The sequence below is a fragment of the Flavobacterium akiainvivens genome, assembly GCF_001278115.1.
Classification (GTDB): domain Bacteria; phylum Bacteroidota; class Bacteroidia; order Flavobacteriales; family Flavobacteriaceae; genus Flavobacterium; species Flavobacterium akiainvivens.
The window spans coordinates 3,874,219-3,926,614 of sequence record NZ_LIYD01000005.1 but is presented as its reverse complement, the minus strand read 5'-3'; the positions used below and the strand labels follow the sequence as shown (position 1 = coordinate 3,926,614).

Genomic DNA, 52,396 nt, shown 5'->3' with positions numbered 1-52,396 from the left:
GTTTTTTTTATTGCCATATCAGAGTGAAGCTCCTCCCCTCTCCTTTGGAGAGGGGCTGGGGTGAGGCTTAAAACAAATTATATCGTACGCCTAAAAACACCCTCCTGCCTTGCATAGATGCATAGTTATAGGTAGTATCAAACGTGTAGCCGTTAGGGTTGTTTACAGGGTCGTTTACATGCTGGTCAAACGGGTCAAACGGACGCATAAGCGGGTCGCCGGGCACAAAATCAAAAATGTTTTTTACACCGCCGTAAAATTCCAGACCATTATCAAATTTCTTGGTTGCCTGTATATTAGCCGTTAAAAACCATGGCGAATACTCCGGCCTGTAATCGTTAGGCAATATAGGCAGGCGCATGGGGCCATACCAGTTTCCGGTAAGGTCTATACTGTAGTTGTTGGGGAAACTGTAGGTAGCCACATAGTTGCCACTCCACTTAGGCGCGTGCAGTTGCTGTGTGCGTTGCAGGCTGCCATTTTCGTTCTCTTCCATCTGGAAAACATCCATGTAGCTAATACCTGCCATAACTTTAAGCGGAAAATTAAACGTCAGGTCGGTATTAAGCGACAATCCCTGCGATATGGCATGCCCGTTAAGGTTGTCGTAAATAATCTTTGTTGGGTCGGTATCAAAATCACCTACTATCTTATTTGTAAAGTACGAATAGAAAGCTGTAGCATCAAGCCCCAGTACAAAAGCATCAGTTGGTATTTTAAGTACATAGTTCAGGTTACCGTTTAATGAGCGTTCGGGCTTTAGTTCTTCGGCAATAACCACATCGCGCGAACCCGTAAGTGCAGCATGGTCTTCGGTAAATAAATTCACCACCCTGAAACCCGTACCAAAACTGGCCCTTAGCGTGTTGTGCTGGTTAGGCGAAAACTTATAGGCCACCCTTGGCGAATGCACGCCGCCGTGGTTTTTATCATAATCAAAACGATAGCCGCCAAGTAGCTTGTGCCTTTCGTTAAGGGTCCATTCATCCTGAATAAACACCCCGGGCAGCGGGGTTTCCTGCGGGCGGTTAACCCCGTTTTCGTTTGCTGTGCCGGGGGTATTATCGTCATAATGCGTATACCTAAACGCCGCCCCAAGCAAAAAGGTATGGTTATCGCCAAACTGCTTATCCCAATAGGCCTGTACAAAAGCCACCTGTTGTGTAGCCATGTAAGGTGTAGTACCGTAATACGAGTCCTGGTTGTGCCAGTTGTATGAAAATTGTGTGAATATACGCTCGGCGGTTGGCAACTGGTACAGGCCTATAACCTCAGCCCTTTGGGTATAAATGCTCTCGCCATAAATGCTGTCGCTTCCGCGGAAAGCGGGTGTCCAGTCCATTTCGCCACCCCAGCGGTCTTCATACACATAGCGCCCTGCAATGCTGGCCTGGCGGTTTTCCTCACGTTCAAAATCCCATTTATTAAATATTGAAATGCGGTTTTGCTGGGTAACATCGGTAAAGTTATCATGGTTTTTATCGGCCTTAACCTGGTAGTTAAAGTAGTTTATACCCAGTAACGATTTGGCCTTACCGGCATTTATCTTAACCGCGGCGTCAAGGCTGTGCTCGCCCCAGCTGGTAAAAAAGTAATCGGCACTAACAAGGGGTGCTTTATAAGGAGCCTTGGTAATCACGTTTATTATACCGCCCATAGCCTCACTGCCATAAAGCGAAGATGCCGGGCCTTTTACCACCTCAATACGCTCTACAATGCTGTTGGGTATACCACTAAGCCCGTATACTGTAGAAAGGGCACTTACAATGGGCATACCGTCTATAAGTATCATAGTATAAGGACCTTCCATACCGTTTATGTGTATGTCGCCGGTATTGCACACGTTGCAGTTAAGCTGCGGCTGCACACCATTTATCATCCCTACGGCTTCAAAAAGGCTGGCGGTGGGGTTCTTTTTAAAGAGCTTCGGGGTTATAATCTCTACCGGAATGGGGCTGTCCATACGGCTTACCTCTTTCATGGTACCGGTAATTACCACCTCATCAAGCGATTCATCATCCTGCTGAAGCTTAAAATCCAGGGTTTGGGTTTCGCCATCAAGTATGGTAAACTTTTGCCTTAAGGTACTATATCCTACCGATGCAGCTATTACCTCATAGCTCCCTGCCGGGATATTTTCTATAATGTAATTCCCGTTTTCATCGGCCACAGCCAAAAGATTAAGCCCCTCAATAAGAACTGTAGCAGCCAGTATACCTGTTTTGCCATCGGTAACCCTGCCATTTATTTTTGCTGTTTGGGCGTGTAATGCCGTAAAACCAAATAATATAAGAATATATTTTTTAAACATCTTAAAAGTAAATTGTGTTAATGCAAAAATATAAATTTAGACAAGACTAAAAATACATTTTAAACAATAATTAAAATTATTTTGTTTAAACAAATATTTGGAGTGTGATGTATTTTCGATTATTTTTAGCAAAAGCACGTAACTATTGGATTCTAAAGGAAATTTTGTAACCGTTATACCCGCCGATGCCCTTGTGGCAAAGCACATAGCGTGCTACTATTTTCACTGGAGTGATGACGATAGTTTTGAAAACACTTTTACATTTTACCCCAATTACAAGCATGCCCTTACGGTTTATAAAGGATCTGAAGTTATACTGGGCACCGGCGACTCTACAGTAAAGCCAAGCGGTAAAAGCAACTACACTATTTTATATTCGGTAAATACCGGCGAGAGCTTTAAGGTAGATTTATCGGGTAAATTCAGTAAAATAGGCGTTTTATTTAACCCGTTCGGCATCAACCATTTTTTGAACGTACCGCTTAGCGAGGTATTTACCGCACCGTTTTCTCAGCTTACCTGTTTTGGCCAGGCATTTACCGATACATTAAACAACGTGTATAATACGGCTGATATAAGCGCAAAAACCACCCTGCTTGATGATTTTTTCAGGCAGGCTTACACGGGCTTTAATGAGCCGGTTATTAAAAAAGCCATGCAGGAAATATTAAACACCAACGGCTTAGTGCGTGTGGAAGAGTTAAGCGACAGTATGGGCATAAACCGCAAAACACTGCTGCGCCTGTTTAAAAAGCACCTGTGCGCCTCGGTTGAAGAGTATAAAAAGTTGGTTATGTTTCGCAATGCGCTTAACTATTCGCAACAGGCGGGTAATGCTGTTACCCTGACCGATGTGGCATTGTACAGCCTGTATTATGACCAGGCCCATTTTATAAAGCATTTTAAATCGGTTACCCACCAGCCGCCTAAAGACCTGCTGCACAACCTTACCCGCCTGGGCAGCCAGGAAGCTGTGTACTGGCATTTTGAAAATTAGGCGGGTTGTCCCAATTATACAATTTTAGGCGGTGTAGCTGCCTTACTTTTGCTTTATAAACCAATAAAACCGGCACAAAATGAGCTACACTAAAAAATATATCCTGCTATTCGCCATACTGGTTATTGCCGACTTAATTTGCATAATCGCATCGAAGTACCTGTTTACAAAAGAGATTTATACATATTTGGCAATAGGTGCAGTTACAGCCATTGTGTTATCTTTTACACCAAGAAAATCTGTCAATAAACAATAAAACCATGCTAACAGTACTTGTACACCTTGTGGAGAAAGTACTCCACCTGTTCTTTTAAAATCATCATCAATCATTTAATCACCTTACAATTATGAAGAAAATCACCTTACTGCTGCTGGCGCTTTTTGCCGGCAAAGCTTTTGCACAGGAGACCGAAACCACAACAACCCGCACAAAAACCGAGATAGAATGGTATTTTGGTTTTGGCGCTGCGTTTCACCCGGACTATAACATAAACAGCAACCTGGCTGCCGGCGGGGTAAAAGAACTGCCTGGCGTAACACCGGCGTCGGTCATTGGCTGGAACGCCACGTTTGAGAACAACCTGTCGCTTACCTTTGAATTTGGCACCACCTACACCTTTAATAACAGGAAGAAAGACGGCTCTCAGTTGCTACAGGTTCCCGTTAAGCTAAGGCTGCAATACATTCTTGCCGAAAACAATAAACTGCAGTTTGCTGCCGGTGGCGATGTAACCTTTATAGCAAGCAACCTTTCTGTATTTTCTGATGCTACAGAAATTGATATGGACGACCTTAACCCGGAAACCAACACCGGTTTTATTCCACTACGTAACCAATCGTGGTTTGTAGGGCCATCAGCATCATTAGCCTTTAAAGACAAAAACAACCGCAGGTCTTTTGTACTGAATGCCGGTTATGACTTTTGTTTTACCAATAGTAAATGGAAATCTGACTTTGCAAACATAGTAAATCCGGTTAGGGAAAACGGCGGCAGGTTTTATGTAAACCTCTTTATTCCAATAAATTAAAACACAGCTCCTGAAAGAGGGAGCCTTTTTTGTATTATTTATTTTCAATTATTTTTGAAAGTTTAGAATTTTTGTATTACTTTTACTTCATGGAATTCAAAGAGGCAAAAAATAAGTTTGTGCAAACCTGGGGGGCTTTAGGCTCGCAATGGGGCATTAACAAAACCATGGCGCAAATACACGCCCTGCTTATGGTGGCACACGAACCGCTTTCTATGGAAGACATTATGGAAGAACTGCACATAAGCCGTGGTAATGCCAGCATGAACCTGCGTTCGCTAATGGACTGGGGTATTATATATAAGGAGTTGAAACCCGGGGAACGCCGCGAGTTTTTTGTTGCCGAAAAAGACCTTGATGAGCTTGCCGTTAAGGTAGCCCAGGAACGCAGCCGCCGCGAAATTAAACCCGCACTTAAAGTACTTAAAGAAGTATCTACTGCTAATATAACCAATACATCTGCCGAGGCAAAGCAGTTTAAAGACCAGACTTCTAAACTCTATGATTTTGTACTTAAGGCAGATAATATGATTGAAAAAGTAACCGAATACAAAGACAATTGGCTGGCACGCCTTGTTATGAAAGTAATGAAGTAAAAATTTTTATTCTAATGTTTCAATAATTACTGAAAATTTAAAACTTACAATATGAAATATATTCACTACATAAACTTCTTTGCATTGGGCATTACCCTGTTACTGTACGTAACCCTATTTCTTGGCATGTTTGCCCAGCTTATATTAGGTTCGCTACAACTGTTACTTGCCGCAATCATTACAATAGCTTACTACGAAAAACTTAACGAGAGGTGCAAGAAGCTGCTTTTAAGGTATTGGGCATTTGCCTTAGCAGCTGTGTTCATAGCCCTGGTAACATGGCTTGCATATGAGGACAATACAACAGCCACAGTGCTTTTTATATTCGTAATCCCTATGTGTGTTGCCTGCTATTTTGTATATGTTACCAGCTGCATAAACGGATATTTAAACCCGGAACCATGAACCTCAACCTTGTATCATACGGTATTTTTCTGGCGGCAGTAGCCTATATAATTGTAGTAGTGGGGCAAATATGCTACCGAAACGGCAACGTGTATGTACTCTCCCTAATGCCGGGGCATGAAGAGTTGTGTACCCGCATTAACAAAATACTGCTCACAGGCTACTACCTGGTTAACATAGGCTACGCAGCCACCACGCTCATCAGCTGGCAGAAAATTACAACATGGGCCATGCTTTTAGAAACACTCAGTTATCGTATAGCATTGATAGTGCTGATACTCTCAGCGCTGCACTACATCAACCTGTTTGTTATTACCAAATACGTTAAGAAACTTATTCATTAAACATAAAACTACATATTATGGAAACCACCAAAATCCTTACCGGCTACTTTATTTACCTGCCTGTGGCAATAGCACTTACACTGATAGTAAGCCGCACGCTCTTTAAAAACGCCCGCATTTTTATGCTCGACATCTTTAAAGGCCGCGAAGAAATTGCAAACGCCACCAACAAGCTTTTTGAAACCGGGTTTTATCTCCTCAACCTTGGTTTCGCATTCCTTATACTGCGCATAGACCTGTATAACAACAGCTACCAGGCACTTGTAGAGGCGCTAAGCTACAAAATAGGCGGGTTTAGCATTTACCTGGGCTTCATGCTGTTCCTTAACCTGTACTTCTTTTTCCGTGGGAAAAGAAAAGCCAAAGAAAACCGTATCGATGAGCGTATAGTGTTTACAGCAGGCAAGCCATGATTTTAAGAATAGCCCACTACGTTAACTATGCGGCAGTAGCCTTAACCATTACACTCTACACTGCATATGGTTTTAAAGCCCTAACAGCCCAGTTTTTATTGGGCTGTTACCAAGTAATAACAGCAATTATCCTTACTGTATTACTTAGGAAATTTGAAAAGCAGCAAACAGTCAAACTACTCGTGTACTGGATATTAGTAATTACATGGCTGCTGTTAGCGCTTACACTTCGAAACTTAAAAGAAAGAATTTACATCCCTATCATTCTTTGTGGTATCCCAATGTGCATTGCAGGATACTTTGTATATGTCACTTATGTATTTTCATTAAATCCCAATAAAAATGAAACATAGCTATCCTTTAAGGTGTAGTTACAAACCATGACAAACTTTTTAAAAGTTGCTTACCGTCTAAACTGCACGTTGTTTATTATAACACTGGTATGCATCCTGTTAGGGCTACCACAGGTGCTGGCATTACCGGGCCTTTATCAGGTGGGGATATCATTAGCAATAATGTTCTTCCTCTATCCCCGCCTTGGCAGGCCCTTACAAATACGGGTCAATTACTACTGGATATCCGTACTGTTCTGCATTATAACCGGTGGTGCATTTGGCGGCATATACTATATAATCTTTTTATCTTTAGGCATAGCGCTCTATCACGTGTATATCACATATATATTAACTAAAGCATTCAAACCATGAAAATAGTAATAGCAGCAGGCACCGGCTTTTTAGGGCAGGTACTGGCAAACCACTTTAAAAAAGAGCATAAAATTGTAATACTCACCCGCGGAAAGGGCTTTACAGATAACACCATAAAATATGTGCATTGGGATGCCAAAACCCTTACCGGATGGCAAACCGAACTTGAAGGTGCCGATGTGCTTATTAACCTCGCCGGTAAGTCGGTAGACTGTAGGTATAATGAGGAGAATAAGCGTGAAATAATGGCATCGCGCACAGAGAGTACCGCTGTACTTGGCCGGGCTATTGCACAATGCACCAACCCGCCCAAACACTGGCTAAACTCTTCTACCGCTACTATTTACAGGCATTCTGAAGACAAACAGATGGATGAGGCAACAGGCGAAATTGGCCATGATTTTTCTATGAATGTAGCCAAAGTTTGGGAAAGCACCTTTTTTGCTGCCGAAACGCCGCACACCATTAAAACCGCACTGCGCACCTCAATAGTTTTAGGCAAAAACGGCGGGGCTTTTGTACCGCTAAAAAACCTTGTAAAAGCAGGGCTTGGCGGCAGGCAGGGCAGCGGCAAACAGTTTGTAAGCTGGATTCACGAAGCCGACTTTGCCCGTGCCGTGGCATTTATCATAACCAATAAAATGGAAGGCGTGGTTAATGTGGTATCGCCCACTCCGGTACGAAATGCAGAATTTATGACGGCTTTGCAACGCGCTACAGGCAGGCCGTTTGGCATACCGATAACCAAATGGCTTTTAAAGATGGGCGCAGCCTTAATAGGCACTGAGACCGAACTGGTACTCAAAAGCCGCAATGTTATCCCTAAAAGGCTACAGGATAGTGGCTTTACATTTTCATACGGCAGGCTTAGCCAGGCCCTTACAAACCTTGTAAAAAGCTAAAACCCACCCACTAAATACACCAACCCCAGCCAGAATATCGGCACACTTTCAACCCAAAACAGGGTGTAGTATTTATTGCGCTCCGGCGATGCCCCCATGGTAAAAAGCCCCACGGCCAGCACCAATGCTACGTTTACCCCCAGCTGGTTACTATCTACATAGGTCTTTAAAAATTCGAGATAGTAAAACACAGCCAGCAGCATAATGTTGAGCAGGCGGGTGTTTTTTATCCCTATTTTCTGGGGCACGGTTTTCAGGCTGGGGTTGTCTTCGGCAAGGTCTATAATTTCAAAAATCAGTATCAGTATGATAGTCAGCAAAAAACGCTGGCAAAACTTAAGCCATGCATCCTGCCCCAGGTCAATCCCCGCGTTGAGCAGCGGCATAAGCGTGGTAACACCTGCCCAGCACAACGCTACAATATAGATTTTTATACCCGCCAGGCTGCGTAAATTACCCCTTGAACCAAACGGCACGGCATACAAAACCGACAGTGCCGCAAACGCCAGCGATGCCAGTTGTGCCTCGCGGTTAAGCAGGAAAAAGCATACTGCCCCCAGTATGAGCGCTGTTATACTAATGGCTGCCACAGCTTTATGAAAGCGCCTCAGTGGTAGCTTTTTCCTGAAGCGCGCCTCATATTTTATGAAGTTGTACCCAAAAAGCGTCCCGAAAAAGGCAAAGCCAGCCATGGGGGCATCAAAGGGTAAATTAAACATATGATACGTCATGAGCACCAGGCTCAGCACGGCAATTGCCACGTGAATGCTGCCGTGTATGTAGAAGTAAAAAAGCCTTTTTGCCATATCCATCCTACAAAAATAATCAATATCACAACAGCATCTGTTTTGTGTTGAAAAATTCACAAAATCAAGCTTTTCATATTATTAAAATCTGAAGATAAATCACTAATTTTGTGCCTTTAAAAACAACGCATACTATACATGAAAACTGATGCTTTTGCTTTAAGGCATATTGGCCCCAGAGAGGCCGACTTGCAGCATATGTTTAAAACTATTGGCGTGGACAACATGGCCCAGCTGATATATGAAACAATACCAGATGACATCCTGCTAAAGGCGCCGCTTAACCTTGAGCCCGCCCTTACTGAGTATGAGTACCTTAACCACATAACCAAACTGGGCAGCCAGAACAAAATCTTCAGGAGCTTTATAGGTTTGGGCTACCACCCTGCCATTGTTCCGGCGCCTATTCAACGCAATATTTTCGAAAACCCGGGCTGGTATACTGCCTACACGCCTTACCAGGCCGAGATTGCTCAGGGCCGCCTTGAGGCGCTGCTAAACTACCAGACTACAGTTATTGAACTGACCGGTATGGAAATAGCAAATGCATCGCTTCTTGACGAAGGTACGGCTGCTGCCGAGGCTATGGCACTACTGTTTGATGTGCGTACCCGCGACCAGAAGAAAGCCAACGTAAACAAATTCTTTGTTAGCGAAGAGATACTGCCACAAACCCTTAGCGTACTGCAAACCCGCTCTACCCCTATTGGCGTTGAGCTTGTTGTAGGCAACCACGAGGAGTTTGATTTCTCGGCTGATTTCTTTGGTGCTATCCTGCAATACCCGGGCAAATTTGGCCAGGTGTTTGACTATGCAGCCTTTATAGCCAAAGCAAAAGAAAACAACATAAAAACAGCTGTAGCGGCCGATATCCTTAGCCTTGTGAAGCTTACTTCACCGGGTGAGCTTGGTGCCGATGTTGTGGTGGGTACTACCCAGCGCTTCGGTATACCAATGGGTTACGGAGGCCCTCACGCGGCGTTCTTTGCCACAAAAGACGAATACAAGCGTTCTATGCCGGGCCGTATTATTGGCGTAACTATCGATGTTAACGGCAACCGTGCGCTACGTATGGCGTTACAGACGCGTGAGCAGCACATCAAGCGTGAAAAAGCTACATCTAACATTTGTACTGCACAGGTACTGCTTGCCGTTATGGCGGGTATGTATGCCGTATACCACGGCCCTAAAGGCCTACAGTACATTGCCGATAAGGTTCACGCAAGTGCCGTTACTACTGCCGATGCGCTTAACAAACTGGGTGTATACCAGACTAATACATCATTCTTTGACACCATTGTAGTGAAGGCTGATGCCGCTAAAGTTAAGGCTGCCGCCGAAGCGAAGGAAATCAACTTCTTCTACATAGACGAAAACACGGTTAGCATTGCCTTTAACGAAACTACTTCGGTTAAAGACATTAACGATATTATTGCTGTATTTGCTGAGGCTACAGGCAAAACGGCTGAGACTGTTTCTGCACTTAGTGAAACGGCCTATATACCGCAAAACCTTATCCGCACCAGCGAATTCCTTACGCATGAGGTGTTTAACAAATACCACAGCGAAACGGCGCTTATGCGTTACATCAAGAAGCTGGAGCGCCTTGACCTTGCGCTAAACCACTCGATGATATCGCTTGGCTCATGTACCATGAAGCTTAATGCTGCCGCAGAAATGCTGCCGCTAAGCTTACCAAGCTGGAACAGCGTGCACCCGTTTGCACCTGTAGAGCAGGCGCAGGGCTACCAAACCATGCTTAAAAAACTGGAAGAGCAACTTAACGTGGTTACCGGTTTTGCAGGCACTACCCTACAGCCTAACAGTGGCGCACAGGGCGAATATGCAGGCCTTATGGTTATCCGCGCTTACCAGGAGTCTATTGGCCAAAGCCACAGGAACATTGCCCTGATACCGGCTTCGGCACACGGCACAAACCCTGCTACCGCCCATATGGCCGGTATGGAGGTTGTGGTTACCAAAACATCTGAAAACGGAAATATTGACGTAGAAGACCTAAGGGCAAAAGCCGAACTGCACAAAGATAACCTTGCGTGCCTAATGGTTACTTACCCTTCTACACACGGTGTGTATGAGGCTTCTATTATAGAAGTTACCAAAATAATACACGAAAACGGCGGCCAGGTGTATATGGATGGCGCTAACATGAACGCCCAGGTAGGCCTTACAAACCCTGCCACTATTGGTGCTGACGTGTGCCACCTTAACCTGCACAAAACCTTCGCTATACCTCACGGTGGTGGTGGACCGGGTGTTGGCCCTATTTGTGTAGCAGAGCATCTTGTACCGTTCCTTCCGGGCAACCCGGTTATCACTACAGGCGGCGATAAGGCCATTACCGCTATATCTGCAGCGCCATGGGGTTCAGCACTTGTATGCTTAATATCTTATGGTTACATCACTATGCTTGGTGCAGAAGGCCTTACCAGCGCCACACACCACGCCATACTTAACGCCAATTACATTAAGGAGCGCCTTGCTGGCTACTTTGACACCCTTTATACCGGCGAACTGGGCCGTGCTGCCCACGAAATGATACTAGAATGCCGTCCGTTTAAAGCCAACGGCATTGAGGTTACTGACATAGCCAAGCGTTTGATGGACTACGGTTTCCACGCGCCTACGGTGTCTTTCCCTGTAGCAGGTACGCTGATGGTTGAACCTACTGAAAGCGAAAACCTTGAGGAGCTTGACCGTTTTTGCGATGCCATGATTGCCATCCGTAAAGAGATTGACGAGGCCAGCGCCGACGATAAAAACAACGTACTTAAGAATTCTCCGCATACACTTGCTATGCTTACGGCCGATACCTGGGATTTACCATACAGCCGTGAGAAAGCCGCCTACCCGCTTGATTATCTGCAAGAAAACAAGTTCTGGCCGGGCGTACGCCGCGTAGACGATGCCTATGGCGACCGCAACCTGGTGTGCTCTTGCGCACCAATTGAGGCCTACATGGAAAACTAAAATAACGAAGACTCCCGCCATTGGCGGGAGTTTTTTTATGACTAAGGTCATAAATCGCCAACTGCCGGCTGTAGTACCTTTACCGGAAATTATCAGAACATGAAAGATATTGAAACCCGTACCGACCTTGAACAGCTGTTGTGGGCGTTCTACACCCGCCTGTTAAATGACCCCGGCATAAGTTATATTTTTACGGATATTGCCAAAATAAACCTTGAGGAACACATGCCTTCTTTAACCGACTTTTGGGAACTAAGCCTTTTCCACACAGGCAGTTATAAGAAAAACCCCATGCAGATACACCTTGACCTAAACGCACAGGAACGCCTTACAGGTGAGCATTTTAGCATCTGGCTGGGGCATTTTAACACCACTGTAGACAGCCTATTTACCGGGCTTAATGCAGAAAAGATAAAAACACGGGCAGAAAGCATTGCAACCGTTATGAAAATTAAGCTGTATAACGCACAAAACTGATAATGTGATAATTTTATAACACCTTGAATTTTAAAACTATATTTTATATGCAAGCATAATATTTTTTGTAATATTGTAATGCTAATAATGCCTAACTTAGCGTTACATATAACAAACTAAGATTTTAAACATCCTGAAATGAGCATCAAAATAACCGGTTCCGGTAGCTATATACCTACCCGCATCGTTCCTAATATCGATTTCGCCAGCCACCAGTTCCTTGATGAGGAAGGCAAACCCCTGCCCTATTCTAATGAAGTGGTTACAGAGAAGTTCCAGCAGATAACCGGCATTGAAGAGCGCCGCTATGTAACGGGAGATTTACTAACCTCAGACATAGCCTTTTACGCAGCCGAAAAAGCCATTGAAGACGCAGGTATAGACCCCGAAACCCTTGATTATATCATATTTGCCCATAATTTTGGCAACGTTAAGGAGGGTGCCATACAGACCGATATCCTGCCAAGCCTTGCCAGCCGCGTAAAGCACAGCCTGCGCATAAAGAACCCAAAATGTGTGGCTTACGACATCCTTTTCGGGTGCCCGGGGTGGGTTGAAGGCGTTATCCAGGCCATGGCATTCATCAAATCAGGCATGGCAAAACGATGCTTAGTTATTGGCGCTGAGACTCTTAGCCGTGTGGTTGACCCACACGACCGCGACAGCATGATTTACAGCGACGGCGCAGGGGCAAGCATTATAGAGGCTACCGAAGAAGAAGGCGGCATACTTGCACATGCCTCAACATCATACACTTATGATGAGGCTTACTTCCTTTTTTACGGAAATTCCTACAATAAAGACCACGACCCGGATGTGCGCTACATCAAAATGTACGGACGCAAAATATATGAGTTTGCCCTGAGCCGTGTGCCCCAAGCCATGCTTGACTGCCTGAAAGACAGCGGAATAGCAATTACTGACATCAAGAAAATTCTGATACACCAGGCCAACGAAAAGATGGACGAGGCCATTGTACAGCGTTTTTACAAGCTTCAGGGCCAACCCATGCCCGAAGGCATCATGCCCATGAGCATCCACAAGCTCGGAAATAGCTCAGTAGCCACAATACCAACGCTTTACGATTTAATGATTAAAGATATCCTGCCCGGACACCAGCTCAATAAGGGCGATGCAGTTATCTTTGCATCGGTAGGTGCGGGTATGAATATCAACGCATTTGTGTATAAAATCTAACACAGTAATTTCTTACGTTTTAACAGGAAATTAACGCTAATATTTCATTTTCGGAACTTGGATTCACGGTGTGAAACATTAAAAAAATACCAGCCACGAATTACACTAATTTCTCTAATTTTTTATTTGTGAAAATTCGTGTAATTCGTGGCTTCTTTATTTCCAAAAAATACCATAGGTATCTCCAGTACTACCAACACCAATCCTTTTTAAAAAACATACTGAGAATCTTTGCGGTATAATAACTATATTTGAGGTTACATGAAAAACCTCACCTTCATAATTGCGCTACTTTTCAGCCTTGCGCTAAAAGCACAGCACCCCCCGGTGGCCTTTACCTATGTGCATATTGACAAGAACATCTACGTACCCGGCGAAACCATCTGGCTCAAGGCCTACATGCCCAGTACCACCGGCAAGGCTAACGAAACCCTGCTGGTGCGCCTTACCGATAACCAAAAGAACATAGTGGCCGCCCGCGAGTTTGCAGCTTACGACCTGCGTGCCCACGGCCAGCTGGTATTACCCGATAGTATTAGGCCCGGCAACTACACCCTTATGGCCTATGGCAACAACACGGGTATTGATGCTGCCGATGTTTTTACCCAAAGCATAAGCGTTATAAACAACATAGAGGGCGCACCCGTAGCCGCCGTAACCGTGTCAGAGGGCACTATCATGAAGCCCGGCAACCCCGTTACCCTGCAGTTTAGCCTGCTGCGCAACGGCCGCCCCGTGGTAGATGCCAAAGGGCGTTTTACCGTAACGGCGCAGGGCAGCAACAAACCCATACTTAACGACCGGCTGCGCACTGATGCCAGCGGCCTCGCCTCGGTAACCTTTACCTATCCTGATATTGATGCCCACGCTCACCTTTCGGTTGAGGGGGCTTTTACCATAAGCGGCAAAGCAGTACCGTTAAACCTGGTGCTGCCCTCGCAACAGCGCAAAATAGGTGTTACCGCAGTACCCGAAGGCGGCACGGCCATAATGGGCACACCCTGCGGCATAAGCATACAGGCGCTTGATGATATGGGCCAGCCCGTAAAAGATATGGCGGTAAACCTTTTAGAGAACGGCACAACAGTACAAACCGCAGTTACCAACATACAGGGGGTAGCCCTTATACGGCATACAGTAAAAAACGCCACATACAGCGTTACGGCAGCGCACCCTTCAGAAAGCTTTAGTGCAACCATACCCCTTGAGGTTAAAAAAGTGGGCGTATCGCTCAGCGTGCAGGGCAACCGTCTTTTAATTGCTAACGGCAGCCTGCCCCAAACCGTAAAGCTTGAATTGTGGAGCCAGGGCGAAGAACTCTTTACCAAAGACCTAACCCTGCCCGCAGGCGCTGCCATGCCCGTAGTACTGCCGCAGGAGGCCGCCCACAAAATAATAAGCGCAGCACTGTATTCCGCACAGGGGAAACTGCTCAGCGAACGCCTGTTTTACACCGGCACGCAAAATGGCTATACCGTTACGGTTGATTTTGGCAGTAAACAGTCTGCCACCCGCCAAAAGGTAAATGCCGCCCTTACGGTAACCAATGCAGAGGGCAAGCCCGTACAGGCCAACCTCTCGGCCGCTGTGGTGCACCGCAACCTGGTAGACAAAACCCGCTACAAAACCATTACGGCATCGCGCTACAGCGCCATAGACAGCCCCAACACTATACAGCAAATACTCAAACTGGATAACGCGCAGGTAAACAACTACCTGGCTTCAAAAAAATGGCGGGGCAATTTTAGCAGCATAACAGGCATATTGCCCATTAAAGCCGGCGCACAGGGCCACATACTGCCCAAACGAAAGAAAGACCCACCCCTCGCCGAAATAATAATGATGATACCCGACGGGCCAACTTCTTTTAGCCCAAACGCCGACGGCAGTTTTTACATAAGCCCCGAAAACCTTATGGTTGCCGAAGGCGAAGACTGCTTTTTGTTTTTTAACGATGGCGAGCTTGGCAAAAACACCCTTACCTTTACTAATGATGCCGTGGATTTTGACAACAAATGGCTGGCCAATGCAAGCTTTGAACTGCCCCAATACAGGCTGGCGGCACAAACGGCCGTATTGCCCGATATACCCGGGGCATACCGCCTGGAAGAGGTGGTTATAGAAAAAAAGAGGCGTGGCTACAGCGATGCCGACTACCAGAAATGGGTGCGCGATTATCCCGCAAACTGTATGGATTATGTGTGCGAATACAACATTTTAAACTGCAAAAACCACCTTAGCGGCTTTAAGCCCATAATAGGTGGGCGGTATTTTGTAGATGGGCGCGAAATGCTCTACACCCAGTGCCTGCGCGGAGGCAGCCAGGAACCCGAAAAAGTGGTACTGCTTAAAACCATTACCCTGCCCGAAGATTTCCCTGAGATGGTGTTTGAAGACGAGTATGACATGAAGTTTTACACCACCCTTCACTGGCAGCCCAATGTAATTACAGATGAACACGGCAAGGCCACCGTAACCTTTACCACATCAGACCTTGAAGGCGAGTTTTTAATGGTACTACAGGGCCTTAATATTGAAAACAACGAGGCCATTTATGGCGAAGCCGTTTTAGACGTATCAGGCAATAGCAGGTAGCAGGCGGCAGATGGCAGCGTTCAGGAGGCAGTCATGCTGTTGGGCAGCTATCGGGAGTCAAAGCAAAGTGCTTTAAGTAAGCATGACTGACCCGGGCATGAGCTTGTCGAAGCACACATGAGTAAGCACACATGAGTAAGCACCTATAAGCATCTAATCCTTTCTTCAGATGCCGTCATTACTTCGTCAGTTCGGGCACAGCCCTCGGGTGCGAGGAGGAACGACGAAGCAATCTTAAAAGTAGTCCGCAAAACTGCTATCTGCTACCTGCCATCTGCTATCTGCTATCTGCCTACTGGAAACTACTATTTCAGCCCCCTCGACTTTATTTCCTTTTGAACGTTGCCCAGGCTACCCAGCGTTACCATAAGCAGGGGCAAAAACCCTGCAGGCATCATGGTTAACGCGCTACCCGTTTTTAAGTGTGTTAATAACAGCAAGCACTATTAGCACTACCACAGCGCCTAAAAACAAATAGGTAATTACCTTTGCCGACTTTTCGTGCTTTAACAGTTCTTCATCGGTCATCTCGGCAAATTTCTTTCCACTCATAATCAATTGGTTTTTATAATATCAAAATTGGGCTAATTAAAGCTCGTTTACAATAGGTCAGGATTTTGTGACTGCACAAAAGTTATTGTTTATCTCTGTCTATTACCACTACTTTGTGGGCAACTCTAAATTCATTAGTAATCATTCTCACACTATCGGTATCCTTCTTTATATATCCAATATCAGTAATAAAGCCATCTATATAATTAACACCCTCTTTTTCAAATTTCAAGTTAAACAAGGGAATAGTTCTGTAATCAATTGCCGCAAAGGTATCAACCGCCATTTTAGTTAACGTATTATCACTATGCTTTAAAGTTTGAGTCTTTGCTAATGTATAGTAAATATCTCTACTCCTTATAGAATCTAAATTATTGGACAGTTTCTTAGTGATTGTGTCTAATACGTTTTTATAAATTATTACACCTGAATATTCTTTGTTTTTATAAACTGTATCAGGAAAGTCAAATATATACGACATATTATCAGGGCTATAAATTATTTGACAATCAGGACATTTTTGACTTTTCTCCTCACAACTAACACTTAATATGGCAATTAAAAACAAACACATAAAACTTTTAATTGAAATCAAAGGTTTTAGTATGCTCATTTCCACCTTATACTTTTGTGTTTTCATAATAGTAGTATTTAAACTTCCTGGCTGCCACAAGCTTATTGCATGTTTAATCCTCGCACCTGTCAATTACATTTTGGGTAAAAATTTTCAGCAACAAACGGCCTGCCTACTGCCACCTGCTATCTGCCTACTGCCATTTGAAGGCTGCCTCCTAAAAACTACCTCAACCCCCTGGCCTTAATCTCTTTCTTGATTTCGTTCAGGTTGTTAACATTAAGCAGCAGAATAGGCAAAAAGGCAACAGGCAGTACACTTACAGCGCTAAAGCCGCGTGTAACAGAAGTATAAATTGTAGTAATAAGCATAATAACAATAGCCGCTGCAAACATATAGAGTACCGCCTTAACGGTTTTTTCCAGGTTAAGGAGCTTTGCATCGGGCATTTCAGCAAATTTGTTGGTTTTCATAGCACAGTTGGATTGGTTCGCCGAATATAGTGTAATTCCGTTTCCTGCACAAACAATACCCGTAAACTGCTACCTGCCATCTGCTACCTGCCATCTGCTACCTGGCTAACTACTTACTCCCAAAAACCTTCCCCTTCATTTTTTTCCAGCGGTAAGCGCGAATCCACTTTGCCTGTTCGTTTGTAACCAGCAGAGCCTTTTTCTCGCTTTTAGCCTTAAGGAAACCGTTTATGTAGTCAACAAACAAAAAAGGCTTCCCCTTGCGCATGGCCAGCTTGGCACCCGCAACAGCGGTAATAACAAAGCCGTAGCCCAGGGTATAAAATGCCTCGCCCTGCTTGTAGCGTGCCGCCTTGTTGTAGTTGGCGCCGGTGGGCTTAAGGTGTTTAACTTTCAGGCTTTCTATGGTTATTACCTTCCAGTTGTAGAATTTGGCAATAAGTTCATCGGCCGTGTCCCAGCCCATAGCAGTGCGCAGGCCGCCCATTTGTAAAAACAGCTCCTTGCGGTAGGCTTTAAACGCCCCGCGAATGTGGTCTTTATCGGTAAGGTTTTCCAGTATCCACTCGCCGTTTTTTTCAATATAGGCAAAACCGCCCGCCATGCCCACTTTTGGGTCGGCTTTAAAGGCAGCTATTACTTTCTCAAAATAATCAGGGGGTAAAATAAGGTCGGCGTCCAGCTTTACAATAATATCATAATCCCGGTCTACCGTTTCATATCCTGCATTAAAGGCCTGTATAACCTTGCTGCCCGGCAGGTGTATGGCCGCCGAATCTTTATTAACCAATGAAATCCACGAATATTTTGCGGCATATTCCTGCACAATGGCGGCAGTACCATCTGTACTGTTATCATTTACCACAACGGCTTTTGCAGGCAGCAGGGTTTGCTCAGCCAGAGACTGCAGGGTTACGCCCATAAAGGCCTCTTCGTTGTGTGCAGGTATAATGCAGTAGTATTTCATAATAATAGCAAAATCAGGCGCAAAGATTACAATTATTATTCGGATAAATTATATTTGTACCTTAATATCTATTTTACAAATATAAATGAAAAAAATCTTCCTCTTATTCTGCATTGGCATGGGTAGTGCTTATGCTCAGGTATCGTTTCCGCACGGCGCTGCATCGGGTGGCGACAGCAGTTCCGAAAGGGTATCTAACTTTACGGTAGCCGGCGCCGGTAACGACAGGCTAGAAATTGCAAACGGCACACAAAACAACGGCAAATTTATCCCTACATTCTGGTCGTACCGCGATACCGATAACACGTTTTCCATGGTGTTTACCTCATCGGTATCGTCTTTATACGATACGGGTTCATCGCCCTTAATGCTGTTTACCACCACCATACCCACATCGCCGGAATTTGGCAATGGCGGCGAATTTGTATGGGGCCCTGCCGGTACCTACCAGGCCATTGTAAACAGGCCGCTGTTTGAGTGGCGCAACGCCTCTACAAAACTTATGACCATTATTGCAAACGGCAACGTGGGTATAGCCACCAGCACCCCTACGGCGCGTTTCCATACGGTGGGCTCGGTGCGTTTTCAGGACCTTGCCAATGCCACCACCCCCGCTTATATGCTGGGTACCGATAACAACGGCAACGTATATGAATACCCGGTACCTACGGGCGGCACGGGCAGCCAGGCAGATGCCGATTTCCTGAAGCCTGACGGTTCTGTCCCTATGAGCATTAACGACAACATTTACACCAACGGCTTTACGGGTTTTAACGTACAAAACCCATTAGCCACCATACACACTAACGGAACGCTTAGGTTTGAAAACCTTGCCAATGCCACTACACCTGCCTTTATGCTGGGTACCGACAGCAACGGCAACGTATACGAATACCCGGTACCTACAGGCGGCACAGGCGGCCAGGCAGATGCCGATTTCCTGAAGCCCGACGGTTCTGTTCCTATGAGCATTAACGACAACATTTACACCAACGGCTTTACGGGCTTTAACGTGCAAAACCCAACATCGGTTATACACGCTAACGGTACGGTAACGCTGCAAAACCTTCCCAATACTAACGTAACGGAGTTTTTACTGGGTACTGATGCCAACGGAAATGTATTTGAAGTACCGGTACCCACAGCTACAGGCAGCATAGCAGATGCCGATTTCCTTAAGCCTGACGGTTCTGTCCCTATGAACATTAACGACAACATTTACACCAACGGCTTTACGGGTTTTAACGTACAGAACCCAACATCGGTTATACACGCTAACGGTACCGTAACTTTCGAAAACCTTGCCAATGCCACCACCCCTGCCTTTATGCTGGGTACCGATGCTAACGGCAACGTGTTTGAATACCCCGTGCCAGACGGCGGCGGCAGTATTAGCGATGCCGACTGGCTTAAGCCCGATGGCACACTGCCCATGAATATTAACGATAATATTTATACCAACGGCAAGGTGGGCATTAATACCAACACCTTCCCTACGCAGGTGGGTACAGAGGATGTTAGCTTTTACAACCTGTTTGTTACCGGTGGCATCCTTACCGAAGAGGTACGCGTTGCCGAGGTAGACGACTGGGCAGACTATGTTTTCAAGCCCGATTATAAACTGCCCACCCTTAAAGAGGTGGAAGAGTACATACAGCAAAAGGGCCACCTGATAAACATTCCGTCTGAAACAGAGGTAAAGCAAAACGGTGTCGAGCTTACCGAAATGAACAAGCTGCTGCTGGAAAAGGTGGAAGAGCTTACGCTTTATGTTATAGACATGAACAAGAAGATCGAGGAACAGCAAAAGGAGATTGAGCAACTAAAAGCGGCTAAAAAATAATGCGCCGCCTTTTAACCGTAACCCTGTGCCTGTACACCATGATGGTGCTGGCAGGCGGTGGCGAGGGCTGGCCGGGCTTTTATGTAAAAAGGCTGGGCAACGGCCACAAAGTAATAATGCCCGACCCTGAGTGCACTCCCGAAATTGTACTTGCCAATACCGAGGCCAATGCGCAATACCTGTACTGGGCAGGCCATGCCATAAGGGTAAACAACGGCTACCGCATAAACGGCAATGCCGGTGCCGATATAACCATGAAGGCGGGCTTTACCATTGTGCTGAAACCCGGTGTTGCAGTTTTAAAGGGCAACCACTACCTGGCACGTATAGAGCCGTGTGAGGTTACCGGGGAAGGCCCCTGCCCCACAGCAGCAGAATGCAATGTACCCAAAGGTATTTCGCCCAATGGCGATGAGTGGAACGAAACCTTCGACCTGAGCAGTATGTGCGTGGCTAAGCTAACTGTATTTAACCGTTATGGCATGCAGGTATATGAAGCAGAAAATTATACAAACGAGTGGCACGGGCAATCTCCTGATGGTGATTTACCGGTGGGCACTTACTACTATTATATTGTGTTAACCAATGGGGAAACACTAACCGGCTGGGTTTATTTACAGAAATAAGTGTAACGGCAACATCTTAAAAAACGGGTATTATTTAATACCCGTTTTTTTTATTTATCCAGCGACTAAAAACAATTGATTATTAGCTTTTTACACCCTTAAATTATGATGGGTTTAACGTTTTTAAGGGTTAATTTTAACAGGCACGCCCTCTACATTTAATAAAATTTTAAACCAATCTTTCTTATGAAAAAAATGTTAATTATGCTTTTCGGCACCGCAAGTGCCCTGGCACAGGTGGCTAATCCTCACAATGCAACAGCGGTTTCGGGCGGGGCTGAAAGGGTAGCCAGTTTTACGGTTTCAGATGCCACAAACGACAGGCTCGAAATTGCAAACGGCACACAAAATGCTGACAAGTTTAATCCTACCATCTGGTCCTATAAAACTTCAGACAACACCTATGCCCTTGCTATAACAACGGCTATTTCGAGCGCTACAGATAATGGTACATCGCCTACAATGTTGTTTACTACGGGCAGGGCATCGGCTTTTAATTCGGGCGCGCCGGGCACAGGCGGCTTTGCATGGGGAGATACATCGCCTATTGTTAACAGGCCTGCGTTCGAGTTCAGGAATGACTCACAAAGAATTCTTACCATGCTGGCTAACGGCAATACCGGCATAGGCACAACCGCGCCCACTGCCCGCCTGCATACCGTAGGCGCGGTACGCTTCCAGGATATACCTACCATAAGCAATACCTATGTGCTTACAGCCGATGTTAACGGTAATGTAAGCCGTCAGCTGGCAAGCTCATTTTCGGGCGGTGGGCTTACCTCATCGTGCACTACGGCAAATTACCTGACTAAAAACGGCACAAGCGGGCTTACCTGCAGCCAGATTTTTGATAACGGTACCAGCATAGGCCTGGGCACCAGCAGCGGTTTTGCCTACAACACAGCAGGCCTTGCCACTACTACAGGCGGCTACACTACCGGAACCCTAAAGCTTAATATTGCGGGTGTAGCCAGGGGCAACGTGTTTATCTCTACATCAGATGCCAGCTACAAGCAGGATGTGGCCCCAATCGAGGATGCCCTTGAAACCGTATTAAAACTTAAAGGTGTTACCTATAAGTGGGATACCGCTTCTTTCCCGGCCATGGAGTTTGATGCCGGAGACCACAGCGGCCTTATAGCACAGCAGGTTGAAGAAGTGTTGCCACACCTTGTATATGCAGTGGGCGAAACAGCCGACGACAAAAAGGCTAAAAAATCAGTTAACTACATAGAGATTATACCTTACCTTATTGAAGCCATAAGGATACAGCAAACGCAGATAGAAGACCTGCAAAACCAGCTGGTTGCCAACAACTTCCAAAGGCTGGGCGACTTTGTAAATTTTGAGAACACAAAAATCATAAACGTATCGCCTAACCCGTCTTCAGATGTTATAGCGGTATCTATGAATATTGAAGAAGCCGTAGGCGAAGCCAGGCTTGTGGTATATGACCTTAAAGGTGCCGTACTAAGCAGCCTTACCGTAAAAGAAAGGGGATATGACATTTCTAAGTCGTTCCAGAAAGACAACTTTGGCACAGGCACTTACATAGTAAGCCTTTTTGTAAACGGCAAAAGCCTTGACAGCAAAAAGTTTATCTTTAACTAATTACTTAGCCCTTTCGGCATATACAATATAGTAACGGGGTGTTACAGCCCTTAAAAGTGGACGGATTCCAAGCTTTTTAGCGGGGTTCGTCCATTTTTTTCTGTCTTTAATAACCCAGCCCGTTTTTTCCAGCAGCCAGTCCAGCTGCCAGTCTTCAAACTCGTGGTAATGCCTGTCCCACATATCGGTCTTGCTGCGGTATGCCGGGCTAAACCACAGGCGCAACGGTACAGATATAATAAGCTTGTCGCTGGTAACATTTTGCAGCACGGTGTAAGGGTTTAGCAGGTGCTCAAAAATTTCAAACGCTGCAAAAACATCATAGCCGCCTTTGGCAATGTTGCTTTGGTTGTTATCAATATCCTCGCCCATAGTGTTTAAAACAGTGTAGCCCTCCTTTTTCATAAAGCCTGAAAAAGGGTTTTCTATACCCAGGTCTAAAATACTGCTGCCCGGGGCAACGTGTTTTTTTACAAACTCAAGGGTGTGGGCATAGCGCTTGTGCGGAAAACTGTTTTCGTACATGGGGCCTAATGGTTTTTAGTGCTGCCAAAAATATAAAAAATACCCGTGCGCCATCCATTAATGCAAACTATATTTACCTTTGCAAACAAACACACGTGTTGCATTGAAAAGCAAAAACTTACAAAGGCAGGTATTCTTTTTTGCCCTTATAAATTACATGGGCACCGCCATAGGCATTATTTCGGCGCTTTTTATCTATCCGCTTGATTTTGCCTTTTCTGGCACTATTAAATATATCGATAACATATCGCAGCTGCTGTACCCCATTATGGTGCTGGGTGCCAGCCATGCGCTTATAAAGTTTTACCCCGCCCTTACCGAAGAAAAACAAAAGCAGCTGTTTAACTACAGTATGGTTTCGGTTGCCATGGTTAGCGGCATTACCCTTGTGGCGATAGCCCTGTTTAATACTGCCACAGGCTATAAAGATGCCGCCCTGGTGTATTTTGCCTTTCCGGTGGCATTATCGCTGGCCTTTATAGATTTGTTCCGCAAGCAGGCGCAGGACTTGCAGCGCCTTGCCGTGCCCACCGTTTTTGAAAAGATAATACCCAAAATAACCCTCCCTGCCCTGTTCCTCTTACTTATAGGCGGATATTTTACCCTTAGCACATCGCTTTGGGTATATGCCGGGGCTTACCTGCTTATACTGGTTTTAACGGCAGCTTACCTGTTTACGCACTTTAAGCCCGGGTTTAACTACCGTTTTAAAACGCTTTTCGGGCAAATTTCACGCCGCGATTATTACCGCTACAGCCTGTATGCCTTTGCGGGCAGTGTGGGGTCGCTGCTGGCCTTCCGCATAGACGGTATTGTAATTTATAACTGGATAGGCGAAGAGGCAAACGGTATTTTTGGCAACGGCTCTGTACTGGCGTCAACCCTGCAAATACCCGCCGTGGGCATGTTTGCACTATATGCACCGCTTATATCAAAACACCTGCAGGAAAACACCCTTGGGCCGCTAAACATGAAGTATAAAGAAATTGCCCGCCTGCTGTTTTTTATTGGCGCGCTTATGTATACCTGTATTTTTATAGGCATAGAAGACCTGTTTAGCCTGCTCCCCTCGGCAGAAAAGCTTATGCTAACCGTGCCCGTTATTTTTATACTGGGCTTTAGCGTGCTTATCAATATGGCAACGGGTTTTAATACCGAGATTATAACCTACTCTAAATACTACCGCTTTAACATGGTGGCCATACTACTGCTTATTGTGGTAAACATAGGGCTAAACGCCTGGTTTGTGTTTGTGGCAAAAATGGGCATAAGCGGCGTGGCGTGGGCATCGTTCATCAGCATGCTGCTGTTCAATGCATCAAAGCTGATATTCATTTACAAAAAGTTTGGGCTTTTTCCGTTTGATTCCGCCTTTGGCAAGCTGGCCGTGGTGTTTGCCCTAACCGGCGTGGGGGTATACTTATTGCCCGATAGCGGTTCGCACCTTATAAACCTGATTTACAAATGCGGGCTTGCCGTGGTGCTCAACGTTTTTGTGGCCTACAGGCTAAAGCTGGTATACCAGGTTAATGTGTGGATTAATAAAGCGGTTATGAAAGTGGTGGGGCAAAGGTAGTTTCTGCACAGTGCAACCCATCCCTAATTAGGCCTCCCACAAACCCACTTCCTCAGCACCTTAGCACCTTTTTATATTAAAAAACTATTAACTACTAAGGAAAACCCGATGCAATTCGGTACTTTAGCTGATTATTTCTACAACCTAAATGATAAAAGCATTACACCAGATAGGGCGCTACTTCCTGATGCTGAAAGAGGTTTTTAATAAACCCACTAAGTGGCAGGTAATGAAAGACCTTATCATTAAAGAAATGGACGACCTTATTGTGGGGTCTATGGGCATTGTGGGCTTCATCTCGTTCTTTATTGGGGGCGTTGTGGCCATACAAACCGCACTTAACCTTACAAACCCGCTCATCCCTAAATACCTTATAGCCTTTGCCACAAGGCAATCTGTAATATTAGAATTCTCGCCTACCTTTATATCTATTATAGTGGCGGGGCGCGCAGGTTCTTACATTACATCGAGCATAGGCACCATGCGCGTTACAGAACAAATAGACGCGCTTGAGGTTATGGGCGTAAACTCGCTCAACTATCTTATTTTCCCTAAAATAATAGCCTTTTTGCTTTACCCTTTTGTAATATCTATTTCAATATTCCTGGGCATAGCAGGCGGATGGCTGGCTGGCGTTTATGGCGGCTTTATAGGCAGCGACGAGTTTATTGCCGGTATACAGCGCGAGTTTATACCCTATCACATTGCCTATGCCTTTATAAAGACCTTTATATTTGGGTTTGTACTGGCTACCATACCGTCTTTTCACGGATTTTACATGAAAGGTGGCGCACTCGAGGTGGGCAAGGCCAGTACCACATCATTTGTATGGTGCTGTGTGGTAATTATTTTAATTGACTATATCCTTACACAATTACTCTTAAGCTAATGATTGAAGTAAACAACGTAGTTAAATCGTTTGGAGAAAACACCGTGCTTAAGGGTATTTCTACCACCTTTGAGCCCGGCAAGACCAACCTTATTATAGGCCGAAGCGGTTCGGGTAAAACAGTAATGCTAAAAACCCTACTGGGCATACACCAGCCAGACAGCGGCAACATAGCCTTTGACGGACGTATATACAGCGACCTTACACCCGATGAAAAAAGGGCCCTCCGTACCGAGATAGGCATGGTATTTCAGGGCAGTGCCCTGTTTGACTCTATGACGGTAGAACAAAACGTGGCATTCCCGCTGCGAATGTTTACCGATATGCGCAGCCGCGACATGAAAGACCGCGTAAATGAGGTTCTTGCACGTGTAAACCTTAAGGATGCCAACAAGAAATTTCCCAACGAAATATCGGGCGGTATGCAAAAGCGTGTGGCCATTGCCCGTGCCATTGTAAACAACCCCAAGTACCTGTTTTGTGATGAGCCCAACAGCGGCCTTGACCCCGAAACCAGTATTGTAATTGATGAGCTGGTGCAGGAAATTACCAAAGAATACAACATTACCACTGTAATCAATACGCACGATATGAACTCTGTGCTACAGATAGGCGAAAAGATTGTATTCCTTAAAAACGGCCTTAAAGAGTGGGAAGGCGACAAAGACCAGATATTGGAAACCCGCAACAAAAGCATTGTGGAGTTTGTATACTCAAGCGACCTGTTCAAAAAAGTACGCGAAAGCCTCCTTGCCGAAGAGGAAGAGAACAACCACAACGATAAAAAATAGCAAAATCCCCCGCTGTGCGGGGGATTTCTAATTAATAAACCTTCTGCCACAGGTTTATTTTACTTCACGCTGCAGGTATACCCAGCCCGTTCTTTGGGTTCCGTCTTCCAGCGAAACCATGTAGTAGTAAGTGCCCGTAGGCAACTCGCCTTTATCGCTCTGCCCGTGCCATTCGTCAATATAATTATTGGCTTCATACACCTTAAGGCCATAGCGGTTAAAAATAACCAGGTATTTTACATCAAAATTGCTCAGGTCAAAATTGTTGTTAAACTCATCCCCGTTTGGCGATATACCCCTTGGCATGGTACAATCGGTCCTTTCGAACCAGCTGGCCGCCTGCGATGTGCAGCCATCGGCATTAATTACCTCCGCCGAATATTCGCCTTCAGGCAGGCCCGTAACATCTATAAAATAATCATTGCCGGTATGGGAGTATCCCCCGGGGCCCTGCCATTCTATTTGTTGTGTGGCGCCTATATCTTCCATGTTTATTATAGATATAATGTAGCTGTCGCCGGTGCATTTACCTTCAAGCACAACCGGATAATTATCGTTTTCAAGCAGGTGCAGTGTTATTTGTGCAGTATCGGTAACATCGCATTGCGCAACGGTGTAATAAAAAACATAGCTACCGGGGTTAAGCAGGGCGGTATTGAGCATACTACCGTTTAGCGCACCGGTAAAGGCAGCATCCTGCCAGTAACCACCAGCATCATAATCTCCCGAAAGGTATACCGAAAGGTTAAGCACATTGCCCAGGCCGCACAAAGCTGTTTCAACATCATTACCAGCCTGCGGCAGCGCTGTTCCAATGGCATTATATTCTAACAGGGTATCGATACACGAGCCGGGTGTTACAGATTCTACATGAACAATATACAAACCGGAATCTGTTTCAGGATTAAAAGAACTAATGTTTAATGTATGCGATGTGCTTAATATAGTATCAGGGTCATCGGACTTATACCATTCATACAAGAGGAATGTAAACTCCGGCAGCCACAGCTGTACAGGCTGGCCGTTGCAAATACTGCCCGCTTCTATTTCTATAAATTCAAGTACCGATACATCATACAATACGTTAACCAGGTTGCCGCAGTTATCTGTAACCCTAAAATTATAAACTGCCTTTTCAAGGCCTGTAAACACGTTAGATGTACCGTTGTCTACTACAAAGGGCTGACCGTTTTTAGAGGTTATCTGGTATGTTAGGGGTTCTACGCCATTTGCCACAACAATAACTTCGGCCAGGCCGTTATCACACGGAAAACCATAAGCGGCTTCTATTTGTGGTGCACCTGTAAATGTAAATTCATACAGCACAGTATAACAGGTGTTATTAGAAGACCCGTGGCCGTATACACTAAAACGCTTAACAACCCTAAACTGGCCTGTGTAAGGAAGGCTATAGTTTGTTGTGCCATTATTTAAAAGTATGGCATTAAAATAGCCTACGTCATCTCCGCCAGAGGCTCCGGTACCCGGATGCACCCACAACCCAAGGTTTTCGTCATAGCGTTGCAGCCAAAAACCTGTAAAAGTAGTAGCACTGTTAGACTGGTGTTGCAAGTACAAGTCAAACGAGCCACAGTTTGGTATTACTTCAACAGTATTACCTGTTTCCTGATAGGGTACAACGTTCATTGTGCCGGTTACGGGTTCAGGGCAACCTTCAAGCATCAGGCTGTACGTATAATTTCCGCCGGGCAGGCCAAACATACTAAATTGTCCTGATGCAATAGTATCTGTTGCATCAAAAGGCAATGTACCCATAAAAGCGGCCGGCGCACCGGTAATGGTAAAGGCTGTAATAACTTCGCCGGGCGATAAGCACTTACTGACCCCAATCCTTCACTACAACCCGGTAAATTTTGCACCAGTATGTTTGCAGGTGGCGTATTAATTACAATCTGCAAATCAAATTCATTATCACACTCATCAGTAAGATGTAGCGTATAATCTCCTTCAGGCAAGCCGTTAATAACAAAGCCATACTGTGGGTCTGAATTGCCTAAAAGTTCGTGTGGCAGTTGCGGCTCATAAGCTTCTGGCGCATGGGTAACCACCAGGCCTGTTATGGCTTTGCCTATCGTTAAAATATCTACAGTACCTAACTGGCAACTATAGGTAACCACTACCTGGGGAGGATGTATATTCGGGCCAACAACTACTTCCCTTTCTATAACCCTTCCGCAGGCATCAGTAATTTCTAAAGTATAATCTCCATAGGGCAATACACCACCTTCAAAAACAATACTGGTTTGAAAATCTTCAAATAACGGGTAAGACGCATTAAAATCTACAGGGTTAAAATCTTCGGGAGCCTCGATAAAATTAAACGTTAGCGGATACATTAAGTAATCCGACGGACGTACAATAATAGATGTTGGGTCACAAACTTGGTACCCCACAAGCATGGCAAAATTAATATACCCGGAAATTATAAAAGGGCCGTCGTTAAAAACATTACCACAGGCATCGGTTGTCTCTATATAATATACATAGGTACCGCTTTCATTAAAAGGTATTTCGGTAACAATCTGTCCGGGGCCTGTAGCAGTATCGGTTATAACCTGCGGGTCTCCTGTAGGCCCATATACGGTATATTCAAGCTGCAACGGCCATGCTATAGCACTTGTAGTACTGGCATGATGATACACTTTTATGGTATTACACGATGCAAGCTGTGCAACACCACCCTCTTTAATTTGCAAACTATTACTGCCGGTTATAAGCTGCACAGTAGTGGTAAATGCATCGCCACAATTGTTGTGCACCCTTACCTGGTACTGCCCGGCAGGCAGCCCTGTAAATACATTTGAAGTTTGAAGGGGTACCGTAACCGGCCCAGAAATAATTTCATACTGCACCGCATTGCCCGATGTTACATTTACGGTAATACTCCCCTCTCCACAGCCTATATTGGTGGTTGTAAGTGTATATACCAGCGGCACCGTATTATCGCCCACGGTGGCATTTGCAGTAGCTGTATTGCTTTGCCCGTTTAGTGTTTGGGTAGCAATAATAAGGTAATCGCCGGCAACAAGGTTTTGTGCCGACATGGCCGTAACAGTGGTAAAAGGCACTGTTGTATTGGGCAAAAGGTAAACAGCAAACTCAAGTGCTGCGGCAGTATTATTGCCGCTTACCGTAAAACTTACAGTACCATTGCCCAAACAGGTTTGGGGCGTGGCAGATGCAGTTATGGTAAAATCATTGAGTTGTGCACATACCTGCCCTGTTGCCATAAACAATATGGCAACACACGCAATAACGAAACTTTTCATAGCAATTGTTTATTTCTTATTTCGCTTCACGCTGCAGGTACACCCATCCGGTCTTTTTCATTCCGGCGCTTAGTGTAGCCACATAATAGTAGGTACCGGTAGGCAATTCTCCCTTATCGCTTTGCCCGTGCCATTCGTCAATATAATTATTGGCTTCATACACCTTAAGGCCATAGCGGTTAAAAATAACCAGGTGCTGCACATCAAGGTTGCTCAGGTCAAAGTTGTTGTTAAATTCATCTCCGTTTGGCGATATACCCCTTGGTATTTTACAGAAGGTATTATCTACCTGTATACTTTGGGTAACAAAACAGCCATCGGCGCTTGTAATGGTTACCGAGTATTCTCCGGTAGCGCCTTCGCTTATATCATATTCGGCACCGCCGTTGTGGGTACTGCCGTCAGGGTTTACCCATTCATAAACGGCATTGGCATCTACACCCACAGGGTTTATTACAGATATGATGTAGTTTTCGTTTACGCACCCGGCTTCAAGCTCAAAGCTAAAGGCATCGGTATTAAGCGTTACAATTATCATACGGGTAGCCTCACAGCCGTTTACCGTAGCAGTAACCTGGTATTCGCCCGGTGTAAATATTTCAATACCTGCTGTGGCTATACCCATTGGCATACCCTCTTCATACCACGCATAAGTGGCCTGTGCATCGGTAAAGTTTGCAGGCACTACAGTAACAACCGTGCTTTGCCCTTCACAAATTTCTACAGCACCCTCAAGGCTAAACTGCGGTGTGGCATTAACGGTTACCGATACTGATGCAATAGGCGACACACAGCCATCTACCGTTACATAAGCCGAATAGTTTCCGCTCATGCCCGGGGTGGCCTGTGCCAGTAATGGGTTTTGTGCTGTAGATGTATAGCCGTTAGGGCCATCCCAGTGGTATGTAGCCCCCAGAACGGTTTCGGCAAAAAGCTGTACGTTCTCTGTTTCGCACACTGCGGCAACAGGCGTTAGTACCGGCGCCACTGGAATATTTTTAAGGGTAAGGGTTAGCGTAGCCTCATCGCTCAGGCCACACACGCCACCCACACTGTAGGTAAAGGTATAAACACCCGCACTAAGCCCATCGGTATCAAACTGGTTACCGGTAAGCGCGCCGCTTGGCGTTGTTTCCGTCCAGGTACCGCCGGTATCAAACGTGCCGGTAAGGTAGCTTTCAAGGTTTACAATTTCGCCCTCATTACAAAGTGCTGCTGCGGCATCTGTACCGGCGTTTGGCAATGTATTAGGCGCTACTTCATATTCCAGCGTTTGGTTAAGGCACGAGTCAGGGTTAACATCATAAGTTATATGTAATATGTAAGTACCTGCATCGTCAGTAGAACTAAATGCCGGGAACTGTAGCGTGCCCGTTGTGCTTAATATTACACCCGGGTTATCCTGTGCATACCATTCGTATGTAAGAAAATCAAATTCGTCTATAACAAGGCTGCTGTCTTCGCCTTCGCAAAAGCCCAGGGCCTCAATTTGCGTAGGCTCAAGCGCATTAATGTCAAACTGTATGTTACGTATGTTTCCGCAGTAATCAACTACCCTGAAGTTATAAGTAGCCGACTCCAACCCCGAAAACAGGTTGCTTGTACCGTTATTTATTACAAAGCTTTCATCGCCGTTTTTAGAGGTAATGCTGTAGGTTAGCGGTGCAACGCCGGTGGCTTCTATAATCACTTCGTTAGTACCTCCCGCACACGGAAAAGTATAAGCATCGGTAATTTCGGGCGCATCATCAAAAGTAAAGTTGGCCACCTCGTGCATACACCTAAAGTTAGAAGAGCTGCCGTTGCTGTATACATAATACACCTTGATAACCCTGAAATCGCCTGTAGCCATTACGTTAAGGTTAAGAAAGTTATTGGTAAGCAGCCTTGAGTTGGTTATAGTAGGCAGCGTGCCATCTGTGTAGGCAACGTTGGTTTCCGGGTGGCCCCATGTGCCGGTTATAGGGTTGTAACGCTGCAAAAAGAACGACGGCAGGTTTACACCCGTAGTAGCAGTATGGTTTACCTGAAGGTGAAACGCATGGCACAATGGCAATACAGTAAAATCATTCTGGGTTTCATGATAGCCGTTTACGGTAAATTCCTGTTCGCGCACCACGCCACAACCATCGGTTACCAAAAACGTATACACACCTTCAGGAAGGCTGTTCATAAACGCTGACGGAGGCGATACACTGCCCACAATATAAGATGACAAATCATACGGCAGGGTTTCTGTAAAAGCATCAGGCGCATCTGTGATTAAAACCTGCTCCAGGGCTATACCAGGCCCTACAGAAATCCTTACAGAACCTTCGCCTTCGGCACATCCGGGCCTTTGCACAATAGTAAGGTTAGTAGGTCCACCGGATGGTGTTAAAAGAAATGTTTCGGTATACTCTTCGCCACACGCATCTTCAAGATAAAACTCATACATACCTATAGGCATACCTGTAAGCTCAAGCGCACCAAATGCATTAATAAAACCCGAAACATCGTTTGGCAATACGGGCTCATAAGCATCAGGCGCCTGGGTTATAATGGCAACCGTTATTATACGGGCAGGTATGGTAATAGTAATATTTCCTTCGGTGCTGCCACAAGCAGCCGACCCTACTATTGACGGGCTAACATCAGGCGGGGTTACCTCAAACTCAAGCGTGGCAGTATGGCCGCACGCATCGGTTATAGAAACAGCATAATCTCCGGTAGGTACGGTATTGCCATAAGTGGCAGAACCATCTGTAAATGTAGGGTGGCTACTGTTAAATTCTTCAGGGTCAAAACCATCGGGTGCTGCCGTAAATGTAAGGGTATAGGGCGGCATATAAATAGCCGGCGTAAGTGTAAAATAAGCATCGGTACAGTTAGGAAAATCTGTTTCAACACTTAGCGAAAGTTCGGCATTAACTATGTTGTTGTTGCGGGTGTAAGTATTACCGCAGGCATCGGTTATAACAACATTATAAGTATACTGCTGGTCATAATAAAAAGGTATTACAGCCGTGGCATCGCCCTCTACAGCATCGCCGGCCGCAGTACCGGTTACTACGGTAGGGGTGCCGCCACCCGGAGGAAATACAGTAAACTGGGCCGTTAGCGGATAAAATATATTTAGGTTAGCCCCGACATTATAGTGGTTACCCACCTGTACTGTAGTACACGACGGCAGCAGCGCATTTATAACCCCACCGGTAGCAACAGTAAATCCGGGGTTAAGCTGCGTGAGCTGTATGGTAGTAACAACTGCTTCGCCACAGGCATCATATACACGTACCTGATAGGTGCCTACAGGCAGGTTGCTAAATACATTTGAGGTTTGCAGCGGCACCGTTAGCGGGCCCGAAATAATTTCATAGTTCACTGCCGTTCCGGTGTTAACCTGTACAGTGATTTTACCATCGGTACCACATCGCACTGCCGTGGGCACAAGCGTGTAGGCAAGCGAAACCACATTATTTGCAATGGTAACGTTAGCGGTACTTGTATTGCTAACGCCCCCCAGTGTTTGCGTGGCCACTACCTGGTAGCTGCCGGCTGTTAAACCGCCCAAAGTAGGTGTGGTAACAATTGATATAGGCGTAGTGGTGTTGGGCAACAGGTAAACCGAATATGACATAGTTGCCCCTGGGTCGTTTCCGGTTACCGAAAAAGCAAGTGAGCCGTTACCCAAACAGGTTTGCGCGGTGGGTGTAACCGTAAGCGTAAAATCAGGTAACTGGGCAAATGCATTGAGGAAAGTGAAGAGCACGAGGAAACAGGCGAATTTCGCCCTGGTTGGTAAGGTGTATTTCATAACATAGCTTAATTTTTCCTAAATATACCGCGATATTGCTCACGTTTTGTTAAATTAAGTTAATTTTAACAGAAAGTGTTAAAATCAAAACACACCAAATATTTTTTTGGCTATGGCAAAATTTCAACCTCAGCATTAGGGTTAAAAAGAAACATCCTGCCGGTGCTAACCTCTTCACACTCAAAACGCTTTACGCGCTGCGCCCCTTTTTTAAATATTTTACCGTTGTGAATACGGAACAGCGCGCCGTAAGGCACCTGGAAAATGTAGTGCTTGTCGCCCTCTTTTTCGTCAAATTGTTTTAGTGCCAAAGACAACGTGGCATCAGTGTCACTACTGGCCTTGGGGTTGCGGAAGTGCCGTGCCAAAAGCGGCAGCAGGTGGTTAGGAAAAATTTCAGGCCGTATAAATGGCACCATCAGGTTGCGGAAAGTAAGCTTCCACTCATCGCCATGGGGCTTTATGTTACGCCCAAATTTTTCGAAAGCTGCAAGGTGGGCAATTTCGTGCACCAATGTGATAAGAAAACGGTATTTATTAAGACTGGCATTAACCGTAATACGATGGTAGCCGGAAGCATCGCGATGGTAATCGCCGTGGCGGGTAACGCGCTCATTAACAATTTTAAGGTGCACGCCGTAGTGCTTTATAAGCTCAAAAACGGGCGCTACGGCGTGCTCCGGTATGTATTTGGCTAAAACATCTGTCATATTTATGGCGTGCTGCTGCTTACCTGCAATACCTTTCCGTTAAAATATGTATTACCCGTAAGGGCAAAATTGTAAATATAATCAGCCATTTGTACTGCCTGTAGCGGTGCCACATACCCTGGAAACGCCTCCTGAAGCATCTCGGTATTTACTGCACCCAGTGCCAGTACGTTAAAGCTTACACCCTGCTCTTTATATTCTTCAGCAAGCAGTTCGCTCATAATGGTTACCGCCCCCTTGCTTGAGCTGTATGCCGATAACCCCGCAAACTTCATGGTGCCCTGCACCCCGCCCATACTGCTAATGCTTACCACATGGCCACCGGCCTGCATAAACGGCAATACGGCACGGTTTAAGGCCGCCACACCAAAAACATTTACTTTGTAAATGTATTCAAACTCATCGGCTGTAATCTGCTCAAAGGGCTTTAAGACAAGCGCTCCTGCATTATGTATCACAACATCAGCATGAGTCCAAGAAGCCTTAATAAAATCGCTTACAGGGGTTGTATTGCCCTCAGCCAGGTCGGCGCTCAGGCAGGTAATATTTTCATGCTCCAGCAGCTCCTGCGGCATTTTTCGGCTTATGGCCAATACATTATGCCCTGCATTGGCAAACTGTAGTGCCAGTGCATAGCCTATACCCCGGCTGGTGCCGGTTATAATAACATTCTTCATTATTTTTTAAGTACAATTTCTTTAGTTGGGGTATTCACCATTTTGTTTACAACGGGCAGCACCTGCTGTATAAAAGCCGTCATGTGCACCACATCCATATTGGCAAACTCGTCTTTTACATGGTGGTAATAGTCAAAGTTGGTAAAGTCAAACGTGCAAATGGTTTGGCTTGGCACATTAAACTCCTGGTAAAAGCTATAATTATCGCTACGGCGGAAAAGCTGGTACTGACCCTCAGCCGGCAGGTTGCCCACAAAAGTTTTACCCGCATATTCGTTAATCTTGTCGCCCATATTGCTCATACCCCATCCGGTAACATACGCCTGCATCGATTCGCTTTTCATAGGCACGCCCACCATTTCAAAGTTAAGCATGGCATAAATATTAAAGCCTTTTTCCTTAAGCTTTGGCGCAAGGTGGCGCGAACCAAGCAAACCTGCCTCCTCTGCCGAAAAATAGCAGAACAGTATACTGCGTTTGTTGCTTTTGGTTTTAGCGAAGTAATTAACCAGTTCGTAAACCGCGGTACATCCTGAAGCATCATCATTAGCACCGTTGTAAATACTATCGCCATCTACAGGCTTATCGGCAACACCTATGTGGTCATAATGCGCGCCAAAAACCACAAACTCTTTTTTAAGTTCAGGGTCGGTACCCTCAAGATAGCCAATAACGTTGTAGGTAGTTTCTTTGTAATTGCTTAGCGTATCAAAGTAGGTAGTAAAGTATGGCTTAACACCGTTTTTCTTAAAATTATCAGCCAGGTATTGTGCGGCGGTCTGTAACCCTTCGCTACCGGCAAGACGGCCTTTAAGCGCGTCATCCGACAGGAATTTGATGGTTTTCTCTACCGATTCCTGTTTTACCGTATAGTCTTTTTTAGGTGCGCAAGACAGTGCAAGGCCTGCCAGCAATAGAACAAATGCTTTCTTCATTGGAGTTTTGTGTTTGTAGGGCTAAGGTATGAAAAAGATAATGAATGTATAACGTTTTAAGACAACGACATCCCACAGCAAAGGCCGGTGTATTATTCTGAACCCGCTCCATCAGCCGCGCTCCCTTTTGGAAAAGGACTATACTCTCCCCATTTGTAGCATGAAAACGTTGTTACCAGAATCTTTAACGAAGGTATAAATGTCTTAGCCTTATCCAGTTCTGCATCAGTCATTGTTCCATACGGAATGTGTAACACCGTAAGATTAGGCGGCAGGTCATCAAGCGTTAAATCCCTGACCCATGTATGGACAAGAGACAGGTGCTTAAGGTTTTTAAGCGTTTTAATTTCCGGCGGCAGTGCAGTAATTTCGCAGTTTTCAATGCGAAGTATTTTTAAGCGTTGTAAATTACCTACAGATGATGGCAAAACAGTAACCTCATGCCCCCTAAGCATAAGATATTCCAGGTTAGACATACCAAATACCCATTCGGGCAGCTTTGTAAATGGCAGGTTAAGCACGCTTAATTTCTTTAGCTTTTTAAGAGATGCTATCTGTTCAGGGATATAAGGCACATGGTTTAAACCGGCATGAATATCAAGCACTGTAAGATTTTCAAATTTCAGAAAATCATCAGCATACGCATTTAAATTATCCGGAAACAGTAACTGCAGCTTTTTAACCCGGTGGGGTACCGCAAGCGCCCTTTCCATATCATCGTAAATCCCTAAAAGCTCTTTTAATTTCATACCCCTAAAATAAAAAAATACCCGCACTTTTCAGTGCGGGTATTATTATCTTAAAAACCGTTATAACTTATGCAAGCATGGTTACTGGGTTCTCTATGTATTGCTTAAGCGTTTGCAGGAACTGTGCACCTGTAGCGCCATCTATTGTGCGGTGGTCGCACGTTAGGGTTACTACCATGGTGTTGCCCACTACAATCTGGCCATTCTTCACAACCGGCTTCTGAACGATAGCACCTACCGAAAGGATAGCCGAGTTAGGCTGGTTGATGATTGAAGTAAACTCCTGTATGCCAAACATACCCAGGTTAGACACAGTAAATGTACTGCCATCCATCTCGGCCGGGGTAAGCTTTTTGTTACGTGCTTTACCGGCAAGGTCTTTAACAGCGCCACCTATTTGAGAAAGGCTCATGTTATCGGTAAACTTAAGTACCGGCACTACAAGACCATCTTCTACAGCAACGGCAACACCTATACTAATGTGCTTGTTGTAAATGGTAACATCGTCTTTCCACTGGGTGTTGATTTGCGGGTGCTTGCGCAGTGCCATAGCACATGCCTTAATCACCATATCGTTAAACGACACCTTAGTATCCGGCACTGAGTTAATCACACCGCGGCTTGCAATGGCGTTATCCATATCAAGCTCAATGGTAAGGCTGTATTCCGGAGCAGTAAATTTAGATTCAGCCAGGCGCTTGGCAATAACCTTACGCATCTGGTTGTTTTTAACCTCTTCGGTAGCAACCTCGCCCACAGGAGTGTAAGCAGGTGCAGCTGGAGCCTGAGCTTTAGCAGCTGGAGCTTCCGCAGATGCAGCCGGCGCAGGTGCAGCAGCAGCCGGAGTGTAGTTTTCAATATCTTTCTTAACCACACGGCCGTTTTCGCCTGTACCTTTTACTTTAGTAATATCAATGCCCTTATCGCTGGCAATTTTGCGCGCAAGCGGAGAAACAAACACCCTTCCGCCATCGTTGGCAGGGGCAGCTTCTTCAGCTTTAGGCGCCTCAGCAGCAGGAGCCGCTTTCTCTTCAGTTTTAGCATCAGCTTTTTCCTCTTTTGCAGGGGCAGCAGCCGGAGCAGCACCGTCTTTAGCAATACCGCTAACATCAGTACCCGCAGGGCCTATGATAGCAAGCACACTGTCAACCGGTGCGCTTTCGCCTTCCTGAATACCCACGTAAAGCAGTGTACCTTCGTTAAACGACTCAAATTCCATAGTAGCCTTGTCTGTTTCAATCTCAGCAAGAATATCGCCTTCTTTAACAGTATCGCCCACTTTTTTAAGCCATGTAGCTACAGTACCCTCAGTCATGGTATCGCTAAGGCGTGGCATGGTTACCACCTTAACCCCTTTAGGAAGTTCAGCAGCAGCTGGCGCAGCCTCTTTCTTCTCTTCAGCAGGTTTTTCCTCCGTTTTTTCTTCTTTGGCTTCAGCTTTAGGTGCTTCTTCTTTTTTCTCTTCAGATGCACCGCCTTTGCCTTCAAGAAGGGCTTTGTAATCTTCGCCTTCTTTACCTATAATGGCAAGAACGCTGTCTACAGGGGCAGTATCGCCTTCCTGTACACCTATATAAAGCAGGGTTCCGGCATCAAATGCCTCAAACTCCATAGTTGCTTTGTCTGTTTCAATTTCGGCAAGTATATCGCCTTCTTTAATGGTATCACCCACTTTTTTTAGCCACGTAGCCACGGTACCTTCGGTCATGGTATCGCTAAGGCGCGGCATGGTTATAATCTTAGCCATGTTGTTTTATAGTTTGTGTGGTAAAAACGGATAATTTTCCTGAGCATAAACAACGTCATACATAACGTTAAGATCCGGGTAAGGAGACTCTTCAGCAAATTTCTCGCACTCTTCAACCAGGTCTTTAACCCTTTGGTCAATAGCTTCGATTTCTTCGTCAGATGCGTATTTATTCTCTTTAATAATATCAAGCACTTGTGTAATAGGGTCAATTTTTTTGTACTCCTCAACCTCTTCTTTAGTGCGGTAGTGCTGCGCGTCGCTCATAGAGTGGCCACGGTAGCGGTATGTTTTCATTTCAAGGAATGTAGGGCCGTCTCCCCTGCGTGCGCGCTCAATAGCCTCGTGCATGGCCTCAGCCACTTTTACAGGGTTCATGCCGTCTACAGGGCCACACGGCATTTCATAACCAAGGCCCAGTTTCCAGATATCAGTATGGTTAGCCGTGCGCTCTACAGAAGTACCCATGGCATAACCGTTGTTTTCTACAATAAACACTACAGGCAGTTTCCACAGCATGGCCATGTTAAACGCCTCGTGAAGCGAACCCTGGCGGGCAGCACCATCACCAAAATAAGTCATGGTTACACCACCGGTTTCAAAATATTTATCGGCAAAGGCAAGACCTGCACCAAGCGGAATCTGGCCGCCCACAATACCGTGGCCACCATAAAAGCCCTTCTCTTTAGAGAAGATGTGCATAGAGCCGCCAAGGCCCATTGAAGTACCTGTTGCCTTACCAAGAAGCTCTGCCATAACACGGCGCGGGTCTACACCCATACCTATAGGCTGCACGTGGTTACGGTAAGCAGTTATCATTTTATCTTTAGAAAGGTCCATGGCATGCAGCGCTCCGGCAAGCACAGCCTCCTGGCCGTTGTATAAGTGAAGGAAGCCCCTCACTTTTTGCTGAATGTATAAAGCAGCAAGCTTGTCTTCAAACTTCCTCCAGAACTGCATCTCTTCATACCACTTCAGGTAAACCTCTTTTGTAATTTCTTTCATTGTTTAATTGTTGTTGCTCACGTGATTATTGTACATGGGAAGCCTTAAACGGGACTCCCCGCAAATTTGCGAATTGCAAAAATAAGACTTCCCGCTAATAACTAACAAATTTAAGGAAAGTATTTTGTTATTTTTTAAATACCAATGCGGCTTAAATGTTATGCAAACAAAAAGGGATTCCCGGTTTAGGAATCCCTTTTGTATTTTTATAAATATTCGCTGCCAAACATAAAAGGCAGCAGGTTTTTTACAGAATCTGACTTATACACCTTTCCGGTTTCGCCCATAAACCATATTGCTATAGGCTCATCCTGTTTCAGCTCATACTCTGCCATGCTCTGGCGGCAGGCGCCACAGGGTGGTATGGGTTCGGCCACTTCTTTTTCTTCTGAAGCCGCCGATATGGCCATCTGCACAATTTTAGCCCCCGGATAATTAGCCCCGGCAGAAAATATTGCAACCCTTTCGGCACAAAGGCCGGATGGGTATGCCGCATTTTCCTGGTTAGACCCAAGCACGGTTTTACCGTTATCTAAAACAAGTGCAGCCCCCACATGAAACCTTGAGTAAGGCGCATAAGATGTGTTGCGCACCTTAACAGCTTCATCCATTAACTGCTGTACATCCGCCGGCAAATCGTTAACCGATGCATATACATCAAAAGAAGTTGTTACGTTTAGGCGCTCCATATACTAATACTCGTCAAGCTCGTCTCCAAAGTTAAAGGTAAGCGAAAAACGCAGTGTGTTTTCAAGCGGGTTGCGCACCTGAGAAGCAGAGAACAGGTAAGAAACATCTACCTTAATAGTGCTGTATTTAAAGCCTGCACCCAAAGAGAAAAACTTACGTGCACCCTTCATTTCGCTTTCGTTAAAGTAACCAAGGCGCATCATGAAAGCCTGGTTGTAGGTATATTCAGCACCCACCGAGTAGGTAATTTCCTTAAGCTCTTCGCTAAAGCCACCCGGGGCATCGCCAAACGACTTAAAAATACCCGACACCCAGTTGGTGTTGTTATAATCGCGAAGGGCCTGCTCATACGGTTCCCTTTCGGTATCGTTATCATAGTTGCCGTCGCCGTTAAGGTCCCAGGATGGTGGGGTAGGCACAAGCAGCTTGCTTAGCTCAACGTTAACACCAATGGTGTTGTACTCATCAAAAATAAAGTCGAAACCACCACCAAGCCTTAGGTTAGACGGCAGGAAGTTTGTATTAAGGTCATCTGCATCATAACTTATTTTCGGGCCCAGGTTCTGGAAGTTGAAACCCGCCCTCCAGCGGCCGTCAAAATCAGTATAGGCTTCTTCTTCGCTTTGGTAATAACCGGCCACGTCAAAAGCAAAAGACGTAGCGGCACTTGCATCGCTGCTACCGCCTGTAGCTTCAGGTATCCTTAGGTTAGAGCTTATAAAACGGCCCGCAACCGACATTGAGAAACGCTCGCTAAGCTTTAGTGAATAAGCAAGGTCTACCGCAAGCTCATTTGGCGAACGCCTGGTGGTAACCTCATTTGGGTCCGGCGTTTGCCTCAATTCTATCTCACCAAGCCCAAAGTAACGAAGACTGGCCGCAAAAGCCATCCTGTCGTCAAACTTATTGTAAAAGTTAATCTGGCTAAGCGATATATCATTAGTAATAGAAGTAAGATATGGCGTATAGCTTGCTGCTAAACCATATTCCTGCAGGGCAAAAGAATATTTAGCAGGGTTCCATTGCATTGAAAACACGTCTGAGGAGGTGGCCACACCCTGGTCTGCCATACCGGCAGCGCGGGCATCGGCAGCAATCAGCAGGAAGGGTACCCCGGTGGTTATTACACGGTTATCTTCCTGTGCGGTTGCCGTGTGCAGCGATAAAAGGCCCAGGGCAAGCAAAACTATTTTTTTCATTAAAATTTTATTTTAAGGGTCACAAATATACTATTTTTTAAAGCAATACAAGCTTTTCATACTTTTCGGCTGTTTTGCCGGTTATGGTACTGCGCACGGTGAGCTTATAAACATAAACCCCCTTACCTATCCTGTCGCCAAAATCATCGCGGCCGTCCCACTTAAGGTCGCGGCTCAAAAACCCATCGGTGGTTATTTGCTGGTTTATGGTTTTTACAATCTTACCCGTTACGGTAAACACCTGCACCTGAACATCAAGCGGCTCAAACGGCCTGTTATGGCTAAACCAAAACTCAGTATAACTTACAAACGGGTTAGGGTAATTAAGCACCCTTTCCAGCGTTACGCCCTCATCTCCGGCCACCACAAACTGAATTTCTGCCGTAACGAGGTTGTTATACACATCCCACGCCTTAAATTGTAGCGTATGCAGGCCTTTTTCAAGGTTTACAAACGGAAAACGCACCGTACCGTGGGTATAATCATTCTGCGCCGTTTCATAATAATCGTTCATTATGTACGGGTTATTTTCGTCGCCATCCAGTATCCCAACAATATCGTGGCCTATGCCGCTTGCAGTGTTAATACCATGTTCATCAAACAAAAAGGCAAGCAGTATGGGCGATGAATTTGTAATACCACCCGACACAAAAGACTCATCATTCATATACAGCCTTACGGTAGGCGGTGTATTGTCCTGCGGGGCGTTAGTATTAATACCCCCTATCTTAATTACGCTATTATAGCCGGTTTGGTCTTCAAGTGTGTTATTTTTCTTGGCATAAAAGCTTACACGCCCTTCACCTACCGGTATACGTATATCGCGCGGCACAATAAAGCCAAACTCAAACTGCCCGTTTGTTACAGTAGCGTTTCCACGGAAGATGGCTTCGCCCAATGTAGTAAACGGCCATATAACCTGCCCCTCAGACGCCGGAATATTATCATTATTAAGTGTAGTCCTGTTTATGGGCTTATCATACACCGTAACTTCAAGCTCGCCGTTATAGTTAGCCAACACAATGTTATTTTCATCTGTTACGCGCCCGCCCAGCCTCACAAAAGACAACGCCTCAAGCACCTCTGTAGATTCTGCCAAAGGCACATCATTAATTTCGGTAAGTACAATATTAGGCTTTGGTATGGCAAGCTTGAGGGCCGGGTCTCCAACAAACGAAATAGGCCTGTAGCTGTAAGCACTGGCCTCTGCCCTTGATAAACGCAATGCCTCGGCCATTGTAGGGTATTGCGATGCCGATTGCCCATAAGCATATAAATACTTTGAAAAAACAGAGTTAAACCTGTTAGCATCTGTAATATAAAGCGCACGGGTGGTAGTAACCATAGCTATGGCGCCACCGCGCGGGTTCCAGTAAATTTCTTCACCGGTAGTATCTTCATAAGGATTATCAAACTTAGTAAGCTCGCACGTAGCAGTAATAAACAGCGGATAGCGGTAGCGGTTGGTAAGGTTTTGGGCATCTGCAGCCTCAAACATACGCTCACTGGCCATAGCCCTTATATTGCCGTGGCCGAGATAATTTACCACAAGTGCGCCATAATTTATAGCCCTTAAAAACTCTTCTTTAGCCTCCGGGTAACGCTGCCCGCCAGATGACGCTTCCTGCACCCAGGCATCTATATACACTTTTTTAAAGTTAATAGCCGGCCTTTGCACATTTGCCGTTGTAATCATCGACTCCATAAACCCTACAAACCCGGTAGAACCATCGCCATCAAGGTCGTCTACCATGGCAATATATTCATTGCGCCATTTGCCATACGCATCTTCGCTAAGGTATTCTGACACCTTGTTTACCATATCATTGGCCTGGGCCATATCAGTAACCAGCATACGCCCCATAGCTACATCAGCCTTTTCGGCGCTTTGCCTCATAAGCCCTTCATTTGCATCCATCATACCAAAAAAGTCATCAGACACAAACGTAGAAACTTCACTATAATCAGGAGTACCGCCACCGTAGGCATGAAACGACGGCACAATGTTAGTATTACCAGGAATCCTGTTTTTATAGTCAAACGATGCATCGCCAAACATACATACATACTTCAGGCGGCCTTCGTCAGACGAGGCATTGTTATACACATACTTTATAAAGTTGCGAATGGCCGCTATATCCTGCTGGCCGGTAGAAAACTCGGCATAAATATCTTCAAGGGTTACCACCTTTACACTCATACCCTCTACATTACGGTGAATGTTAGCCAGGTTTTCTGCTGCCGAACTCAAAAAAGCCGGTGTTACAATAATATAGTCTACATCCTGAAACTGCCCCTGGCTGTTTTTTAATATAGTTCCCTTTAGGTTAACATTAGCCACACGGCTGTTGCCATCGCGCAACGGTGTGTAGTAATCTCCCGACACCACCGTTATATACTGGCGCACTTCGCCCAGGTTTGCCTTAAATGAAAACGAAGCCTGGTTGCCGTCATTAGGCAATGATGTGGCATTATAAATATCGGTTATATCCCAAACTTCGGCTATAGACGATGCATTAGACACGTTATACTGCAGTATACCTGTGGTGGTACCAGCACTGTTAAGCCTGAACCTAAACTGCCTGCCATTACCACGCAGGTTGCGTTTAGCCCTTAAAATAATATAATCAAGCCATGCGTTAGCCGATGGGTTACCACTGTTATTGTAGGTCATTTTAATGGTAATATCGCCACCTGCCGCAACAAAAGACCCGGTGCCACCCGACCCATTTGCAGCAAGGTTATGGGAAGCATCGGTTACAGCAGCAAAATTTAAATTTGTTAGAGATGCCCCGTTTGCCGTTACTGCCATACTGGTATTTATATTGCTATATGCCGCAGCACTTATAGTAACATTTACAGGATCTGAAGTTATATCAGGAATAGTAAAATCAAACTCCTGCTCATTTTCTATATTAAAAGCCTCACCGTGCCATTTGCGGCCCAGGCGGGCAACACTTACCAGGTCGCGCTCATGAAACTGGTATTCATCAAAAATGGCGGTTTGCTGTGTTGCTGCTCCGGCAGGCTGCAGGTTGGGCTGTATGCGTTTGCCGTTATTAGCCCCCACACTGGTTACATAATAATAAGCCCTGTTACTGTACAGGTTGTTATTGGTCTCGCTTTCAGTATTCCAGTTATCTACACCTTCAGCATAAAACAATATGTAGTCGTTAGAATCAAAACTGCCATCATCTTCACCCACAAAACGCACGGCATTTTCTTCGGGGTCTAAAGGATAGGCAGTACTGTTAGTTAGCGGAGCCATGCGCCCGCCGTTGCCATAAATTTTTATTTTGCGCGGATCTGTATTAGTATCTACCCCTATAGACTGCAAAAAACTGCGACTAAGGCGGTACACCCCTGATTTTTCTACATAAAACCTGTGCCATTGCCCGCTGGCCAGCACAGAGTTTACCACCTCATTCGTACTGTTTACATCTAAGGTGCGCTGGTTTGCACTTACACTATAATTATAGGAATACGTAAAAGAAGTTAATCGTTTAAAGCCGCTGCCCTCTTTTATTATGGGCGAAAGGGTTATAACCGCAAACCATTTATCGCGCGAATGCGATGCCGATAACGTGGCATTTTGCGATGCAGGTATTTTAGAAAGGTTAATCTGGCCCAGCTGTTCACGGCTTACGGTTTCATAAACCGGGTTTGTAATAACCAGCGATGCCTCATCAGGCCGTTGGGTTTCAGGCAGGGTAGCCACGAAATCCAAAACACCAAATACAGGCTCAAAAGACATATATTCGCCCTGAAATGAAGGTATTGTTATAGAACTTTCTGCATACGGCAGTCGCGTATTATCCTGCCAGTTAAGGGAAATACGGCCGTTTTGCTGCGCTGCGGCAATAAAACTATATAAGAAGGCTAAAATGAGCAACCTGTGTTTCATCATACTCACAAACGCAAACATTTGGGGTATATTACTGCCTGCGCTAAAAAAATAAATATTTTACACTGCAATATTACTTCAAAACAGGCGTTATATACAGACAGTTTTAACATAATTTTGATATTTTATTAAAAATTCTCAAATCGTGTTGCTGTTTAACGGATAATTAATATATTGCGCCACAAATTTTATTTACCTGTAGAAAGATGAAAGTTAACAAAATCACGGCTTTAAAAATGGTTCTTGCGCTGGCAGTGGGGGTAGGTTTTACCAGCTGTAGCAAGAAGGGCGGCGGAGGCAATACCTCTTCTGCTACGGGATGGAAAATCAATGACAAAAAAGGTGGTTTTCAGCACAACTCTAAGTACAAAGGGCAGGAAACTGCACCCGGACTTGTACCTGTAGAGGGAGGAACATTTACCATGGGTAGGGTTCAGGACGATGTTATGCACGATTGGAACAACACACCAACACAGCAGCACGTTCAGTCTTTCTATATGGATGAAACAGAGGTTACCAATGTAATGTACATGGAATACCTTGACTGGCTAAAGAAGGTTTTCCCTCCAACAGAAGAAAATTATAAAAATATTTATGTTGGCGCACTACCCGATACACTTGTGTGGAGGGCGGCTCTTGGCTACAACGAAACCATGACCAACAACTACCTGAGGCACCCTGCTTATGCAGAATACCCTGTTGTAGGTGTTAACTGGATCCAGGCTGTAGAATTCAGCAAATGGAGGACTAACCGTGTTAACGAAGCCGTTCTTGAAAGGGAAGGCTATCTTAAAAGGGATGCAAAAATACTTGACGTAAACGCAGAAAACAGCTTTGACACAGAGGCTTACCTTGAAAGCCCTACTAAGTCTTATGGCGGAAACGAAGAGATTGTACTTAAAGGCCCACGTAACAAAATGGCCGATAAGGAAGATGCTAAAAACGTATATGCCCAAAGGACTTCAGGTATCATACTTCCTGAATACAGGCTTCCAACCGAGGCTGAGTGGGAATATGCTGCCCTTGCAATGGTAGGTAACCGCGAATACAACCTTTATAAAGGAAACAAAAAATACCCTTGGAAAGGCCAGTACACCCGTAACGGTAAAAGGCAGACTAAAGGTGACCAACTTGCTAACTTTAAGCAAAATAAAGGTGACTACGGCGGAATTGCCGAGTGGAGCGATGACAACGCAGATATTACTGCTCCTGCAAAATCATACCCTGCTAACGACTTTGGCCTTTATGACATGGCCGGTAACGTAGCAGAATGGGTTGCAGACGTTTACCGCCCAATAGTAGACGATGAAGCTAACGACTTTAACTACTACCGTGGTAACGTTTACATGAAAAACCAGATAGGCGAAGATGGCCGCGCACTAATTGTAGATGCCAACACTATTGAGTATGATACACTTGCAAACGGACGCATACAGTACAGGAACCTTCCTGGCTCAATAGCCCAAACGCAAATTACTAAAGAAGATACTTACCTGCGTCAAAACTATACTAAAGCTGACAACAGGAACTACAAAGATGGTGACAGGCAATCAACACGTTACTACAACTTTGGTGGTACTGAAGAAGAAGTAGAAAACGAGGCTGAAAGGATGTATGACTCACCTAAACACCTTGTTAGCAAAGACAGCCTTGGCGAAATGGTAAGGGAATATGACCACTCTAACAAAAGGACTACCCTAATCAACGATAACGTAAGGGTTTACAAAGGTGGCTCTTGGAGAGACCGTGCTTACTGGCTTGACCCTGCACAAAGAAGGTACTACCCTCAGGATATGGCAACTGACTTTATTGGTTTCCGTTGCGCAATGTCTAAAGTAGGCCCTAAAGGTGGCAAGAAAAAAGCAAGACACTAATAAAATTTGTATCGATAATATTATAAAAGCCCTATCTTAGGGCTTTTATTTTTTTATAGCTATATGGACATAACCACCCTGTATACCTGCTTTTTAGAGTGCACAGGCATCTCTACAGACACCCGTAAAATAACCCCGGGCTCTATGTTTGTTGCCCTTAAAGGCGATAACTTCGATGCCAATATCTTTGCCTCTGAAGCCCTTGCAAAAGGCGCTAAATATGCCGTTGTAGACAACCCAACCCACCAAGCATCAGAGAATATACTGCTGGTAAACAACAGCTTAGAAACCCTGCAACAGCTGGCACGCCACCACCGAAGGGTGCTTGGCCTGCCCGTTATAGGTCTTACAGGGAGCAACGGCAAAACCACAACTAAGGAGCTTATTAACGCCGTACTGAGCCAAAAATACAACACCAAAGCCACTGTAGGCAACCTCAACAACCACATAGGCGTACCGCTTACTTTACTGACTTTCAGTACTGAAACCGAGATAGGCATTGTAGAAATGGGCGCCAACCACCAAAAGGAAATCGAACTGTTATGCAGCATTGCCGAACCCAATTTTGGCTATATAACCAACTTTGGCAAGGCGCACCTTGAGGGTTTTGGCGGATTTGAAGGCGTTATAAAAGGCAAAAGCGAACTTTACAACTACCTGGAAACCAACACAAAAACAGCGTTCGTTAACCTTGACGACCCCATTCAGGCCGAGAAAACCGCTGCCCTGCCCCGCTTTACCTTCGCGGCTAACAGCTATGATGGCGATGTGCGCGTGGAAAGCATAGAAGCAAACCCTATGGTAAGCCTGATTTACAACAACTTACACATACAATCTAACCTCATAGGCATCTATAATGCACCTAATATAAGTGCTGCCATAACGATAGGCCATTACTTTAAAGTAGCTGATAATCAGATTAAAGCGGCTATAGAAGGCTATGTACCAAACAACAACCGCAGCCAGCTTATGGAGGTTAACGGCAATAAGGTAATACTGGATGCCTATAACGCCAACCCAAGCAGTATGGCAGCCGCCATAACTAACTTTCAACAGCTTGATGCACAGCACAAAACAGCTATTTTAGGAGATATGTTTGAGCTTGGCCCTGAGAGCCCGGAAGAGCACCGCAAGGTGGTTGAGCTGCTATCAGGCCAGGGTAGCATTGAGGTACATTTTGTAGGAAAAGACTTTTATTTCAACAAGGTTGAGAAGCAAAATTTACACTTCCACGATACCTTCGAAAGCCTTAAAAACTACCTCGAAAACAACAAACGTGAAAATAATACGATTTTAATAAAAGGATCACGCGGAATGGCCTTAGAGAGAAGCCTTGAGCTACTTTAACCAAAAAATCAGCATCAATTATACCAAAACACAAAATATTTCGCAACAAAAAAATGTTTTAATATTTCACTTTCGGAATTCATTTTCACGGTGTGAAAGATTAAAATCAGTCAAAAGTTTAAAAGTCGAAAGTCATAAAGTTTTGAAACCCGAAATATGACAAAAATAAAAGCCCCTTTGCGGGGCTTTTTGTATGGATAAAACGAAACGAAAAAATTAGTTTCCGGCGGCAAGCTTTTTAAGCATTGCCCATTGCTTTAATGTGGTCCTGGCTTCCTGTGCAGGATAGCCCAGGTAGGTTTTACCGGCTTCCACATCGCCCACAACGCCACTGCCTGCGCCTATGGTAACACCATCGCCCAGGGTGGTGTGGTCTTTAATACTGGCGCTGCCGCCAATAATAACCCCGTTACCCAGCGTAACCGAGCCCGCAAGGCCGCTATTACCCGCCATAATACAGAATTTGCCCATAACGCTGTTGTGGCCTATCTGTACCAGGTTGTCTATCTTACAGCCGTCGCCCACTATGGTAGAGCTAAACTTGCCACGGTCTACGCACGAGCCCGAGCCTATTTCAACCCAGTTGCCTATAACCACGTTACCAATTTGCGGTATCTTAACCAGGCCACGTTGCGGGCATGGCCTAAAGCCAAAGCCATCGGCACCTATGGTAGCATTAGGGTGCAGTATACAATGTGCGCCCACATGGCAGCGCTCGCGCACCACAACGCCGCTCCACAGCATAGTATGGTCGCCTATGGTGCATTCGTCAAGCACGGTAGCGTTAGGGTATAGCGTAACGTTTTTGCCCAGCACCACATCAGGCCCCACATAGCAGCCTGCGCCTATGCGTGTGCCTTCGCCCACTTTAGCAGTAGCGTGCACTACGGCAGTCGGGTGAATATCGGTGTCAAACTTAGGGCCGTCCTGTGCGAAAAGCTCCAAAACGGTAGTCATGGCCAGGTCGGCATTCTTTACTTTAATAAAAGCGCGGTTCTCGCCCGGCTCAATGCTAATGGTGTCGTTAACCACAGCTACGGGTGCCTTGCTTTCGGCCCAAAGCTTTTCATACTTTTTGTGGCCAATAAACGATATCTGGTCGCATTTGGCACGCTCCAGCTGCTCCGGAGACGTCACCATACTACTGGTGTTGCCTACCAGCATACCGCCAATAATGTTGTTAATTTCCTGTACAGAATAAGTTCTCATGATGTTGTTAGATTGCCTCCGCCGCAGCGGAAATATTGATGTTTTATGTATGTAGCTAAGGATGAAATCCTTAATGAAACGTTAAATATATAACCCTATTGCATACTTTGCAAACTTTAACAGCAAAATCTAAATTTTATACAGAAAACCGCTGATAAATTTCACATTAAATTAACAATACGCCTAAATCAATTAACACCAATACGCTCATTAAATTCGTACCGGTTATTATAAAGATCTACCCAGTACACACCTCCGGATATATCAACCACAAACATGCCTTTAAAGTTTAAGCCGGCGCCACGATACTTGGTTATATAGGTTATAGCTTCATTTATGCGGATGTTTTCCCTTAGCTCATATCGAAATGGCATTTCCTCATTACCGTTATAGTCTACAAGAGCTTTGCCGCTGTATGAATTTACAAGCACCAGCCCTTCCCCGGGGTATTCGTCTATAATATCTGTAAATCGCGGCTGGGCAGCTGTCTCAAACCTGTTATTGACTATACCCCACAACCCGTTTTTCAATACGGCATAATAGCCGCGCTTATCCATAACCTGTATTTCCTCATAGGCTATGTCAAGCAACTGTTTGCCTTTTGTGTCAAAAATACCGCTAAGGCCATCTTTAGATACTACATATGCCCTTTCAGCCGGGGGTAGTTCATATTCTTGACGGGAGGGCAAAAAGAGCGTTCCAATGGGAATTATGTTATCATACATGCACGGAATAACAACCCTGCCCTTTTTATCTATAACGCCAGTTTCGTTATACCCTTTGTCTGCAATAAGCTGCTCATCATAATTATAACCGAAAAAACTATCCGGCCGCTCATATTCTAACGGCGCCTGCAACCTGCCTTTATAATCAGCAAGGCCCCATTTAAAGCCCTTTTTTACTGCAAGCAAATTGTTACCAACAGGCGTTGCATAGTCATAAGCCGGCAACTCTATTTCGCGGAAACGCCCGTTATAATACCGGTAATCGTCATCACCCAACCGCACTTCAAAAAATTTTTCATCATGGGAAATCCCTACATGATAGTTAAGCTTCAGCACCTTTTTCCCATCTTCGTTCAAAAGCCAGTTGCCGGTTTCATTACTGCCAAAATAATAATGGGCCGACTGCTGCTGCAAATGATTGTAAGCTTCCCCTACCTGTTGCCCCTTTTGGTTTAACAGGTAGCATTTTTCGGCTTTCTTAAGCGCAACAACTTTCTTATCCTGTGGCCAGGGCAGGTCCATGTTCATATTGAGATACTCGTAAGGGTGATACCAGCTGGTGCTAAGCGGAATCAGCATATCCGGGTCGACCAGGCGGATGCCGATATCAGAATATTCAATCAAAAAAGGGCCGGCCGGTTCAAGGTTGCCAAACATAAAATCCGTAAGCTGCTCTCCTTTATGGCTAAACACGGCAGCCTTTTTGTTGTTCCATATTAAAAAGAAATCTTCGTGTATGGTAATGCCGTCATATTCTGTGGGCAGGAGCTCTTTTCCCTCTGCCTGCAATACGCCATAAGTAAAGCCTTCCCGCACAATACGGAAACCCTTGTCCGCCATACCCATATATCCATACTCCCGGCTAATGGTTTCGCCCTTAAGGTTTATGAGCCAGTATTTATTGCTTTCAACTATATGCGTGCCCTCATAAAAAACATAGCGCCCTGCCCGGGCATAGCCGTCTTTAAAATCTTCCACAAAGGCAAACTGCGGCTTTATAACCTCAATACCCTCTGTATCGATAAAACCCCACAGGCTGTCCTTCAGCACTTTTGCATAACGCAATAATGGTTTCTTACTCACAGTATCAAAACTGCCCACAAGTTTATAGCCGCGCTGGCTAATAAAAACCCCAAACGCCTTACCTGAAACATGGCCATGTGCATCAGGCATAAATTTTTTCTGGCTATAAGCCGCAAAGCATACAAGGCTTACAACAAGTAATAGGCTCTTTTTCATGAAGATAACTTTGAGTTTAAATATACTAAAAACAAGATGCAGAAAACCTTGCCACGGTTGGAATAATTTTATTTCATATTAGTCTATGGATTTAGTAGACTAATAGATTTTTATATATATTTGCCCTACCAAAAAAACCACAATGAAGAAACTACTACCCTTGCTTAGCCTGCTGCTTGCTTTTGGCAGTGCTATAGCCCAGACTGATATTGCCGGTAGCATAACAGGGTCAGACGGCCTGCCCATGCCCGGAGCCACCATACTGGTGCAAAACACCACTACCACAGCAATTACCGATACTGACGGGCTCTTTTTCATCCCCGCGCAAACCCTGCCGGTTACCATAAACATTACGTTTTTAGGATACAAAGACCAAACCATTACGGTTACAGAATCTACCACGCTGCCTTTGGAAGTTACCTTAACGGAAGTGTTTGACACCAGCCTTAGCGAAGTGGTTATTACATCGCGCCGCCGTAAGGAAAACGCGCAAAACGTGCCCATCCCCATATCGGTAATCAGCGGCCGCCTTGCAAATGATGCCGGTGCGTTTAACGTAAACCGTATTAAAGAGCTGGTGCCATCGGTACAGTTATATTCTTCAAACCCAAGGAATACAGGGCTTAGCATCCGCGGGCTGGGTACTACCTTTGGCTTAACCAATGATGGTATAGATCCCGGTGTGGGCTTTTATGTAGACGGCGTGTATTATGCCCGCCCCGCTGCCACCACGCTCGATTTTATAGACCTTGAGCAAATTGAGGTACTGCGCGGGCCACAGGGTACGCTCTTTGGCAAAAACACCACTGCCGGTGCGTTTAACATTACCACAAAGAAACCGCAATTTAACTTTGGCGCCACCGTAGAGAACAGCTTTGGCAACTACAACTTTTTGCAGAGCAAGGTGTCGGTTACCGGGCCGCTGACCGATAAGCTTGCCGCAAGGATATCGTTTAGCGGTACACAGCGCGATGGCCTCCTGTACAACATACGCAACCAGCAGCGTGTTAACGACCTCAACAACGTGGGCCTTCGCGGGCAGCTGTTGTATCAGCCCAACAATACCGTTGATGTGCTTTTTGCGGTAGACTACACCCGCCAGCGCCC

General features: G+C 45.3%; 43 protein-coding genes (1 of these 43 cut by a window edge). 21 read left to right on the top strand and 22 right to left on the bottom strand.

Translation table 11 applies throughout. From position 1 onward, the window contains the following. Positions 1-67 precede the first annotated feature (67 nt). Positions 68-2,311: a TonB-dependent receptor gene (locus AM279_RS17545; RefSeq protein WP_054409353.1), complete on the bottom strand. Its 2,244-nt coding sequence runs from the start codon at positions 2,309-2,311 to the stop codon at positions 68-70. 145 nt (positions 2,312-2,456) lie between these two features. Here AM279_RS17545 and AM279_RS17540 point away from each other — a divergent pair, with 145 nt between their 5' ends. Next, complete coding sequence (locus tag AM279_RS17540) at positions 2,457-3,308, top strand: helix-turn-helix domain-containing protein (protein ID WP_054409352.1); 852 nt, start codon at positions 2,457-2,459, stop codon at positions 3,306-3,308. Between the two features lie 177 nt (positions 3,309-3,485). Here AM279_RS17540 and AM279_RS20710 read toward each other — a convergent pair whose 3' ends face one another. Next, entirely contained in the window at positions 3,486-3,638 is a 153-nt protein-coding gene (locus AM279_RS20710) for a hypothetical protein (RefSeq protein ID WP_160316464.1), read from the bottom strand. Positions 3,639-3,655: 17 nt separating this feature from the next. Between AM279_RS20710 and AM279_RS17535 the strand changes: the two genes are divergently transcribed. The 7 genes from AM279_RS17535 (at position 3,656) to AM279_RS17500 (ending at position 7,703) form a co-directional block, all read left to right on the top strand. Beyond that, positions 3,656-4,336 carry a hypothetical protein gene (locus AM279_RS17535; protein ID WP_054409351.1) on the top strand — a complete coding sequence of 227 codons (681 nt, stop codon included), beginning with the start codon at positions 3,656-3,658 and terminating at the stop codon, positions 4,334-4,336. Between the two features lie 89 nt (positions 4,337-4,425). Further along, positions 4,426-4,932 carry a GbsR/MarR family transcriptional regulator gene (locus AM279_RS17530; protein WP_054409350.1) on the top strand — a complete coding sequence of 169 codons (507 nt, stop codon included), beginning with the start codon at positions 4,426-4,428 and terminating at the stop codon, positions 4,930-4,932. Positions 4,933-4,983: 51 nt separating this feature from the next. Beyond that, positions 4,984-5,337, top strand: coding sequence for a hypothetical protein (locus tag AM279_RS17525; RefSeq protein ID WP_054409349.1), 354 nt, complete (start codon positions 4,984-4,986; stop codon positions 5,335-5,337). After that, complete coding sequence (locus tag AM279_RS17520) at positions 5,334-5,681, top strand: hypothetical protein (RefSeq protein WP_054409348.1); 348 nt, start codon at positions 5,334-5,336, stop codon at positions 5,679-5,681. The genes AM279_RS17525 and AM279_RS17520 overlap by 4 nt, the downstream gene beginning before the upstream one ends. A 17-nt stretch (positions 5,682-5,698) precedes the next feature. Next, positions 5,699-6,094, top strand: coding sequence for a hypothetical protein (locus AM279_RS17515; protein ID WP_054409347.1), 396 nt, complete (start codon positions 5,699-5,701; stop codon positions 6,092-6,094). Beyond that, entirely contained in the window at positions 6,091-6,447 is a 357-nt protein-coding gene (locus tag AM279_RS17510; protein ID WP_054409346.1) for a hypothetical protein, read from the top strand. Before AM279_RS17515 ends, AM279_RS17510 begins: the two co-directional genes overlap by 4 nt. A 350-nt stretch (positions 6,448-6,797) precedes the next feature. Further along, positions 6,798-7,703 carry a TIGR01777 family oxidoreductase gene (locus tag AM279_RS17500; RefSeq protein ID WP_054409344.1) on the top strand — a complete coding sequence of 302 codons (906 nt, stop codon included), beginning with the start codon at positions 6,798-6,800 and terminating at the stop codon, positions 7,701-7,703. Here the strand turns inward: AM279_RS17500 and AM279_RS17495 are convergent. Further along, positions 7,700-8,509: a UbiA prenyltransferase family protein gene (locus tag AM279_RS17495; protein WP_316948718.1), complete on the bottom strand. Its 810-nt coding sequence runs from the start codon at positions 8,507-8,509 to the stop codon at positions 7,700-7,702. The two genes, AM279_RS17500 and AM279_RS17495, sit on opposite strands and share 4 nt — an antisense overlap. A gap of 138 nt (positions 8,510-8,647) precedes the next feature. Between AM279_RS17495 and gcvP the strand changes: the two genes are divergently transcribed. The 4 genes from gcvP to AM279_RS17475 all read left to right on the top strand — a co-directional run bounded on the left by gcvP (position 8,648) and on the right by AM279_RS17475 (position 15,766). Continuing rightward, positions 8,648-11,497: an aminomethyl-transferring glycine dehydrogenase gene (gene gcvP, locus AM279_RS17490; RefSeq protein ID WP_054409342.1), complete on the top strand. Its 2,850-nt coding sequence runs from the start codon at positions 8,648-8,650 to the stop codon at positions 11,495-11,497. A gap of 99 nt (positions 11,498-11,596) precedes the next feature. Continuing rightward, positions 11,597-11,974: a group III truncated hemoglobin gene (locus AM279_RS17485; protein ID WP_054409341.1), complete on the top strand. Its 378-nt coding sequence runs from the start codon at positions 11,597-11,599 to the stop codon at positions 11,972-11,974. 138 nt (positions 11,975-12,112) lie between these two features. Further along, on the top strand, positions 12,113-13,171 hold the full coding sequence (locus AM279_RS17480; protein WP_054409340.1) for a 3-oxoacyl-ACP synthase III family protein: 1,059 nt from the start codon (positions 12,113-12,115) through the stop codon (positions 13,169-13,171). A 261-nt stretch (positions 13,172-13,432) separates the two neighbouring features. Then, a complete protein-coding gene (locus tag AM279_RS17475) occupies positions 13,433-15,766 on the top strand; it encodes an alpha-2-macroglobulin family protein (protein WP_054409339.1) in 2,334 nt (777 codons plus the stop codon). 408 nt (positions 15,767-16,174) lie between these two features. On the opposite strand, the gene AM279_RS20705 is transcribed toward AM279_RS17475, so the two are convergent. From AM279_RS20705 to AM279_RS17460, 4 genes are all read right to left on the bottom strand, one after another. Next, positions 16,175-16,318, bottom strand: coding sequence for a hypothetical protein (locus tag AM279_RS20705; RefSeq protein ID WP_160316463.1), 144 nt, complete (start codon positions 16,316-16,318; stop codon positions 16,175-16,177). An 82-nt stretch (positions 16,319-16,400) separates the two neighbouring features. After that, positions 16,401-16,958 carry a hypothetical protein gene (locus AM279_RS17470; RefSeq protein ID WP_143090308.1) on the bottom strand — a complete coding sequence of 186 codons (558 nt, stop codon included), beginning with the start codon at positions 16,956-16,958 and terminating at the stop codon, positions 16,401-16,403. Between the two features lie 158 nt (positions 16,959-17,116). Then, positions 17,117-17,365 carry a hypothetical protein gene (locus AM279_RS17465; protein ID WP_054409337.1) on the bottom strand — a complete coding sequence of 83 codons (249 nt, stop codon included), beginning with the start codon at positions 17,363-17,365 and terminating at the stop codon, positions 17,117-17,119. 109 nt (positions 17,366-17,474) lie between these two features. Further along, positions 17,475-18,332 carry a glycosyltransferase family 2 protein gene (locus AM279_RS17460; protein WP_054409336.1) on the bottom strand — a complete coding sequence of 286 codons (858 nt, stop codon included), beginning with the start codon at positions 18,330-18,332 and terminating at the stop codon, positions 17,475-17,477. Positions 18,333-18,417: 85 nt separating this feature from the next. On the opposite strand from AM279_RS17460, the gene AM279_RS17455 reads away from it, so the two are divergent. From AM279_RS17455 to AM279_RS17445, 3 genes are all read left to right on the top strand, one after another. Next, positions 18,418-20,175 carry a FliH/SctL family protein gene (locus AM279_RS17455; RefSeq protein WP_054409335.1) on the top strand — a complete coding sequence of 586 codons (1,758 nt, stop codon included), beginning with the start codon at positions 18,418-18,420 and terminating at the stop codon, positions 20,173-20,175. Next, positions 20,175-20,801, top strand: coding sequence for a gliding motility-associated C-terminal domain-containing protein (locus AM279_RS17450; RefSeq protein ID WP_054409334.1), 627 nt, complete (start codon positions 20,175-20,177; stop codon positions 20,799-20,801). Before AM279_RS17455 ends, AM279_RS17450 begins: the two co-directional genes overlap by 1 nt. Positions 20,802-20,987: 186 nt before the next feature. Next, positions 20,988-22,412, top strand: a complete 1,425-nt coding sequence (locus AM279_RS17445; protein ID WP_054409333.1) for a tail fiber domain-containing protein — start codon at positions 20,988-20,990, stop codon at positions 22,410-22,412. Here AM279_RS17445 and AM279_RS17440 read toward each other — a convergent pair whose 3' ends face one another. Next, the gene (locus AM279_RS17440; RefSeq protein ID WP_054409332.1) at positions 22,413-22,937 is read right to left on the bottom strand and encodes a methyltransferase domain-containing protein; all 525 of its coding nucleotides are present in this window, start codon (positions 22,935-22,937) and stop codon (positions 22,413-22,415) included. Positions 22,938-23,040: 103 nt separating this feature from the next. Here AM279_RS17440 and AM279_RS17435 point away from each other — a divergent pair, with 103 nt between their 5' ends. The 3 genes from AM279_RS17435 (at position 23,041) to AM279_RS17425 (ending at position 26,193) form a co-directional block, all read left to right on the top strand. Beyond that, positions 23,041-24,513, top strand: a complete 1,473-nt coding sequence (locus tag AM279_RS17435; RefSeq protein ID WP_054409331.1) for an oligosaccharide flippase family protein — start codon at positions 23,041-23,043, stop codon at positions 24,511-24,513. A gap of 148 nt (positions 24,514-24,661) precedes the next feature. Beyond that, positions 24,662-25,402, top strand: coding sequence for an MlaE family ABC transporter permease (locus AM279_RS17430; protein ID WP_054409330.1), 741 nt, complete (start codon positions 24,662-24,664; stop codon positions 25,400-25,402). Further along, positions 25,402-26,193 carry an ABC transporter ATP-binding protein gene (locus AM279_RS17425; RefSeq protein WP_054409329.1) on the top strand — a complete coding sequence of 264 codons (792 nt, stop codon included), beginning with the start codon at positions 25,402-25,404 and terminating at the stop codon, positions 26,191-26,193. Before AM279_RS17430 ends, AM279_RS17425 begins: the two co-directional genes overlap by 1 nt. Before the next feature lie 54 nt (positions 26,194-26,247). On the opposite strand, the gene AM279_RS17420 is transcribed toward AM279_RS17425, so the two are convergent. From AM279_RS17420 to porU, 12 genes are all read right to left on the bottom strand, one after another. Beyond that, positions 26,248-27,969 (bottom strand): gliding motility-associated C-terminal domain-containing protein, encoded by a 1,722-nt coding sequence (locus AM279_RS17420; protein ID WP_082344260.1) that lies wholly within the window; start codon positions 27,967-27,969, stop codon positions 26,248-26,250. Beyond that, a complete protein-coding gene (locus AM279_RS20540; protein ID WP_074961385.1) occupies positions 27,876-29,483 on the bottom strand; it encodes a hypothetical protein in 1,608 nt (535 codons plus the stop codon). The genes AM279_RS17420 and AM279_RS20540 overlap by 94 nt, the downstream gene beginning before the upstream one ends. A gap of 16 nt (positions 29,484-29,499) precedes the next feature. Next, positions 29,500-33,279, bottom strand: a complete 3,780-nt coding sequence (locus AM279_RS17415; protein WP_082344259.1) for a gliding motility-associated C-terminal domain-containing protein — start codon at positions 33,277-33,279, stop codon at positions 29,500-29,502. Between the two features lie 110 nt (positions 33,280-33,389). Continuing rightward, positions 33,390-33,989 carry a SprT-like domain-containing protein gene (locus tag AM279_RS17410; protein ID WP_054409325.1) on the bottom strand — a complete coding sequence of 200 codons (600 nt, stop codon included), beginning with the start codon at positions 33,987-33,989 and terminating at the stop codon, positions 33,390-33,392. Between the two features lie 2 nt (positions 33,990-33,991). Further along, the gene (locus AM279_RS17405) at positions 33,992-34,666 is read right to left on the bottom strand and encodes an SDR family NAD(P)-dependent oxidoreductase (protein ID WP_054409324.1); all 675 of its coding nucleotides are present in this window, start codon (positions 34,664-34,666) and stop codon (positions 33,992-33,994) included. Beyond that, a complete protein-coding gene (locus tag AM279_RS17400) occupies positions 34,666-35,601 on the bottom strand; it encodes a M28 family peptidase (protein ID WP_054409323.1) in 936 nt (311 codons plus the stop codon). The genes AM279_RS17405 and AM279_RS17400 overlap by 1 nt, the downstream gene beginning before the upstream one ends. Positions 35,602-35,693: 92 nt before the next feature. After that, positions 35,694-36,350: a leucine-rich repeat domain-containing protein gene (locus AM279_RS17395; protein WP_054409322.1), complete on the bottom strand. Its 657-nt coding sequence runs from the start codon at positions 36,348-36,350 to the stop codon at positions 35,694-35,696. 67 nt (positions 36,351-36,417) lie between these two features. Further along, positions 36,418-38,097, bottom strand: a complete 1,680-nt coding sequence (locus AM279_RS17390) for a pyruvate dehydrogenase complex dihydrolipoamide acetyltransferase (RefSeq protein WP_054409321.1) — start codon at positions 38,095-38,097, stop codon at positions 36,418-36,420. Between the two features lie 6 nt (positions 38,098-38,103). After that, positions 38,104-39,102: a pyruvate dehydrogenase (acetyl-transferring) E1 component subunit alpha gene (gene pdhA / locus AM279_RS17385; protein WP_054409320.1), complete on the bottom strand. Its 999-nt coding sequence runs from the start codon at positions 39,100-39,102 to the stop codon at positions 38,104-38,106. A gap of 206 nt (positions 39,103-39,308) precedes the next feature. Further along, on the bottom strand, positions 39,309-39,791 hold the full coding sequence (cdd, locus tag AM279_RS17380) for a cytidine deaminase (RefSeq protein ID WP_054409319.1): 483 nt from the start codon (positions 39,789-39,791) through the stop codon (positions 39,309-39,311). Positions 39,792-39,794: 3 nt separating this feature from the next. Next, complete coding sequence (gene porV / locus AM279_RS17375) at positions 39,795-40,991, bottom strand: type IX secretion system outer membrane channel protein PorV (protein WP_054409318.1); 1,197 nt, start codon at positions 40,989-40,991, stop codon at positions 39,795-39,797. Positions 40,992-41,028: 37 nt separating this feature from the next. Further along, positions 41,029-44,898: a type IX secretion system sortase PorU gene (gene porU, locus AM279_RS17370; protein WP_316948717.1), complete on the bottom strand. Its 3,870-nt coding sequence runs from the start codon at positions 44,896-44,898 to the stop codon at positions 41,029-41,031. Positions 44,899-45,101: 203 nt separating this feature from the next. On the opposite strand from porU, the gene gldJ reads away from it, so the two are divergent. Then, positions 45,102-46,769 (top strand): gliding motility lipoprotein GldJ, encoded by a 1,668-nt coding sequence (gldJ, locus tag AM279_RS17365; protein WP_054409316.1) that lies wholly within the window; start codon positions 45,102-45,104, stop codon positions 46,767-46,769. Positions 46,770-46,832: 63 nt separating this feature from the next. After that, positions 46,833-48,116 carry a UDP-N-acetylmuramoyl-tripeptide--D-alanyl-D-alanine ligase gene (locus AM279_RS17360; protein ID WP_054409315.1) on the top strand — a complete coding sequence of 428 codons (1,284 nt, stop codon included), beginning with the start codon at positions 46,833-46,835 and terminating at the stop codon, positions 48,114-48,116. 216 nt (positions 48,117-48,332) lie between these two features. Here the strand turns inward: AM279_RS17360 and lpxD are convergent, their stop codons facing one another. Next, complete coding sequence (gene lpxD / locus AM279_RS17355; protein ID WP_054409314.1) at positions 48,333-49,325, bottom strand: UDP-3-O-(3-hydroxymyristoyl)glucosamine N-acyltransferase; 993 nt, start codon at positions 49,323-49,325, stop codon at positions 48,333-48,335. Positions 49,326-49,513: 188 nt separating this feature from the next. Continuing rightward, positions 49,514-51,289, bottom strand: coding sequence for a WG repeat-containing protein (locus tag AM279_RS17350; protein WP_054409313.1), 1,776 nt, complete (start codon positions 51,287-51,289; stop codon positions 49,514-49,516). 142 nt (positions 51,290-51,431) lie between these two features. Between AM279_RS17350 and AM279_RS17345 the strand changes: the two genes are divergently transcribed. After that, on the top strand, positions 51,432-52,396 hold the 5' end (the start) of the coding sequence (locus AM279_RS17345) for a TonB-dependent receptor (RefSeq protein ID WP_054409312.1). 1,579 nt of this gene lie beyond the right edge of the window; 965 of the gene's 2,544 nt are visible here — the first part of the coding sequence; it begins with the start codon at positions 51,432-51,434; the stop codon falls past the right edge of the window.

Bases quoted from the DNA above. Each gene is read 5' to 3' on its own strand.
- AM279_RS17400 (WP_054409323.1), bottom strand. From the start codon at position 35,601: ATGAAGAAAGCATTTGTTCTATTGCTGGCAGGCCTTGCACTGTCTTGC.
- AM279_RS17475 (WP_054409339.1), top strand. From the start codon at position 13,433: ATGAAAAACCTCACCTTCATAATTGCGCTACTTTTCAGCCTTGCGCTA.
- AM279_RS17445 (WP_054409333.1), top strand. From the start codon at position 20,988: ATGAAAAAAATGTTAATTATGCTTTTCGGCACCGCAAGTGCCCTGGCA.
- AM279_RS17440 (WP_054409332.1), bottom strand. From the start codon at position 22,937: ATGTACGAAAACAGTTTTCCGCACAAGCGCTATGCCCACACCCTTGAG.
- AM279_RS17395 (WP_054409322.1), bottom strand. From the start codon at position 36,350: ATGAAATTAAAAGAGCTTTTAGGGATTTACGATGATATGGAAAGGGCG.
- AM279_RS17525 (WP_054409349.1), top strand. From the start codon at position 4,984: ATGAAATATATTCACTACATAAACTTCTTTGCATTGGGCATTACCCTG.
- gldJ (WP_054409316.1), top strand. From the start codon at position 45,102: ATGAAAGTTAACAAAATCACGGCTTTAAAAATGGTTCTTGCGCTGGCA.
- AM279_RS17420 (WP_082344260.1), bottom strand. From the start codon at position 27,969: ATGGGTACATTGCCTTTTGATGCAACAGATACTATTGCATCAGGACAA.
- AM279_RS17455 (WP_054409335.1), top strand. From the start codon at position 18,418: ATGAAAAAAATCTTCCTCTTATTCTGCATTGGCATGGGTAGTGCTTAT.
- AM279_RS17405 (WP_054409324.1), bottom strand. From the start codon at position 34,666: ATGAAGAATGTTATTATAACCGGCACCAGCCGGGGTATAGGCTATGCA.
- AM279_RS20540 (WP_074961385.1), bottom strand. From the start codon at position 29,483: ATGAAAAGTTTCGTTATTGCGTGTGTTGCCATATTGTTTATGGCAACA.
- AM279_RS17485 (WP_054409341.1), top strand. From the start codon at position 11,597: ATGAAAGATATTGAAACCCGTACCGACCTTGAACAGCTGTTGTGGGCG.
- AM279_RS20710 (WP_160316464.1), bottom strand. From the start codon at position 3,638: ATGATTGATGATGATTTTAAAAGAACAGGTGGAGTACTTTCTCCACAA.
- AM279_RS17470 (WP_143090308.1), bottom strand. From the start codon at position 16,958: ATGAAAACACAAAAGTATAAGGTGGAAATGAGCATACTAAAACCTTTG.
- gcvP (WP_054409342.1), top strand. From the start codon at position 8,648: ATGAAAACTGATGCTTTTGCTTTAAGGCATATTGGCCCCAGAGAGGCC.
- AM279_RS17495 (WP_316948718.1), bottom strand. From the start codon at position 8,509: ATGGCAAAAAGGCTTTTTTACTTCTACATACACGGCAGCATTCACGTG.
- AM279_RS17425 (WP_054409329.1), top strand. From the start codon at position 25,402: ATGATTGAAGTAAACAACGTAGTTAAATCGTTTGGAGAAAACACCGTG.
- AM279_RS17415 (WP_082344259.1), bottom strand. From the start codon at position 33,279: ATGAAATACACCTTACCAACCAGGGCGAAATTCGCCTGTTTCCTCGTG.
- AM279_RS17545 (WP_054409353.1), bottom strand. From the start codon at position 2,311: ATGTTTAAAAAATATATTCTTATATTATTTGGTTTTACGGCATTACAC.
- AM279_RS17510 (WP_054409346.1), top strand. From the start codon at position 6,091: ATGATTTTAAGAATAGCCCACTACGTTAACTATGCGGCAGTAGCCTTA.
- AM279_RS17450 (WP_054409334.1), top strand. From the start codon at position 20,175: ATGCGCCGCCTTTTAACCGTAACCCTGTGCCTGTACACCATGATGGTG.
- AM279_RS17515 (WP_054409347.1), top strand. From the start codon at position 5,699: ATGGAAACCACCAAAATCCTTACCGGCTACTTTATTTACCTGCCTGTG.
- AM279_RS17535 (WP_054409351.1), top strand. From the start codon at position 3,656: ATGAAGAAAATCACCTTACTGCTGCTGGCGCTTTTTGCCGGCAAAGCT.
- AM279_RS17480 (WP_054409340.1), top strand. From the start codon at position 12,113: ATGAGCATCAAAATAACCGGTTCCGGTAGCTATATACCTACCCGCATC.
- AM279_RS17460 (WP_054409336.1), bottom strand. From the start codon at position 18,332: ATGAAATACTACTGCATTATACCTGCACACAACGAAGAGGCCTTTATG.
- AM279_RS17530 (WP_054409350.1), top strand. From the start codon at position 4,426: ATGGAATTCAAAGAGGCAAAAAATAAGTTTGTGCAAACCTGGGGGGCT.
- AM279_RS17410 (WP_054409325.1), bottom strand. From the start codon at position 33,989: ATGACAGATGTTTTAGCCAAATACATACCGGAGCACGCCGTAGCGCCC.
- AM279_RS17465 (WP_054409337.1), bottom strand. From the start codon at position 17,365: ATGAAAACCAACAAATTTGCTGAAATGCCCGATGCAAAGCTCCTTAAC.
- pdhA (WP_054409320.1), bottom strand. From the start codon at position 39,102: ATGAAAGAAATTACAAAAGAGGTTTACCTGAAGTGGTATGAAGAGATG.
- AM279_RS17390 (WP_054409321.1), bottom strand. From the start codon at position 38,097: ATGGCTAAGATTATAACCATGCCGCGCCTTAGCGATACCATGACCGAA.
- porV (WP_054409318.1), bottom strand. From the start codon at position 40,991: ATGAAAAAAATAGTTTTGCTTGCCCTGGGCCTTTTATCGCTGCACACG.
- AM279_RS17500 (WP_054409344.1), top strand. From the start codon at position 6,798: ATGAAAATAGTAATAGCAGCAGGCACCGGCTTTTTAGGGCAGGTACTG.
- AM279_RS20705 (WP_160316463.1), bottom strand. From the start codon at position 16,318: ATGAGTGGAAAGAAATTTGCCGAGATGACCGATGAAGAACTGTTAAAG.
- porU (WP_316948717.1), bottom strand. From the start codon at position 44,898: ATGATGAAACACAGGTTGCTCATTTTAGCCTTCTTATATAGTTTTATT.
- AM279_RS17430 (WP_054409330.1), top strand. From the start codon at position 24,662: ATGATAAAAGCATTACACCAGATAGGGCGCTACTTCCTGATGCTGAAA.
- AM279_RS17520 (WP_054409348.1), top strand. From the start codon at position 5,334: ATGAACCTCAACCTTGTATCATACGGTATTTTTCTGGCGGCAGTAGCC.
- cdd (WP_054409319.1), bottom strand. From the start codon at position 39,791: ATGGAGCGCCTAAACGTAACAACTTCTTTTGATGTATATGCATCGGTT.
- AM279_RS17350 (WP_054409313.1), bottom strand. From the start codon at position 51,289: ATGAAAAAGAGCCTATTACTTGTTGTAAGCCTTGTATGCTTTGCGGCT.
- AM279_RS17360 (WP_054409315.1), top strand. From the start codon at position 46,833: ATGGACATAACCACCCTGTATACCTGCTTTTTAGAGTGCACAGGCATC.
- lpxD (WP_054409314.1), bottom strand. From the start codon at position 49,325: ATGAGAACTTATTCTGTACAGGAAATTAACAACATTATTGGCGGTATG.